Source organism: Ramlibacter sp. MAHUQ-53 (assembly GCF_052600055.1).
The window spans coordinates 108,675-163,107 of sequence record NZ_JBQWTS010000006.1 but is presented as its reverse complement, the minus strand read 5'-3'; the positions used below and the strand labels follow the sequence as shown (position 1 = coordinate 163,107).

The 54,433-nt window shown below is 71.3% G+C and carries 55 protein-coding genes (2 of these 55 only partly in view); 30 read left to right on the top strand and 25 right to left on the bottom strand.

Annotation, left to right across the window (positions count from 1 at the left end; all coding sequences use genetic code 11):
• On the bottom strand, positions 1 to 1,018 hold the 5' portion of the coding sequence (gene dbpA / locus ACT80S_RS11205; RefSeq protein WP_377415719.1) for an ATP-dependent RNA helicase DbpA. Its footprint begins 371 nt before the window's first position; 1,018 of the gene's 1,389 nt are visible here — the first part of the coding sequence; it begins with the start codon at positions 1,016 to 1,018; its stop codon lies off the left edge, out of view.
• Positions 1,019 to 1,147: 129 nt separating this feature from the next.
• Between dbpA and ACT80S_RS11200 the strand changes: the two genes are divergently transcribed.
• From ACT80S_RS11200 to ACT80S_RS11190, 3 genes are read left to right on the top strand one after another with little or no spacing between them, the layout of a single operon-like run.
• Positions 1,148 to 1,378 carry a hypothetical protein gene (locus ACT80S_RS11200; RefSeq protein WP_377415717.1) on the top strand — a complete coding sequence of 77 codons (231 nt, stop codon included), beginning with the start codon at positions 1,148 to 1,150 and terminating at the stop codon, positions 1,376 to 1,378.
• A 15-nt stretch (positions 1,379 to 1,393) separates the two neighbouring features.
• On the top strand, positions 1,394 to 2,671 hold the full coding sequence (locus ACT80S_RS11195; protein ID WP_377415716.1) for a DEAD/DEAH box helicase: 1,278 nt from the start codon (positions 1,394 to 1,396) through the stop codon (positions 2,669 to 2,671).
• Between the two features lie 46 nt (positions 2,672 to 2,717).
• Complete coding sequence (locus ACT80S_RS11190; protein WP_377415715.1) at positions 2,718 to 2,975, top strand: DUF3297 family protein; 258 nt, start codon at positions 2,718 to 2,720, stop codon at positions 2,973 to 2,975.
• Positions 2,976 to 2,991: 16 nt separating this feature from the next.
• Here ACT80S_RS11190 and ACT80S_RS11185 read toward each other — a convergent pair whose 3' ends face one another.
• Complete coding sequence (locus ACT80S_RS11185; protein WP_377415714.1) at positions 2,992 to 3,888, bottom strand: LysR family transcriptional regulator; 897 nt, start codon at positions 3,886 to 3,888, stop codon at positions 2,992 to 2,994.
• A 106-nt stretch (positions 3,889 to 3,994) separates the two neighbouring features.
• Between ACT80S_RS11185 and ACT80S_RS11180 the strand changes: the two genes are divergently transcribed.
• The 3 genes from ACT80S_RS11180 to ACT80S_RS11170 are packed head-to-tail and all read left to right on the top strand — an operon-like array spanning position 3,995 to position 7,156.
• Positions 3,995 to 4,954 carry a hydroxymethylglutaryl-CoA lyase gene (locus ACT80S_RS11180; RefSeq protein WP_377415713.1) on the top strand — a complete coding sequence of 320 codons (960 nt, stop codon included), beginning with the start codon at positions 3,995 to 3,997 and terminating at the stop codon, positions 4,952 to 4,954.
• Positions 4,951 to 6,153 (top strand): CaiB/BaiF CoA transferase family protein, encoded by a 1,203-nt coding sequence (locus tag ACT80S_RS11175; protein ID WP_377415712.1) that lies wholly within the window; start codon positions 4,951 to 4,953, stop codon positions 6,151 to 6,153. Before ACT80S_RS11180 ends, ACT80S_RS11175 begins: the two co-directional genes overlap by 4 nt.
• 34 nt (positions 6,154 to 6,187) lie before the next feature.
• Positions 6,188 to 7,156: a Bug family tripartite tricarboxylate transporter substrate binding protein gene (locus ACT80S_RS11170; protein WP_377415711.1), complete on the top strand. Its 969-nt coding sequence runs from the start codon at positions 6,188 to 6,190 to the stop codon at positions 7,154 to 7,156.
• A gap of 18 nt (positions 7,157 to 7,174) precedes the next feature.
• Here the strand turns inward: ACT80S_RS11170 and ACT80S_RS11165 are convergent, their stop codons facing one another.
• Positions 7,175 to 7,675 (bottom strand): pilin, encoded by a 501-nt coding sequence (locus tag ACT80S_RS11165; RefSeq protein WP_377415709.1) that lies wholly within the window; start codon positions 7,673 to 7,675, stop codon positions 7,175 to 7,177.
• Positions 7,676 to 7,818: 143 nt separating this feature from the next.
• Positions 7,819 to 8,799: a tripartite tricarboxylate transporter substrate binding protein gene (locus ACT80S_RS11160; protein WP_377415707.1), complete on the bottom strand. Its 981-nt coding sequence runs from the start codon at positions 8,797 to 8,799 to the stop codon at positions 7,819 to 7,821.
• 132 nt (positions 8,800 to 8,931) lie between these two features.
• Here ACT80S_RS11160 and ACT80S_RS11155 point away from each other — a divergent pair, with 132 nt between their 5' ends.
• The 5 genes from ACT80S_RS11155 (at position 8,932) to ACT80S_RS11135 (ending at position 14,650) form a co-directional block, all read left to right on the top strand.
• Positions 8,932 to 9,729: an enoyl-CoA hydratase/isomerase family protein gene (locus tag ACT80S_RS11155; RefSeq protein ID WP_377415706.1), complete on the top strand. Its 798-nt coding sequence runs from the start codon at positions 8,932 to 8,934 to the stop codon at positions 9,727 to 9,729.
• A gap of 21 nt (positions 9,730 to 9,750) precedes the next feature.
• On the top strand, positions 9,751 to 10,941 hold the full coding sequence (locus tag ACT80S_RS11150) for a CaiB/BaiF CoA transferase family protein (protein WP_377415705.1): 1,191 nt from the start codon (positions 9,751 to 9,753) through the stop codon (positions 10,939 to 10,941).
• A gap of 61 nt (positions 10,942 to 11,002) precedes the next feature.
• Entirely contained in the window at positions 11,003 to 12,163 is a 1,161-nt protein-coding gene (locus tag ACT80S_RS11145; protein ID WP_377415703.1) for an acyl-CoA dehydrogenase family protein, read from the top strand.
• A gap of 83 nt (positions 12,164 to 12,246) precedes the next feature.
• On the top strand, positions 12,247 to 13,605 hold the full coding sequence (locus ACT80S_RS11140; RefSeq protein WP_377415702.1) for an MmgE/PrpD family protein: 1,359 nt from the start codon (positions 12,247 to 12,249) through the stop codon (positions 13,603 to 13,605).
• Positions 13,606 to 13,630: 25 nt separating this feature from the next.
• Positions 13,631 to 14,650: a Bug family tripartite tricarboxylate transporter substrate binding protein gene (locus ACT80S_RS11135; protein WP_377415700.1), complete on the top strand. Its 1,020-nt coding sequence runs from the start codon at positions 13,631 to 13,633 to the stop codon at positions 14,648 to 14,650.
• A 16-nt stretch (positions 14,651 to 14,666) separates the two neighbouring features.
• Here the strand turns inward: ACT80S_RS11135 and ACT80S_RS11130 are convergent, their stop codons facing one another.
• The gene (locus ACT80S_RS11130; protein ID WP_377415699.1) at positions 14,667 to 15,068 is read right to left on the bottom strand and encodes a YkgJ family cysteine cluster protein; all 402 of its coding nucleotides are present in this window, start codon (positions 15,066 to 15,068) and stop codon (positions 14,667 to 14,669) included.
• Positions 15,069 to 15,146: 78 nt separating this feature from the next.
• Positions 15,147 to 17,447 carry an ATP-binding protein gene (locus ACT80S_RS11125; protein ID WP_377415698.1) on the bottom strand — a complete coding sequence of 767 codons (2,301 nt, stop codon included), beginning with the start codon at positions 17,445 to 17,447 and terminating at the stop codon, positions 15,147 to 15,149.
• A gap of 121 nt (positions 17,448 to 17,568) precedes the next feature.
• Here ACT80S_RS11125 and ACT80S_RS11120 point away from each other — a divergent pair, with 121 nt between their 5' ends.
• The 3 genes from ACT80S_RS11120 (at position 17,569) to ACT80S_RS11110 (ending at position 21,186) form a co-directional block, all read left to right on the top strand.
• Entirely contained in the window at positions 17,569 to 18,771 is a 1,203-nt protein-coding gene (locus ACT80S_RS11120; protein ID WP_377415697.1) for a threonine ammonia-lyase, read from the top strand.
• 70 nt (positions 18,772 to 18,841) lie between these two features.
• Positions 18,842 to 18,982 carry a hypothetical protein gene (locus ACT80S_RS11115; RefSeq protein ID WP_377415696.1) on the top strand — a complete coding sequence of 47 codons (141 nt, stop codon included), beginning with the start codon at positions 18,842 to 18,844 and terminating at the stop codon, positions 18,980 to 18,982.
• A gap of 347 nt (positions 18,983 to 19,329) precedes the next feature.
• Positions 19,330 to 21,186 (top strand): phosphoenolpyruvate carboxykinase (GTP), encoded by a 1,857-nt coding sequence (locus ACT80S_RS11110; RefSeq protein WP_377415695.1) that lies wholly within the window; start codon positions 19,330 to 19,332, stop codon positions 21,184 to 21,186.
• A 102-nt stretch (positions 21,187 to 21,288) separates the two neighbouring features.
• Here ACT80S_RS11110 and ACT80S_RS11105 read toward each other — a convergent pair whose 3' ends face one another.
• Both ACT80S_RS11105 and ACT80S_RS11100 read right to left on the bottom strand, forming a co-directional pair.
• The gene (locus tag ACT80S_RS11105; protein ID WP_377415694.1) at positions 21,289 to 21,450 is read right to left on the bottom strand and encodes a hypothetical protein; all 162 of its coding nucleotides are present in this window, start codon (positions 21,448 to 21,450) and stop codon (positions 21,289 to 21,291) included.
• 19 nt (positions 21,451 to 21,469) lie between these two features.
• A complete protein-coding gene (locus ACT80S_RS11100; protein ID WP_377415693.1) occupies positions 21,470 to 21,778 on the bottom strand; it encodes a hypothetical protein in 309 nt (102 codons plus the stop codon).
• Positions 21,779 to 21,893: 115 nt separating this feature from the next.
• On the opposite strand from ACT80S_RS11100, the gene ACT80S_RS11095 reads away from it, so the two are divergent.
• From ACT80S_RS11095 to ACT80S_RS11085, 3 genes are all read left to right on the top strand, one after another.
• Positions 21,894 to 22,871 (top strand): LysR family transcriptional regulator, encoded by a 978-nt coding sequence (locus ACT80S_RS11095; RefSeq protein WP_377415692.1) that lies wholly within the window; start codon positions 21,894 to 21,896, stop codon positions 22,869 to 22,871.
• On the top strand, positions 22,868 to 23,713 hold the full coding sequence (locus ACT80S_RS11090) for a metallophosphoesterase (protein WP_377415691.1): 846 nt from the start codon (positions 22,868 to 22,870) through the stop codon (positions 23,711 to 23,713). The genes ACT80S_RS11095 and ACT80S_RS11090 overlap by 4 nt, the downstream gene beginning before the upstream one ends.
• 93 nt (positions 23,714 to 23,806) lie before the next feature.
• Positions 23,807 to 24,784: a Bug family tripartite tricarboxylate transporter substrate binding protein gene (locus ACT80S_RS11085; RefSeq protein ID WP_377415690.1), complete on the top strand. Its 978-nt coding sequence runs from the start codon at positions 23,807 to 23,809 to the stop codon at positions 24,782 to 24,784.
• Between the two features lie 45 nt (positions 24,785 to 24,829).
• On the opposite strand, the gene ACT80S_RS11080 is transcribed toward ACT80S_RS11085, so the two are convergent.
• The 5 genes from ACT80S_RS11080 to ACT80S_RS11060 form a co-directional block, all read right to left on the bottom strand.
• On the bottom strand, positions 24,830 to 25,744 hold the full coding sequence (locus tag ACT80S_RS11080) for a LysR family transcriptional regulator (protein WP_377415689.1): 915 nt from the start codon (positions 25,742 to 25,744) through the stop codon (positions 24,830 to 24,832).
• A 60-nt stretch (positions 25,745 to 25,804) separates the two neighbouring features.
• A complete protein-coding gene (gene fahA, locus ACT80S_RS11075) occupies positions 25,805 to 27,160 on the bottom strand; it encodes a fumarylacetoacetase (RefSeq protein WP_377415688.1) in 1,356 nt (451 codons plus the stop codon).
• A 41-nt stretch (positions 27,161 to 27,201) separates the two neighbouring features.
• The gene (locus ACT80S_RS11070; RefSeq protein ID WP_377415687.1) at positions 27,202 to 28,389 is read right to left on the bottom strand and encodes an FAD-dependent monooxygenase; all 1,188 of its coding nucleotides are present in this window, start codon (positions 28,387 to 28,389) and stop codon (positions 27,202 to 27,204) included.
• Positions 28,390 to 28,503: 114 nt separating this feature from the next.
• Entirely contained in the window at positions 28,504 to 30,837 is a 2,334-nt protein-coding gene (locus ACT80S_RS11065) for a xanthine dehydrogenase family protein molybdopterin-binding subunit (protein WP_377415686.1), read from the bottom strand.
• An 88-nt stretch (positions 30,838 to 30,925) separates the two neighbouring features.
• Entirely contained in the window at positions 30,926 to 31,699 is a 774-nt protein-coding gene (locus ACT80S_RS11060) for an alpha/beta fold hydrolase (RefSeq protein WP_377415685.1), read from the bottom strand.
• A 79-nt stretch (positions 31,700 to 31,778) separates the two neighbouring features.
• Here ACT80S_RS11060 and ACT80S_RS11055 point away from each other — a divergent pair, with 79 nt between their 5' ends.
• From ACT80S_RS11055 to ACT80S_RS11025, 7 genes are all read left to right on the top strand, one after another.
• Positions 31,779 to 32,288: a flavin reductase family protein gene (locus ACT80S_RS11055; RefSeq protein WP_377415684.1), complete on the top strand. Its 510-nt coding sequence runs from the start codon at positions 31,779 to 31,781 to the stop codon at positions 32,286 to 32,288.
• A gap of 135 nt (positions 32,289 to 32,423) precedes the next feature.
• Positions 32,424 to 33,713: a solute carrier family 23 protein gene (locus ACT80S_RS11050; protein WP_377415868.1), complete on the top strand. Its 1,290-nt coding sequence runs from the start codon at positions 32,424 to 32,426 to the stop codon at positions 33,711 to 33,713.
• Between the two features lie 21 nt (positions 33,714 to 33,734).
• Positions 33,735 to 34,157 (top strand): hotdog fold thioesterase, encoded by a 423-nt coding sequence (locus ACT80S_RS11045; RefSeq protein ID WP_377415683.1) that lies wholly within the window; start codon positions 33,735 to 33,737, stop codon positions 34,155 to 34,157.
• Between the two features lie 216 nt (positions 34,158 to 34,373).
• On the top strand, positions 34,374 to 34,931 hold the full coding sequence (locus tag ACT80S_RS11040) for a TPR end-of-group domain-containing protein (RefSeq protein WP_377415682.1): 558 nt from the start codon (positions 34,374 to 34,376) through the stop codon (positions 34,929 to 34,931).
• A 91-nt stretch (positions 34,932 to 35,022) separates the two neighbouring features.
• On the top strand, positions 35,023 to 36,732 hold the full coding sequence (locus ACT80S_RS11035) for a hypothetical protein (RefSeq protein WP_377415681.1): 1,710 nt from the start codon (positions 35,023 to 35,025) through the stop codon (positions 36,730 to 36,732).
• Positions 36,733 to 36,734: 2 nt separating this feature from the next.
• Positions 36,735 to 38,861 (top strand): hypothetical protein, encoded by a 2,127-nt coding sequence (locus tag ACT80S_RS11030; RefSeq protein ID WP_377415680.1) that lies wholly within the window; start codon positions 36,735 to 36,737, stop codon positions 38,859 to 38,861.
• A gap of 14 nt (positions 38,862 to 38,875) precedes the next feature.
• Positions 38,876 to 39,535 carry a hypothetical protein gene (locus tag ACT80S_RS11025; RefSeq protein WP_377415679.1) on the top strand — a complete coding sequence of 220 codons (660 nt, stop codon included), beginning with the start codon at positions 38,876 to 38,878 and terminating at the stop codon, positions 39,533 to 39,535.
• Between the two features lie 6 nt (positions 39,536 to 39,541).
• Here ACT80S_RS11025 and ACT80S_RS11020 read toward each other — a convergent pair whose 3' ends face one another.
• On the bottom strand, positions 39,542 to 40,105 hold the full coding sequence (locus ACT80S_RS11020; RefSeq protein WP_377415678.1) for a cob(I)yrinic acid a,c-diamide adenosyltransferase: 564 nt from the start codon (positions 40,103 to 40,105) through the stop codon (positions 39,542 to 39,544).
• Between the two features lie 173 nt (positions 40,106 to 40,278).
• On the opposite strand from ACT80S_RS11020, the gene ACT80S_RS11015 reads away from it, so the two are divergent.
• Complete coding sequence (locus tag ACT80S_RS11015) at positions 40,279 to 41,703, top strand: FAD-binding oxidoreductase (RefSeq protein ID WP_377415677.1); 1,425 nt, start codon at positions 40,279 to 40,281, stop codon at positions 41,701 to 41,703.
• A gap of 92 nt (positions 41,704 to 41,795) precedes the next feature.
• Here the strand turns inward: ACT80S_RS11015 and ACT80S_RS11010 are convergent, their stop codons facing one another.
• The 8 genes from ACT80S_RS11010 to ACT80S_RS10975 all read right to left on the bottom strand — a co-directional run bounded on the left by ACT80S_RS11010 (position 41,796) and on the right by ACT80S_RS10975 (position 48,120).
• A complete protein-coding gene (locus ACT80S_RS11010; RefSeq protein ID WP_377415676.1) occupies positions 41,796 to 42,725 on the bottom strand; it encodes a ParB/RepB/Spo0J family partition protein in 930 nt (309 codons plus the stop codon).
• Between the two features lie 29 nt (positions 42,726 to 42,754).
• Positions 42,755 to 43,294, bottom strand: coding sequence for an RBBP9/YdeN family alpha/beta hydrolase (locus ACT80S_RS11005; protein ID WP_377415675.1), 540 nt, complete (start codon positions 43,292 to 43,294; stop codon positions 42,755 to 42,757).
• A 48-nt stretch (positions 43,295 to 43,342) separates the two neighbouring features.
• On the bottom strand, positions 43,343 to 44,122 hold the full coding sequence (locus ACT80S_RS11000; RefSeq protein ID WP_377415674.1) for a ParA family protein: 780 nt from the start codon (positions 44,120 to 44,122) through the stop codon (positions 43,343 to 43,345).
• Between the two features lie 79 nt (positions 44,123 to 44,201).
• Positions 44,202 to 44,816 (bottom strand): LysE family translocator, encoded by a 615-nt coding sequence (locus ACT80S_RS10995; protein WP_377415673.1) that lies wholly within the window; start codon positions 44,814 to 44,816, stop codon positions 44,202 to 44,204.
• A 43-nt stretch (positions 44,817 to 44,859) separates the two neighbouring features.
• Positions 44,860 to 45,516, bottom strand: a complete 657-nt coding sequence (gene rsmG, locus ACT80S_RS10990) for a 16S rRNA (guanine(527)-N(7))-methyltransferase RsmG (RefSeq protein WP_377415672.1) — start codon at positions 45,514 to 45,516, stop codon at positions 44,860 to 44,862.
• 26 nt (positions 45,517 to 45,542) lie between these two features.
• Complete coding sequence (gene mnmG / locus ACT80S_RS10985; protein ID WP_377415671.1) at positions 45,543 to 47,498, bottom strand: tRNA uridine-5-carboxymethylaminomethyl(34) synthesis enzyme MnmG; 1,956 nt, start codon at positions 47,496 to 47,498, stop codon at positions 45,543 to 45,545.
• A 2-nt stretch (positions 47,499 to 47,500) separates the two neighbouring features.
• The gene (locus ACT80S_RS10980; RefSeq protein WP_377415670.1) at positions 47,501 to 47,920 is read right to left on the bottom strand and encodes a type II toxin-antitoxin system VapC family toxin; all 420 of its coding nucleotides are present in this window, start codon (positions 47,918 to 47,920) and stop codon (positions 47,501 to 47,503) included.
• Complete coding sequence (locus tag ACT80S_RS10975; RefSeq protein WP_377415669.1) at positions 47,920 to 48,120, bottom strand: type II toxin-antitoxin system Phd/YefM family antitoxin; 201 nt, start codon at positions 48,118 to 48,120, stop codon at positions 47,920 to 47,922. The genes ACT80S_RS10980 and ACT80S_RS10975 overlap by 1 nt, the downstream gene beginning before the upstream one ends.
• Before the next feature lie 124 nt (positions 48,121 to 48,244).
• Between ACT80S_RS10975 and ACT80S_RS10970 the strand changes: the two genes are divergently transcribed.
• The 5 genes from ACT80S_RS10970 to ACT80S_RS10950 all read left to right on the top strand — a co-directional run bounded on the left by ACT80S_RS10970 (position 48,245) and on the right by ACT80S_RS10950 (position 51,905).
• The gene (locus tag ACT80S_RS10970; protein ID WP_377415668.1) at positions 48,245 to 48,835 is read left to right on the top strand and encodes an NADPH-dependent FMN reductase; all 591 of its coding nucleotides are present in this window, start codon (positions 48,245 to 48,247) and stop codon (positions 48,833 to 48,835) included.
• Between the two features lie 5 nt (positions 48,836 to 48,840).
• The gene (locus tag ACT80S_RS10965) at positions 48,841 to 49,122 is read left to right on the top strand and encodes a YkgJ family cysteine cluster protein (RefSeq protein WP_377415667.1); all 282 of its coding nucleotides are present in this window, start codon (positions 48,841 to 48,843) and stop codon (positions 49,120 to 49,122) included.
• Positions 49,123 to 49,216: 94 nt separating this feature from the next.
• The gene (locus ACT80S_RS10960) at positions 49,217 to 50,110 is read left to right on the top strand and encodes a DUF4382 domain-containing protein (protein WP_377415666.1); all 894 of its coding nucleotides are present in this window, start codon (positions 49,217 to 49,219) and stop codon (positions 50,108 to 50,110) included.
• 69 nt (positions 50,111 to 50,179) lie between these two features.
• Positions 50,180 to 50,785 (top strand): glutathione transferase GstA, encoded by a 606-nt coding sequence (gene gstA / locus ACT80S_RS10955; protein ID WP_377415665.1) that lies wholly within the window; start codon positions 50,180 to 50,182, stop codon positions 50,783 to 50,785.
• A 13-nt stretch (positions 50,786 to 50,798) separates the two neighbouring features.
• A complete protein-coding gene (locus tag ACT80S_RS10950) occupies positions 50,799 to 51,905 on the top strand; it encodes an alkene reductase (RefSeq protein ID WP_377415664.1) in 1,107 nt (368 codons plus the stop codon).
• Positions 51,906 to 51,920: 15 nt separating this feature from the next.
• Here the strand turns inward: ACT80S_RS10950 and gloA are convergent, their stop codons facing one another.
• From gloA to ACT80S_RS10935, 3 genes are all read right to left on the bottom strand, one after another.
• Positions 51,921 to 52,457, bottom strand: a complete 537-nt coding sequence (gene gloA / locus ACT80S_RS10945) for a lactoylglutathione lyase (RefSeq protein ID WP_377415663.1) — start codon at positions 52,455 to 52,457, stop codon at positions 51,921 to 51,923.
• Between the two features lie 53 nt (positions 52,458 to 52,510).
• Positions 52,511 to 53,077: a hemerythrin domain-containing protein gene (locus ACT80S_RS10940; protein ID WP_377415662.1), complete on the bottom strand. Its 567-nt coding sequence runs from the start codon at positions 53,075 to 53,077 to the stop codon at positions 52,511 to 52,513.
• Positions 53,078 to 53,196: 119 nt separating this feature from the next.
• On the bottom strand, positions 53,197 to 54,433 hold the 3' portion of the coding sequence (locus ACT80S_RS10935) for a heavy metal translocating P-type ATPase (protein WP_377415661.1). Its footprint extends 1,007 nt past the window's final position; only the last 1,237 of its 2,244 coding nucleotides appear in the window; its start codon lies beyond the right edge, outside the window; its stop codon occupies positions 53,197 to 53,199.

The window sequence follows — 54,433 nt, the reverse complement described above, 5'->3', positions numbered from 1 at the left end:
CGCTCTCGCCCGCGCGGCCGGTGCGACCGATGCGGTGCACATGCACCTCGGGGTCGGGCGTCACGTCGACGTTGATCACCGCCGCCAGGCTGGCGATGTCCAGCCCGCGCGCGGCCACGTCGGTGGCCACCAGCACCGAGCAGCTGCGGTTGGCGAAGCGCACCAGCACCTGGTCGCGCTCGCGCTGCTCCAGTTCACCGTACAGGGCCAGGGCATGGAAGCCCTCGGCCTGCAGGGCGGCGACGAGGTCGCGGCAGCGCGCCTTGGTATTGCAGAAGGCCAGCGTGCTGGCCGGGCGGAAGTGCAGCAGCAGCTGGCTCACCGCCGGGATGCGCTCGCGCTCGGCCACCTCGTACCAGCGCTGCTCGATCTGGCCGCCGGTGTGCTGGGCCTCCACCTTCACCGTGACCGGCTCGCGCATGAAGCGGCTGGCCAGCTTGGCGATGCCCTCGGGGTAGGTGGCGGAGAACAGCAGGGTCTGGCGCTGCGCCGGGCACTGGCTGGCGACCTTGGCGATGTCGTCGAAGAAGCCCATGTCGAGCATGCGGTCGGCCTCGTCCAGCACCAGGGTGTTGAGCGCGTCGAGCTGCAGGCTGCCGCGGTCCAGGTGGTCCATCACCCGGCCCGGCGTGCCGACCACGATGTGGGCGCCATGGCCCAGCGTCGTCACCTGCCCGCGCAGCGGCACGCCGCCGCACAGGGTGACGACCTTGATGTTGTCCTCGGCCCGCGCCAGCCGGCGGATCTCGGCCGTGACCTGGTCGGCCAGCTCGCGCGTGGGGCACAGCACCAGCGTCTGCACCGCGAAGCGGCGCGGGTTGAGGTTGGCCAGCAGGGCGAGTGCGAAGGCGGCGGTCTTGCCGCTGCCGGTCTTGGCCTGGGCGATCAGGTCCTTGCCGAGCAGGGCCGTCGGCAGGCTGGCGGCCTGGATGGGGGTCATCGCCAGGTAGCCCAGGCGCTGAAGGTTGGCCAGGGTGGCGGGAGACAGGGGAAGGGTCGAGAAGTCGGTCGCGGGCATGGTCGATTGTCCGCCATGCCCGGCCGCAGCGCAGCCTTGGCGCCGCCGCGGCGGCCCCGGCGCGGCCACCCGGGTGGGAATGGCGCACGCATGGCGGACAATCGGTGCTTTGGATCAGGACGACAGACGATGGTGGCGCGCAAGAGCGAATGGGCGGTCAAGGTGATGGCGGTGCTGCGGACGGGCAACACCGCCGCCGCGATCGCGCAGATCAAGGTCGCGCCCAGCGTGAAGGACCTCAACGCCCTGCGCACGGCCATGGCCGCCGCCCAGCTGGCCGGCCGCTGGCGCGACGTGGACCTGGCCATCGACGAGAACCATGCCCTGCTCAGCGCACCGCGCCTGCACCGCGCACCCTGAGAAGCGGTGAACCCCATGTCCTTCGACTCCCTGGGCCTGTCCCCGGCGCTGGTGCAGGCCGGCGCGAAGCTCGGCTTTGCCGAACCGACCCCGATCCAGGCCCAGGCCATCCCCGCCGTGCTGCGCGGCGCCGACCTGCTGGGCCTGGCGCAGACCGGCTCCGGCAAGACCGGCGCCTTCGCCCTGCCGGTGCTCGAGCGCCTGCTGGCCCGCCCCGCCGAGGGCCGGCGCCGCGTGCGCGCCCTGGTGCTGGTGCCCACCCGCGAACTCGCCGCGCAGGTGGGCGAGGTGTTCCGCAGCCTGTCGCGTGACGCGGCGCGGCCGCCCAAGGTGGCGGTGCTGTTCGGCGGCGTCTCGGTCAACCCGCAGATGATGGGCCTGCGCGGCGGCGCGGACGTGGTGGTCGCCACGCCCGGCCGCTTGCTGGACCTGCTCGATCGCAACGCGCTGCGGCTGTCCGACGTCGAGGTGCTGGTGCTCGACGAGGCCGACCGCCTGCTGGACCTCGGCTTCGCCGAGGAGCTGGCCCGCGTGCTGGCCCTGCTGCCGGCGCGGCGCCAGAACCTGTTCTTCTCGGCCACCTTTCCGCCGGCGGTGCAGGCCCTGGCCGAGCCGCTGCTGCGCGACCCGGTGCGGGTGGAGCTCACCGCAGCCGACGCGCCGGTACCCGCCATCGTGCAGCGCGCGATCCAGGTCGACGCGGCCCGCCGCACCGCCCTGCTCAAGCACCTGGTGCAGGAGGGCGGCTGGGACCGGGTGCTGGTCTTCGTCGCCACCCGGCATGCCGCCGAGCATGTGGCGCTGAAGCTGTACAACGCCGGCCTCTACGCCACGCCGCTGCACGGCGACCTGACCCAGGGTCAGCGCAACGAGGTGCTGCGCCAGTTCCGCGACGGCGGCTTCGACATCGTGGTCACCACCGACCTGGCGGCGCGCGGCATCGACATCCCCGAGCTGCCGGTGGTGGTGAACTACGACCTGCCGCGCTCGCCCACCGACTACACCCACCGCATCGGCCGCACCGGGCGCGCCGGCGCCAGCGGGCAGGCGATCAGCTTCGTCAGTGCCGCCACCGAGGCGCATTTCCGGCTGATCGAGAAGCGCCAGGGGCTGGTGCTGCCGCGCGAGCAGGTGCCGGGCTTCGAGCCGACGGACCCCTCGCCCGCCGAGGCCGCGCCCGCGCCTGGCCAGGCGCCCGGCAAGCTGCCGCCCGGCACCGGCGGCATCAAGGGCAAGCGCCCGAGCAAGAAGGACAAGCTGCGTGCGGCCGCGGCCGGCAAGGGCGGAAGCTGATCACCGCGCGCCGGGCACGGCCCGCGATGCGGGACAATCCGGCGCCATGACTGACGCCACCCAAAGCCCCGATCGCCCCGCACTCCCCGACCACCTCTCCATCGACCCGCGCAGCCCGCACTACGTCGCGGCCGTGTTCCAGCACGACGTGGGCATTCGCTTCAACGGCAAGGAGCGCCACGACGTCGAGGAGTACTGCGTGAGCGAGGGCTGGATCAAGGTCCCCGCCGGCAAGACCGTGGACCGCAAGGGCAACCCGCTGATGATCAAGCTCAAGGGCCAGGTCGAGGCGTTCTACCGCTGACGGCCCCCGGAGACCCTCAGGCCTTCGCCCGCAGGGCCTCCAGCAGCAGCAGGGCTGCCGGCGGCAGGGTCTCACGCCCCCGGTGGCACAGCACGAACTGGCGCCGCACCCAGGGCTCGTGCAGCGGCAGCAGCTCCACGGCCAGCGCCTCCCCGTAGATCTGCGCCACCTCGCGCGGCACCAGGGCCACGGCCGAGCCGGCCTGGACGAAGCGCAGCGCGGCCTCGTAGCTGCGCACCGTCACCCGGTAGCTCACCGCCTTGGCCACCCGCGCCGCCTCCCGGTGCAGCATCAGCTCCAGGTGCGAGCTCAGGGGCATGCGCACCTGCTCGAAGTCCAGCATGTCGGCATAACGCACCCGTCGCAGCCGCGTCAGCGGGTGGCGCCGGGGCACGGCCACGCAGAGGTGGTCGTTGCGGTAGGGCTCGGTCTTGAGGCCGCCCAGGTCGATCGCATCCCAGCAGATGCCCAGCGAGGCCGCGCCGGCGCGCACGCCCTCCACCACGGCGGGCGAGACCATCTCCTCCACGTCGACCCGGATGTCGCGGTGGGCGGGCTGGCCCAGAAAATGGGCCAGGTCGGCCGCCAGCGACTCCAGCATCACCGCCCCCGTGGCCAGCAGCTGCACCCGGCCGTGCAGGCCGCGGGCCTGCAGCGCCACGTCCCGCTCGATGCGGTCCGCGCTCAGGAGGATGGCCCGGGCATGCTCCAGCACCCGTTCGCCCACCGCCGTGAGCACCACGCCCTGGCGCCGCCGCTCGAGCAGGCGCGCGCCCACCCGGTCCTCCAGCTGCGTCAGCCGCTTGCTCACCGACGAGGCCGACAGCCGCGCCCGGTCGGCCGCACGCCCCAGGCTGCGGCTCTCGCACACCTGCACGAAGACGCGCAGGGAAATCAGGTCGAGGTCGTGCACGGCTCGCTTTCTTTTTGGGAATTTGATGGATTCTAAAAATGAAAAGATTTCCATCAAAGAATCTCTAGACTCGCGCCATCGAGAGACCCCCGCCCGAGGAAGACCCATGGATCCCACCGCCTGGCCCCCCCGCGTGACCCTGCGCGAAGTCGGCCTGCGCGACGGCCTGCAGGCCATCGCCCGCACCCTGCCCACCGAGCAGAAGAAGGAATGGATCCGCGAGGCCTGGGAGGCCGGCGTGCGCGAGATCGAGGTCGGCTCCTTCGTCCCCGCCCGCCTGCTCCCGCAGCTGGCCGACACCGCCGACCTGGTGAGCCATGCCCGCACCCTGCCCGGCCTGAGCGTGTCGGTGCTGGTGCCCAACCTCAAGGGCGCCGAGGCGGCCATGGCCAGCGGCGCGCACTGGATGCTGCTGCCGCTGTCGGCCAGCCACGCGCACAGCCTGGCCAACCTGCGCCGCACACCGGACGAGGTCGTGGCCTCGGTGGCGGAGATGGTCCGCGCCCGCAACGAGCGCGGCAGCGACATCCGCATCGAGGTCGGCATCAGCACCGCGCTGGGCTGCACCCTGCAGGGCGAGGTGCCGGTGGCCGAGGTGCTGCGCCTGCTGGAGGCCGTGCTGGCCCTGGGCGTGGACCGCGTGAGCATCGCCGACACGGTGGGCTACGCCGACCCGCGCCAGGTGGCCGACCTGTTCCGCCAGGCCCGCGCCGTCTGCGGCGACAAGCTCGACGCCGCCCACTTCCACGACACCCGCGGCCTGGGCATCGCCAACGTGATGGCCGCGCTGCACGAAGGCCAGACCCGCTTCGACGCCTGCCTGGCCGGCCTCGGCGGCTGCCCGCACGCGCCCGGCGCCAGCGGCAACGTCGCTACCGAGGACCTGGCCTACCTGTTCGCCAGCATGGGCATCGCCACCGGGATCGACCTGCCGCGCCTGCTCGCGCTGCGCGCCAAGGTGGCCGGCTGGCTGGCGGGAGAATGCCTGAGCGGCAGCATCGCCCGCGCCGGCCTGCCCAAGACCCTTGCCCCGCGCGAGCCCCTGGAATCCCCATCCCACGCATGAACGAGAAGAAAACCTCCCTCCCCCTCGAAGGCCTGCGCGTCGTCGAGTTCACCCACATGGTCATGGGCCCCACCTGCGGCGTGGTGCTGGCCGACCTCGGCGCCGAGGTGATCAAGGTCGAGCCCATCGAGGGCGACCGCACCCGCCACCTGCTCGGCGCGGGCTCGGGCTTCTTCCCGATGTTCAACCGCAACAAGAAGAGCATCCGCATCAACCTGCAGGACCCGAAGGGCGCCGAGGTGGCGCGCCGGCTCTGCGCGACGGCCGACGTGGTGGCCGAGAACTTCAAGCCCGGCTCCATGGCCAAGTACGGCCTGGACTACGCCAGCCTCTCGGCCCGGGACCCGCGCATCATCTACGCCAGCCTCAAGGGCTTCCTGCCCGGCCCCTACGACCACCGCACCGCGCTCGACGAAGTGGTGCAGATGATGGGCGGCCTGGCCTACATGACCGGCCGCCCCGGCGACCCGCTGCGCGCCGGCACCAGCGTGAACGACATCATGGGCGGCCTGTTCGGCGCCATCGGCGTCATGGGCGCGCTGATCCAGCGCGGCATCACCGGCCGCGGCCAGGAGGTGCAGTCGGCGCTGTTCGAGAACAACGTCTTCCTGGTCGGCCAGCACATGCTGCAGTACGCCATCACCGGCAAGCCGGCCGAGCCCATGCCGAACCGCATCTCGGCCTGGGCGGTCTATGACGTCTTCACGGTGAAGGACGGCGAGCAGATCTTCCTGGCCGCGGTGAGCGACCCGCAGTGGCAGACCTTCTGCGACATCCTCGGCTTTGCGGACCTCCAGGCCGACCCGCGCTACGCCACCAACAACGCCCGCGTGGAGCTGCGCGACGCCGAGCTGCTGCCCACCCTGCGCCAGCGCCTCGCGGCCTTCAGCGCGCGCGAGCTGGCCGAGCGCTTCGAGCGCGCCGGCCTGCCCTTCGCGCCCATCGTGAAGCCCGAGGAGCTGTTCGACGACCCGCACCTGCAGGCCACCGGCGGCCTGGCCGAGGTGCGCCTGACCGACGGCCCGCGCGCCGGCTCCACGGCCCGCGCCGCGCTGCTGCCCTTCACGATGGGCGGCGAGCGCCTGGGCGTGCGCGAGCAGCCGCCGACGCAGGGCCAGCACACGGACGAACTGCTCGCGGCCCTCGGGATCGACGCCGCAACCATCGCCCAGCTTCGCGAGACCCGCGCGGTCGCCTGAACCGCCCGCGCACCGACACGACAGGAGACGACGCATGCCCCCCCTCACGATCACCCGCCGCCAGGCCCTGGGCTGGCTCGGCGCCACCGCCGCCGGCAGCGGCCTCGCGCAGGCCGACCGGCCGGTGCGCATCATCCTGCCGGTCAGCGCCGGCTCGGGCGTGGACGCCATCACCCGCGCGGCCTCCGCGCAACTGGGCAAGGCCCTGGGTCAGACGGTGGTCGTGGAGAACCAGCCCGGCGCGGGCGGCGTGGTGGGCACCACGAGCCTGGTGAAGTCGGCGCCCGACGGCCAGACCCTGGGCATGGTGTCGAACAACCACGTGATCTACCCCTCGGTGCTGAAGTCGGTGCCCTTCGACCCGGTGGCCGACATCACCCCGATCAGCGTGGTCTGCGCCACGCCCATGCTGCTGGTGGTCAACCCCTCGGTGCCGGCGAAGAACCTGCGCGAGTTCGCCGACCTGCTCAAGTCGCGGCCCGGCAAGCTGAACTTCGCCTCCTCGGGCAACGGCACCATCCTCCACCTGGGCGCCGAGTTGTTCAAGGACGTCACCGAGACCTTCTCGACCCACATCCCCTACCGCGGAACCGGGCCGATGCTGCAGGACCTGGTGGGCGGCCAGGTGGACTGGGGCGTGGTGGCCCTGCCCGCCGCCCTGGGCCAGGTGCGCGCCGGGCAGCTGCGCGCACTGTGCATCGCCTCGCCCCAGCGCAGCGCCGCGGCTCCGGAGATCCCCACCGCGGCGGAGCAGGGTTTCGCCAGGTACATCGTGGAAGGCTGGGTCGCCGCCGTCGGGCCCAAGGGTCTCGCGCCCGACCTGGTCAGGCGCCTGCACCAGGCCTTCATCACCGCCTACTCGGCGCCCGAGGTGCGCGAGGCGATGGCCAAGCAGGGCAACACCATGATCCTGGGCACCCCTGAAGCAGCAGCGCCGCATTTCCGCGCGGAGCTGGCGCGGTATGCGGCGCTGGTGAAGAAGGCGGGGGTGGTGCCGCAGTAAGCGGCACGGGCGCCGGGATCAGCCCGGCTGCACGTCCTGGCAGCTGGCGGGCAGGTACTTGGCCGGGAAGGGCTTGCCCTTGGCGGGCCCGCACTTCCATTCGCTCACTGTCTTGCCGCCGTCCGCGGTGCCACTCAGCGCCGCGCCGGTGGCGGACAGGGGCCACATGGCAATGGAATTGGCCGACGACGTGACGTCGCCGCCGAGGGTGTTCTCGTCGGCGACCACGGTGATGGCGCCATTGGCATCGACCGGCGCGGACGCCGCGGTCACGTACTTCGACGCCTCGATGCTGCAGACCTGGGGCAGCTTCTTGGAGATATCGGTTTCGGTCGAAGTCTGGTACAGCTCCGACACCGCCGTGCGGCAGCTCGAAAGGGCCAGGAGCAACGAGGTCGACTTGGCCCGGATGGTGTAGTTCTTGTAGGTCGGCATGGCCACGGCCGCCAGGATGCCGACGATCGCCACGACGATCATCAGTTCGATCAGGGTGAAGCCCTGTGCGCTACGCTGTTTCATCTTTCCTCCCTGGCTCGCTTGAGCACTAAAGTTTTACAAAAGGGGGGAAATCGTACGGTCAAACGCGCGTAGCGCGACCGGGCTGCGGGGCCGCAAGCCCGGTTTTTCATTTCGGGAGGCTGACGGCGGCGCGCCGCCGCAGGTCAGTCGAGCTGGGCGCCCGAGTCCTTCACGATCTTCGACCAGCGCACCAGGTCGTCACGCACCAGCGCCGCCAGCTGCTCCGGGGTGCTGGGCGCGGGCTCCACGCCCAGCCCCAGCAGGCGCTCCTTCATGTCGGGCGCGTCGAGCAGCTTCGTGATCTCGGCTTGCAGCTTGGCCACGATCTCGCGCGGCGTGCCCGCCGGCGCGAACAGGCCATACCAGGCGTTCGCATGCAGGCCGGGCAAGGTCTCGGCCAGCGTCGGCAGGTCGGGCGCGAGCTGCGTGCGCTTCTCGGTGCAGGTGCCCACCGCGCGCAGCTGGCCCGTCTTCACGAAGGGCAGCAGGCCGGCGATGCTGCCGAAGGTCATCTGCGCCTGGCCCCCGATCACGTCGGTGGCCGCAGCGGCCGCGCCGCGGTACGGCACGTGGACGATGTCGATGCCGGCGGCGGTCTTGAGCATTTCGCCCAGCATGTGGTTCACCGTGCCGTTGCCGGCCGAGGCGTAATTGAGCTTGCCGGGCTGGGCCTTGGCCAGGGCCACCAGCTCGCGCAGGTTGCGCACCGGCAGCGCCGGGTTCACCGCCAGCATGTACGGGGCCACGCCCACCGTCATCACCGGCTCGAAGTCCTTCACCGGGTCGAAGCCGACGCGCTTGTACAGGAAGGGGTTGATGGTCTGCACGCTCTGCGCGTTCAACAGGAGCGTGTAGCCGTCCTTGGGCTGGCGGGCCACCCAGGTCGTGCCCAGGTTGCCGCCCGCGCCCTGGCGGTTGTCCACGATCACCGGGTTGCCCAGCGCGGTGGCCAGGCGCTGCGCCAGGGCCCGGCCGATGACGTCGTTGGCGCCGCCGGGCGCCTGCGGCACGACGATGGTGATCGGCTTGGTCGGGTACGGGTCGGCGGCGCGGGCGGCACCGGTCCACAGCAGGGGCGCGGCGAGCGACGCGGCGCCCGCCAGCAGTTGGCGTCTGGAGGTCATGAGGGTCTTCATGCGGCGACGGCGGGCGTCGCTATACTTGTACGGACAAGTAGACAGCGTAGCACCGCCGTACCCCAGCGGCAATCCGAGAAGTCACGGATGCGTCGGTGCCGGCTGCCGCACGAGGACCCCATGACCTTTCCCGCCTACGACACCCTCGCGGTGAGCCCGCACGGCGAGCATGTGCTCGTCGTCACGCTGAACCGCCCCGCGGCCCTGAACGCGATCAACACGCAGATGGGGCGCGACCTGCTGGATTGCTTCTCGCGCATCACCGCCGAGCCCGGTGCGGTGCGCTGCGTCGTGCTCACCGGCGCGGGCGACCGCGCCTTCTGCGCTGGCGGCGACCTCAAGGAACGCGACGGCATGACGCAGGCCCAGTGGCAGGCGCAGCACGAGCTGTTCGAGCGCGCGTTCGTCTCGATCATGGAGTGCCCGACCCCGGTGATCGCCGCGGTCAACGGCCACGCCTACGGCGGCGGCCTGGAGACCGCCCTGTGCTGCGACTTCATCTACGCCAGCCGCGAAGCGCGCTTCGCGCTGTCCGAGGTGCGCCTGGGCATCATGCCGGGCGGCTGCGGCACGCAGAACCTGGCGCGCGCGGTGGGCGAGCGCCGCGCCAAGGAGCTGGTGATGACCGCCCGCCCCTTCAGCGCGCAGGACGGCCTGGCCTGGGGCGCCATCAACCAGGTGTGCGAGCCCGGCGCCGTGCTGGCCGAGGCCCTGGCCACTGCGCAGGCCATCGCCGACAACGCGCCGCTGTCGGTGAAGCAGGCCAAGAAGTCGGTCCACTACGGCCTGCAGATGGACCTGCTCACCGGCTACCGCTTCGAGATCGAGGCCTACAACCGCCTCGTCGACACCGAGGACCGCCGCGAGGGCGTGCGCGCCTTCAACGAGAAGCGCAAGCCGGTGTTCACCGGCCGCTGAAGGACAGCAAGGAATCCCCGCATGAAGCCCCTCTCGAGACAACGGGTCATCGACCTGACCCAGAACGTCGCCGGCCCCTACTGCACGCAGATCCTGGCCGACCTCGGCGCCGACGTCGTCAAGATCGAGCGCCCCGGCGCCGGCGACGACACCCGTCACTGGGCGCCGCAGATCGGCGAAGGCATGTCGCCCACCTATGCCACCCTGAACCGCGGCAAGCGCAGCCTCGCGCTGGACCTGGACCATCCCGAGGGCCAGGCCCTGCTGCGGCGGCTGCTGCGGCCCGGCGACATCGTCGTCCACTCGCTCAAGCCCGGCAGCGCCGAGCAGCGCGGCCTGGGCTACGAGGACCTGCAGCCCCTGTGCCCCGGCCTGATCTACTGCGCGCTCAGCGCCTTCGGCAACCTCGGCCCGCTGGCGGCCCTGCCCGGCTACGACCCCCTGATCCAGGCCTACGCCGGGATCATGTCGGTCAACGGCCACGACGGCATGCCGCCGGCGCGCGTGGGCGTGTCGATGGTGGACATGGGCACCGGCCTGTGGAGCGTGATCGGCATCCTCGCCGCGGTGGCCCGCCGCAAGGACACCGGCGAGGGCGCGCGTGTCGACACCTCGCTGCTGGAAACCGGCATGGCCTGGATGACGAACCCCATCGCCAACTACAGCGCCAGCGGCAAGCTGCCGCGCCGCATGGGCTCGGCCACCGCGATGCTCGCGCCCTACGAGGTGTTCGAGACGCTGGACGCGCATGTCTTCATCGGCTGCGGCGCCGACCGCATGTTCCAGAAGCTGGCCGCCGCCCTCGGCCAGCCCGGCCTCGCCGAGGACCCGCGCTTCGCCCGCAACGCCGACCGCGTGGCGAACCGCGACGCGCTGCACGAGGCCATCGCCACCCTCACCCGCGCCCAGACCACGCAGGCCGTGGTCGACCTGCTGCGCGCCGCCGGCGTGCCGGTGAGCGCGGTGAACGACCTGGCCCGCCTGCTGCGCGACGCGCAGGTCGAGGCCCTGGCCCTGCACCACACGATGGACACGCCGGGCCTGGACCCGGTCTGCGCGGTGGGCACGCCGATCCGCTTCGACGGCGAGCGCGCCTACACCCCCCACCTCAGCGCCCGCGTGGGCCAGGACGGCGCGGCCCTGCTGCGCGAGGCCGGCCTGGGCGATGCCGACATCGCCCGCCTGGTGGCCGCCGGGGCGCTGCAGACCTGAGCCCGCGAACCGACCGCCGAGACGACCCGAGCCTACCGAGAGACCCACCGAGAGACCCCCCATGGACTTCGCCTACTCCCAGACCCAGAAGGACATCGCCGAGGCCGTGCGCGGCCTGTGCGCCCGCTTCCCCGACGCCTACTGGCGCCAGTGCGACGCCACCGAGGCCTACCCCGAGGACTTCGTGCGCGCCATGACCGAGGCCGGCTGGCTGGCTGCCCTGATCCCCGAGGCCTACGGCGGCTCCGGCCTGGGCCTGCTCGACGCCTGCGTGATCCTGCAGGAGATCAACGCCGCCGGCGGCAACGGCGCCGCCTGCCACGCCCAGATGTACACCATGGCCAGCGTGCTGGGGCATGGCAGCGAGGCGCAGAAGCAAGCGATCCTGCCGCGCATCGCCGACGGCTCGCTGCGCCTGCAGGCCTTCGGCGTGACCGAGCCCGACGCCGGCTCCAACACGCTGAAGATCAAGACCTTCGCGCGCAAGGTCAACGGCGGCTACGTGATCAACGGCCAGAAGATCTGGACCTCTCGCTTCCGCCAGTCCGACATGTACCTGCTGCTGGCGCGCACCACGCCCTACGAGGACGTGAAGAAGAAGACCGACGGCCTGAGCCTGTTCCTGGTGGACATCGCCAAGGCCGGCAAGTCGCTGCAGCCCCGCACCATCGACACCATGCTCAATCACCACACCAACGAGGTCTTCATCGAGAACCTCGAGATCGGTGAGGAGTGGCGCATCGGCGAGGAAGGCAAGGGCTTCTCCTACCTCCTGGGCTCGCTCAACGCCGAGCGCCTGCTGGTGGCCAGCGAGTGCGTGGGCGACGGCAAGTGGTTCATCGAGCGCGCCCGCCAGTACGCGACCCAGCGCGTCGTGTTCGACAAGCCGATCGGCGCCAACCAGGGCGTGGCTTTCCCCATCGCCAAGGCGCACATGAACCTGAGCGCCGCCGAGCTGATGCGCAACCAGGCCGCCACGTTGTTCGACGCCGGCCAGCCCTGCGGCGGCGAGGCCAACATGGCCAAGTACCTGTGCAGCGAGGCCTCGTGGGAGGCGGCGGAGGCGGCGATGACCACCTTCGGCGGCTTCGGCGTGGCCCGCGAGTACGACATCGAGCGCAAGTGGAAGGAGACCCGCCTGTTCCGCACCGCGCCGATCTCCAACAACCTGGTGCTGGCCTACGTCGCCCAGCACCTGCTCGAGATGCCCCGCTCGTACTGAGTCCCGCCGGCGCGGCGGCTGGCGTGTGCAGGCCCCCGCCGCACCGTCTCCCGCCGTCATCCTCCACCGACCAGGCCCACCGCATGACCGCACCCGCCCCGCTCCCCGCCTTCCTGGCCGCCTGGCAGGCCTGCGCCCGCCGCGCCGACGCGCCCCTGCCCGCCGAGGTGGCGCAGGCCGCGCGCCGCAGCGCCTTCGACACCCTCGCCGCGATGGCGGCCGGCACGGTGGAGAACTGCACCCGCGCCGCGCGCGGCGCCTGCGAGGGGACACCGCCGTCCGCCACCGAAGCCGCGCTGGTCCTGGGCACCGCCTCGCACGCGCTGGACTACGACGACGTGTGCATGCTGGCCACCTGCCACCCCAGCGCGCCGGTGCTGTCGGCGCTGCTGGCGGCGCAGCCCCTGCTGGCGCGTGAGCGCCCCGCCCTGTCGCTGGGCGGGTGGCTGGCCGCCTTCGCCCTCGGCACCGAGACGATGCTGCGACTGGGCGAGTGGCTCGGCTTCCGCCACTACGCGCTGGGCTTCCATGCCACCGGCACGCTGGGCACCGTGGGCGCGGCCGCCGCCGTGGCGCACGCGCTGGGCCTGCCGCCGGCGCAGGCGCATGCGGCCCTGGCCATCGCCGCCAGCAGCGCCTGCGGCCTGCGCGCCAACTTCGGCACCGACACCAAGCCCCTGCACGTGGGCCTGGCCGCCTCGGCCGGCCTGCGCGCGGTGCTGCTGGCGCGTGCCGGCGCGACCGCCAGCGACGACGTCTGGGGCCCGCAGGGCTTCGCCCTCGCCTTCAACGGCGGCGACCCCCTGGCTCCCCTCGCCTGGGACGGCACCCAGGACTGGGCCCTGGCGAGGCCCGGCTTCGAGCTCAAGCGATTCCCCAGCTGCTACCTGACGCACCGGCTGATGGCGGGCCTGCTGGCGATCCGCGCGCGCCAGCCCGAGGCGGTGCGCGGCCAGCCGGTGCGCATCGACATCGAACTCGCGCACAACGGCACCGCCCCCCTCAAGCACCCGCAGCCCGCCACCGGCCTGCAAGGGAAGTTCAGCGGCCCGTACAGCGCCGCGGCCGCCTGGATCGACGGGCGTGCCGACCTCGGCACCTTCACCGACGCCGCGGTGCAGCGCCCCGCGCTGCGCGCGCAGATGCAGCAGGTCACGCTGCGCGAACGCGAGCGCGCCGGCGAGAGCCTGGACACCGCGCCGGTGACCGTCGCGGTGGAAGGCGCCGGCTGGTCCGACCGCATCACCGTCGACTGGGCGCCCGGCTCGCTGGCCGACCCGATGACCCGCGAGCAGATGCTCGCCAAGTGGCGCGACTGCCTGGCCCATGCCGGCCTGTCCGCCGACGCGGTGCCCGCGCAGGCGCTGCTGGACGCGCCGCTGGACGCGCCCGCCGCGACGCTGCTGGCCCCCGTGCGCGAGGCCCTGCTGGCCGCGCAATGACCCCCTGACCCAGGAGAGAAAGACGATGTCCCCGAACCGCCTCCCGACGATGTCCCCCGCCGCCGGCCCCCGCCGCCGCGACCTCCTGCTCGGCGCCGCCTCCGCGCTCGCCGCCCCCGGCCTGCTGGCGCAGGAGCGCTGGCCGGCGCGCCCGGTGAAGATGGTGATTCCCTTCCCGGTCGGCCAGGCCACCGACATCTACGGCCGCCTGTTCGCCGACCGCCTGGCCCGCGCCTGGGGCCAGGGCGTGGTGGTGGAGAACCGCGCCGGCGGCAGCAGCATCATCGGCATGGAGGCGATCAAGGCCGCCGCGCCGGACGGCTACACCCTGGGCATGGTCTCCAGCGGCCCGCTGGCGATCAACCCCTCGGTGTTCTCGCGCCTGTCGTACGACCCGCAGAAGGACTTCACGCCGATCTCGCTGGCCTTCGTCGCGCCGCTGGTGCTGCTGGTGAACAACGACCTGCCGGCACACAGCGTGGCCGAACTCGTGGCCCTGCTCAAACGCCAGCCCGGCCGCCTGAGCTACGCCTCGGGCGGGCCCGGCACCTCGCAGCACCTGGCCTGCGAGCTGTTCAAGATGGCGACCCAGACCTTCGCGGTCCACATCCCCTACCGCGGCAGCGGCCCGGCGATGACGGACCTGATCAGCGGCCAGGTGCACTTCATGATCGACAGCGTCTCCGCCGCGCTCACGCACATCCAGTCCGGCCGGGTACGCGCGCTGGCCGTGACCAGCCTGAAGCGCAACGTCTCGATCCCCAACGTGCCCACGCTCGCCGAGAGCGGCGTGGCCGGCCTGAAGGATTTCGAGGCGGTGGGCTGGGCCGGCCTGGTGGGCCCGGCAGGCATGCCGGCGGCGGTGCGCGAGAAGGTCACGCGCGACTTCCTCGACGTGCTGCGCGACGAGTCCGTGGTGCAGCGCGTGAACGGCAGCGGCTCGGTGGTGCGGGCCCTGCCCGGCGCCGAGTTCAGCAAGTTCATCGGCGACGAGATCGCCAAGTGGAGCGGCGCCGCGCGCGTCTCGAACACCCGCCTGGACTGAGCCCCGGCCACCGCCCTCAGGACCGCGCGCGCAGGCCGTAGGGGCAGTGCCCCGGCCGCGGGCCCACCTGCGGGTGCTTGCGGCAGGTGTCGGGCCGCTGCGCGTAGACGGTGCAGCGGCGCGTGTCCTTGTCCAGGAAGCGGCAGTCGCCGCTGGCGCGGCGCGCCAGCGTGTAGATCTCGTTCTTGAAGTTGAAGTGGTCCAGCAGGCCGGCCTTGGTCAGGCGCCTGGCGATCTGCTTGGGCTCCTCGTGCTCGGCCTCGAACGGGTCGACCAGCCCCAGGCGCACCAGGTCGGCCAGGCGCACCTCCACCGGCATGGTGCAGCAGTTGGCCGCGCAGGAATCGCACAGGCCCGGGCGGTACCGCGTCCAGGTCTCCGGGCGGTCGACGTCGACGATGTGGATCGAGGATCTCATGGCGGGTGCCGATGGTAGCGGCACCGGGGCACCGGTCCCCGCGGCACGCCGGCCTGCCGCCGATGGCTCGCGCGACGGCTACTGCATGAAGCCGATGCCGCGCGCCTCGCGCACCTCGGGCTTGATGCGGTGCTCCGCCTCCAGCTGCTCGACGAAGTCCTCCGGGCTGAATTCCGCGCTCAGGATGGTGGACTGCCGCTTCACCGCGGCGAAGTCGCCGGGGCACAGCTGGTCCAGCCGCGCCAGGCGGGTGGCCAGCGCCGGCGTGAGCCGCGAGGGCTGGCCCGCCAGCGCCTCGGTGATGAACATGCGCTCGCGCTGCTCGCGCGTCAGCGGCTTGAAGCGGATCTTGAAGGTGAAGCGCCGCAGCGCCGCCTGGTCGATGCGGTCCATCAGGTTGGTGGTGCAGATGAACACGCCGGCGAAGCGCTCCATCTGCTGCAGCATCTCGTTGACCTCGGTGACCTCGTAGGTGCGCTGCGCACCGCGGCGGTCCTGCAGGAAGCTGTCCGCCTCGTCCAGCAGCAGCACCGCCTTCTCGGCCTCGGCCTCGCGGAACATGGCCGCCATGTGCTGCTCGGTCTCGCCGACGAATTTGCTCATGAGGTCGCTGGCCTGCTTGACCATCAGCGGCCGGTCGAGGCTGCGCGCGATGTGCTCGGCCAGGGCGGTCTTGCCGGTGCCGGGCGCGCCGTAGAAGCACAGCGAGCCGTGGCCGCTGGCCTTGAGCGCGGCGACGATGCGCGGCACCTCGAAGCGGGACTCGACATGCAGCATGCCCAGGTCGTAGGTGGTGACGCACAGGCGCCCGCCCAGGCTGGTGCTGCGCGAACCCAGGGCCAGGTCGGCGTTGTGCAGCTGGCGCTCGATCAGGCTCTCGGTGCTGGCCGCCTCGCACTGCGCGAGGCCGGCGAAGCGCACAGCGGTGCGGATCTGCGCCGGCGTGAGGCCCTTGCGCTCGGTCAGGCGGGCCACGAAGGCATCGGACACGGCCACGCCCTCCAGCGTCTTGCGCACCAGCTGCTCGCGCGCGCCGGGCGGCGGGGACTTCAGCTCCAGGTGGTAGGCGAAGCGGCGTCGGAAGGCCGGGTCGATCTGCTCGATGCGGTTGGTGATCCAGATCGTGGGCACGGTGTTGGTCTCGAGGATCTGGTTGACCCAGGCCTTGCCGCTCACGCTGCCACTGGCCGGCGCCACCACATGCTCGGCGCGCGCCATCATCTGCGCGGCCTCGGTGCTGATGGGGGGGAACACGTCCTCGACCTCGTCGAACAGCAGCGCCGCCTGCGCGCTGCCCTTGAGGAAGACCTGGGCGATCTGCAGCGAGCGGTAGCGGTCGCGGCCCGAGAGCGAGTTGCCGTCGCGGTCGGCGTACTCCACCTCGAACAGCTCCAGCCCCGCCGACTGCGCCACCACCTTGGCCAGCTCGGTCTTGCCGGTGCCCGGCGGGCCGTACAGCAGCACGTTGACCCCGGGCTCCTTGCGCACCACCGCGTTGCGCAGCAGGGCCGAGAGCACCTGGGCATCCTCCTCGACGAAGGCGAAGTCGGACAGGCCCAGCGCGCTCTTGGAGCAGGGCCGCGTGAACACCGCCATCAGCTCGGCCTGGTCGCGATACTCGCGCATCAGCACGGGCGGCAGCTTCTCGCTGACCTTCATCAGGTCGGCGAGGTCGGTGATGTTGTGTTCGGAGATGAGGTTCTCCACCAGGCCGATGCGCTCCAGCCGCGAGCCGGCGCGCAGCGCCTCGCCGACCTCGGCGGCATTCACGCCCGCGATCTCCGCGATGGCCGCATAGGCCTCGGGGGCGTTGTTCACCTTGAACTCGACGAGGAGGCTGCGCAGGTCACGCTGGTAGCGCGCCAGCGTGCCATACAGCAGCAGCGCGCGCTCGGCGCGGTTCAACTGCAACAGGCTGGCCAGCGCGTCGATGTTCTTCTCGACCAGGGTCGACTGCTTCTTGAGGGCGTGCGTGAGCCATTCGCCGGTCACGGTGAGCACCGACAGCAGGTCCTTGGGCTGGTCCTTGGCGTACTCGTCGAGGTAGAAGAACAGCGTGCCTTCCTCGTAGGGGCCGCGCCAGGTGCCGTGGCGCTCGAGGAACTCGCGGGCGGTCAGGGCCTCGTGGCCGCGCCAGAACTCGTTGTCCTTGCAGCGGCGGGCGAGGAACTCGCGCAGGCGCGCGAGGGTGGAGACGGGCCACACCAGGTGGCGGCCGGCCAGCGAGAGCAGGCCATTGAGGTCGCGGCGCACGTTGAACTTGCCGCCCTGCTTGGCCGCCAGCGTCAGCACGAAGTGCGAGCACATCATGTCCAGCACCGGCGCCTCCACGAGGCCCGGCGACGGAAGCACCTGCACATCGACCGAACGCTTGCCCATGACGGACTCCAGCTGCCAACGCGGCACACGATAACGCGGGACGATGCTACATGGAATACCTGTTTTGCGGACAGCCCCGCCGGCCTCGCCGGGCCGGCCCGAATCGGCCCACAATGGCCCCATGGTCGAACTGTCGGACATCCGCCGGGCCGCGCAGCGCATCGCCGGCCAGGTGCTCGAGACGCCCTGCGTCGAGTCGCGGGTGCTGTCACAGGCGGCCGGCTGCCAGGTGTTCCTGAAATTCGAGAACCTGCAGTTCACGGCGTCGTTCAAGGAGCGCGGCGCGTGCAACAAGTTCGCCGCGCTGGCCGAGTCCGGCGGCGCGCCCGCCGGGGTGGTGGCGATGAGCGCCGGCAACCATGCCCAGGGCGTGGCCTACCACGCCCAGCGTCGCGGCCTGCGCGCGGTGATCGTGATGCCGCGCTTCACCCCCGGGGTGAAGGTGGAGCGCACCCGCGGCTTCGGCGCCGAGGTGGTGCTGCATGGCGACACGCTGGACGAGGCCCGCGCGCACGCGCTCGCGCTGGCACGGCAGCAAGGACTCACCCTCATCCACCCCTACGACGACCCGGAGGTGGTCGCCGGCCAGGGCACCCTCGCCCTGGAGATGCTGCAGGCCGTGCCGGACCTGGACACCGTGGTCGTCTCCATCGGCGGCGGCGGGCTGGTGGCGGGCATGGCCACCGCGCTCAAGGCCCTGCGCCCCGGCATCGAGGTGGTCGGCGTGCAGGCGCTGCGCTTCCCGAGCATGTACAACGCGGTCAGGCACCAGCACCTGCCGGTGGGCGAGACCACCATCGCCGAAGGCATCGCGGTGGGCACGCCGGGCCGCATCACGCGCGAGGCGGTGGAGCGGCTGGTCGACGACATCCTGCTGGTCGACGAGGGCCCGATCGAGCATGCCATCCTGACCCTGCTGGAGGTCGAGAAGACCCTGGTGGAGGGGGCCGGCGCGGCCGGCCTCGCCGCCCTGCTCCAGTCGCCGGACCGCTTCGCCGGGCGCAAGGTCGGCCTGGTCCTCACCGGCGGCAACATCGACCCGCTGCTGCTTGCCGCCATCATCCAGCGCGGCATGGTGCGCGCCGGGCGGCTGGCCCGCATCCGCGTCGGCGCGCGCGACGTGCCGGGCTCGCTGGCGCGCATCGCCGTCACCGTGGCCGAGGCCGGCGGCAACGTGGAGGAGGTCCACCACCAGCGCGCCTTCACCTCGCTGGCGGCGCAGAACGTGGAGATCGAGCTGGTCGTCCAGACCCGCGGCGCCGACCATGTGCAGGCCGTGCTGGCGGCCCTGCGGGCGGCGGGCTTCGCCGCCGCCCTCGCCTGAGGCCGGCGCCGGCGCGGCTTCGCTAGAATCGGGGGATCTGCGAAAGCCCCCAACGCGAAGGAATCCCGACATGTCCCAGCAAGACACCCAACACGCCGCCGAGACCCACGACCCGGTGGAATCCGTCGTCCACAGCATCCCCGTCGTGCTGCCCCTCGTCGGCGGCGTGCTGATGTTCCTGCTGGCCTTCATCGCGATTTCCATGGCCTGAGGCCCTTCCGGCCCCTGCCGCCGGCTCCGGCCGGCACCCTCCGACGGCCCGCCCGCGCATCCCGCGCGGCGGGCCGTCGGCATTTGCGGCCTGTGCGCGTCACGGCCGCGACAGCCCGCACGGCCGCAGGCCCTGGATCGCATAACGTCATGCAAGTTTTGCATGAAATCAGGCCGTAACACGAACCTGTCATGAGGCTGGCTCCCTAAAATCGAAGGTCCAGCCGATCCGCAGCCCTGTCTCATCAGCTGGGAAAGCCCGATTTCCCGAGGGCAGAGCCCGCCACCACCCCCGCGTCCAAGCTCTTCCTTCGGGAAATCAGGTTTTAACTTCAGGAGCTTTTGGACATGAACTCTCCCGTGATGCAGGGCCTCGGCCTCAACGCACCGGCTTGGGTGAAGAACGCGAAACTGATTGCCTGGGTGGCCGACATGGTCGCCCTGTGCAAGCCGGACTCGGTCTACTGGTGCGACGGCAGCCAGGAAGAGTACGACCGCCTCTGCCAGCAGCTGGTGGACGCCGGCACCTTCAAGAAGCTGGACCCGGTCAAGCGCCCCAACTCCTACCTGGCCTGCTCCGACCCGTCCGACGTGGCCCGCGTGGAGGACCGCACCTTCATCTGCTCCGAGAAGAAGGAAGACGCCGGCCCGACCAACAACTGGAAGGCTCCCGCCGAGATGCGCGCCACCCTGCAGCCCCTGTTCGACGGCTGCATGAAGGGCCGCACCATGTACGTGGTGCCCTTCTCCATGGGCCCCCTGGGCTCCAAGATCGCCCACATCGGCATCGAGCTGTCCGACAGCGCCTATGTGGCCGTGAACATGAAGATCATGACCCGCATGGGCAAGGCCGTGTACGACGTGCTGGGCGTGGACGGCGAGTTCGTCCCCTGCGTGCACACCGTGGGCGCCCCGCTGGCCGAGGGCGAGAAGGACCAGACCTCCTGGCCCTGCAACCCCACCACCAAGTACATCGTCCACTACCCCGAGACCCGCGAGATCTGGTCCTACGGCTCCGGCTACGGCGGCAACGCCCTGCTGGGCAAGAAGTGCCTGGCCCTGCGCATCGCCTCCACCATGGGCCGCGACCAGGGCTGGCTGGCCGAGCACATGCTGATCCTGGGCGTGACCAGCCCCGAGGGCAAGAAGTACCACGTGGCCGCCGCCTTCCCCAGCGCCTGCGGCAAGACCAACTTCGCCATGCTGATCCCGCCCAAGGCCCTGAATGGCTGGAAGGTCACCACCATCGGCGACGACATCGCCTGGATCAAGCCGGGCGCCGACGGCCGCCTCTACGCGATCAACCCCGAGGCCGGCTATTTCGGCGTGGCCCCCGGCACCAACACGCTGACCAACCCGAACTGCATGGCCAGCCTGGACAAGGACGTGATCTTCACCAACGTCGCCCTGACCGACGACGGTGATGTCTGGTGGGAAGGCATGGGCGACGCCCCGGCCCACGCCATCGACTGGCAGGGCAAGGAGTGGACCCCGCACATCGCCAAGGAGACCGGCGCCAAGGCGGCCCACCCCAACGCCCGCTTCACCGTGGCCGCCACCAACAACCCGGCCCTGGACAGCGCCTGGGACGACCCGGCCGGCGTGCCGATCGATGCCTTCATCTTCGGCGGCCGCCGCTCCACCACCGTGCCGCTGGTGACCGAGGCCCGCAACTGGATGGAAGGCGTCTACATGGCCGCCACCATGGGCTCCGAGACCACCGCCGCGGCCTTCGGCCAGCAGGGCGTGGTGCGCCGCGACCCGTTCGCGATGCTGCCGTTCGCCGGCTACAACATGTCCGACTACTTCCAGCACTGGCTCGACATGGAGCACAAGCTGGAAGACAAGGGCCGCACCCTGCCCAAGATCTTCTGCGTGAACTGGTTCCGCAAGGGCGCCGACGGCAAGTTCGTCTGGCCCGGCTACGGCGAGAACATGCGCGTCCTGAAGTGGATGATCGACCGCCTGGAAGGCCGCGTCGAAGGCATCGACAACCTGTTCGGCATCGGCCCCCGCTACGAGGACATCGCCTGGGAGGGCCTGGAGTTCACCCGCGCCCACTTCGAGACCGTGACGCACCTGGACAAGGGCGACTGGACCAAGGAGCTGCAGCTGCACGCCGAGCTGTTCGAGCAGCTGGCCTACCACCTGCCCCAGGAGCTGGTGGACACCAAGGCCAAGATCGAAGCGCGCCTGGCGGCCTGATCCCCGCGGGTGCCCCGGGGCGCCCGGGGCCCGCGGCCGCCGGCCCCGGCGGCCATGAAAAAAGCCACCCCGCGGGGTGGCTTTTTGCTGGGCGTCGCGGGTTCAGCGCCGGCCGCTCGACCGCGCCGCCTGCTGGCGGCGGCGCTCGGCACGGCGGCGGGCATCGCGGGCGACCCAGGCATCCAGCAGGGTGCGCAGCTGCGCCGGGAGATGGCGCAGCAGCCAGAGCACCGCCGGGAATGCCACGGAAAACGCTTGGCTCACTTCAGGACTCCCGGGCGCCTCAGGCGCGGACCTTCCAGAAGGCGTCGGCTTCCTCGGCCGAGGCGCTCATCGCGCGGCTGATGTCGGCCATCACGCGGGCGTCGCCCAGGGCGGTTTCCCAGTACAGCGCGTCGGCGCGCGCCAGGCGGCGGGCGGCGCGCCAGGCCTTCAGCGACTGGCCCAGGCGCACGACCGGCGAACCGATCAGGGCCAGCAGGCCCAGCAGCAGGTTGCCGTGGCCGGCGGCCGACAGGGCGGCGTAGGTGCGCTCGGCGCGGACGACGCCGGGGTGCTGCAGGGAGTAATCGACGTGGACGAAGGTGGTCATGGTTAGCCTCTCAACTCTGAACAGGGGCTGGTTCATCCAGCCGATGGATGAATACTAGGGTTGACCCTGATATTTTCCAAATTTTGATTGATGATGGATAACATTCACGGCAATGATGAATGCACCCAACTTCCGGACGCTGGACCTGAACCTGCTGCGGGTCTTCGACCAGGTCATGAGCGAGCGCAACCTGACCCGGGCCGCCCGCAACCTGGCCATGACCCAGCCGGCCGTGAGCAATGCGCTGGGCCGGCTGCGCGACTTCCTGGGTGACCGGCTGGTGGTGCGCAGCGGCTACGGCGTGGAGCCCACGCCGCGGGCGCTGGCGCTGTGGCCGGCGGTGAGCGACGCGCTGCGCCAGCTGGAGGCCTCGCTGGCCCCGGGCGAGTTCGTGCCGGCCCAGGCCGACCGCAGCTTCGTGCTGGGCATGGCCGACGCCACCGCGGCCACGGTGATGCCGGGGCTGGTGGACATCCTCTGGCGCGAGGCGCCCCGGGTCTCGATCCGCGTCGTGCCCCTGACCACGCGCGACCCGCGCCAGCGGCTGGATGAGGGCCAGATGGACCTCGCCGTCGGCTACTTCCCCGCGGTGCTCGCCGACCTCACCGCCCAGGCCCAGGCCGGCATGACCGCCGCCTTCGAGCACCACCGGCTCTACGACGGCCAATACGTCTGCGTGATGCGCAAGGACCACCCGCTGGCCACCGGCCCCTTCACCATCGACCAGTTCTGCACCGCGCAGCACATGCTCGTGAGCTTCTCGGGACGCGCCTACGGCTTCATCGACGAGGCCCTCGCCGCCCTCGACCGCCAACGGCGCATCATGCTGACCGTGAACCAGTTCTTCACCGCGGGCCGGGTGGTCGCCACCTCGGACCTGCTCACCGTGCTGCCCCGCCACTTCGTGCCCGAGACCGGCATGGCCGACGTGCTCGCGATGCGCGAGCTGCCCTTCGCCGTGCCACCGGTGCACGTGGACGCCCTGTGGCACCGCCGCCAGGGGCGCGACAGCGCCCACGCCTGGCTGCGCGCCGCGGTCGAACGCGCCGCCTCGCGCGGCTTCACCGCCCACCAGCCTGGGGCCGACGCATGAAGATCCAGCTGCTGTCCGACCTGCACCTCGAGGTCCATCCCCACCTGGAAGTGCCGCCCGCGCCGGGCGCCGACCTGCTGGTCCTCGCCGGCGACATCGGCTCCTACCAGCGGGGCAGCCAGTTGCCGGGCGACGACTTCGGCCTCGAGCGCTTCGCCCCTGCCCGCGGCTGGCCCACGCCGGTGCTGTACGTGCCCGGCAACCACGAGTACGACGGCCTCGAGTTCGACGAGGCCCACGCCCGCCTGCGCGCCACCTGCGAACGCCTGGGCATCACCTGGCTGGAGCGCGAGGTGGTGGTGGTGCAGGGCGTGCGCTTCGTCGGCACCACGCTGTGGACTGACTTCGAGTCGCTGGTGCCGCGCGAGGCGCCGCTCACGCAGCAGCTCAAGGCGCGCGAGAAGGCCTGGCGCGCCGCCGACTTCTACCTGCGCAAGAACACCACGCTGCGCGGCGGCGAACCGGTGCTGGCCGCGCAACTGCGCGAGCTGGGCGTGGCCTGCCAGCAGTGGCTGCGGGAGGCGCTGGCCGCGCCCTTCGAGGGCACGACCGTGGTGGTCACGCATTTCGCGCCCAGCCTGCGCAGCGCCGACCCGCGCTACGGCCTCACGCCCGGCACCGCGGGCTTCTGCAATGCGCTGGACGACCTGTTCGGGCAGGCCCAGTGGTGGCTGCACGGCCACCTGCACTGCCCGCAGGACTACGTGGCCGACGGCTGCCGCGTGCGCGCCAACACCCTGGGCTACGCGGTCAAGGGCGAGCAGGAGGCCTTCCGGCCGCTGCAGCTGATCGACCTGGGCCGGCCGGCGCGGGCGCAGCCATCGGATTCGCTTGTGAAGTGATCGGGATTTCCTGTTTCCCGGGTTGCGACGGATTCCCTAGCATCGTGCGAGCCCGTACAACGGGCACCGAGACCACCACCACAAGGACAGCCCATGGAGACACGCCGCCAGGCGCTGCTGGCCGCGCTCGCGCTCGTCGCGGCGCCGGCCATGGCGCAGACGCCCCCCGCCTACCCCACCAAGTCGATCCGCCTGGTCGTGCCCTTCGGGCCCGGCGGCCCCACCGACATCGCCGCGCGCGCCGTGGCGCAGAAGCTCGGTGAGGCACTGGGCCAGCCGGTGGTGGTGGACAACAAGCCCGGCGCCGGCGGCAGCGTGGGCTCGGCCGAAGTGGCCCGGGCCCCGGCCGACGGCTACACCCTCCTGTACGGCAGCAGCAGCACGCTGGCGGTGAACCCCTCGCTGTACGGCGCCCGGCTGCCCTACGACCCGGCGCGCGCGTTCACGCCGGTCTCGCTGGTGGCGCGCGGGCCGCAGGTGATGATCATCCACGCCGGCATCCCCGCGACCAACCTGCGCGAGTTCATCGAGTACGCGCGCAAGAACCCCAACGGCGTGAGCTTCTCCTCGGCCGGCGTGGGCTCCATCGGCCACCTCACCGGCGAGCTGCTGGTGGACACGCTGGGCATCAAGGCCACGCACGTGCCGTACCGCGGCGGCGCGCCCGCCATCGGCGCGGTGGCCGCGGGCGAGACCGCCTTCACCGTCGATGCCGTGGGCACCACCGCCGCCGCGGTGAAGTCGGGCCGCGCCCGCACGCTGGCGGTGCTCAGTGACAAGCGCTCCGGCTTCGCCGCCGAGGTGCCCACCGTGGAGGAAGCCGGCGGCAAGCCGGTGATGGCCGACTTCTGGAGCGGCGTGGTCGCGCCCGCCGGCACGCCCGAGCCGGTCGTGCGCCGGCTCAACGCCGAGATCGTGAAACTGCTCAAGCTGCCCGAGGTCGCCACCCAGATGCGCACCCTGGGCGCCGAGGCGCAGGGCACCACGCCCGCGGAGTTCACCCGCTTCGTCGAGGAGGAGACGCGCAAGTGGGCGCGCGTGGTGAAGATGACGGGGGCGACCGCGGAGTGATCCGCGCCTGATCCGCGCCGGGCCCGGGGAATCCGATGACACACCCTAGGCCGCGTCCTCGAAGGGCACGGCGTGGCGCATGCGGCGGATCATCAGCTGCGTGAACCCGTCGAGCGCGTCGCCGGCCTCCTTGCCGGCCTTGGCGACGCGGTAGTAGCCGATGCTCGCCGGCGGCTCGATCTCGCTGGCGCGCACCTGGAAGCGGCGCCAAGCCGCCCGGGCGAACGAGGGGAACACCGCCACCCCGAAGCCGCGCTCCACCAGGCCCAGCGCGGTCTCCAGCTGGTGCACCACCATGCGCGGGCGCAGGTCCGCGCCGACCTCGCGCGCCATGCCGTTCACCAGCTGCTGCACCGGGCTGGCCTCGGTGAGGGCCACCAGCGGGTGCTCGAACACCTGCGGCCAGGCGATGCGCGGGCCGATGCCGGCGAAGGGCTCGCCGTGCACCAGCATCAGCGTGGCCGGCGCGATCTCCAGCTGCGACAGGCCCGAGCGCTTCTGCGCGAAGGCGCCGAAGGCGGCGTCGAGCCGGTCGGCCTCCACCTGCGCCAGCAGGTCGGCGGGACCGGCGTCGACCAGGTCCACCTGCACCTGCGGGAACTGGCGCTGGAATTCCTCCAGCACCTCGGGCACGACGTTGGACGCGAGGATGGGCGTGAAGCCCAGGCGCAGGCGGGAGATGCCGTCGCGCCCGCGCTGGTGCAGCTCGCGCGCGGCGCGCTCCAGCGCCTCCACCACCGACTGCGCCACCGGCAGGAAGTCGCGGCCGGCGGCGGTGAGCTCCACGCTGCGCGTGGTGCGCTCGAACAGGCGGCAGCGCAGCTGCCCCTCGAGCTCGCGGATGCTGGCGCTCAGCGCCGCCTGGCTCAGGTGGAGCTTCTGCGCGGTGCGGGTGAAGTTGCTGGTGTCGGCAACGCCCAGGAAAGCCTTGAGCTGCCGCAGGTTCAGGTTGAGGTTCATCGGCGCCACCCGTGCGGGGTGGCCGCGATGATAACGACGCGCCGCAAGCCGCCTGCGGCCTCAGGGCGCCGCGGCGGGCAGCGGGTAGTCCACCGCCGGCAGCACGCGGCCGGTGCAGGCGCCGAAGCCGATGGACACGCGGCCCGGGGCGCTGGCGCGCGCGCGGATGGTGAACTCGTCGCCGTCCTGCAGCCAGCGGCGCTCCTCGCCATTGGGCAGGCGCAGCGGCTCGCGGCCCGAGCGCGTGATCTCGGTGATGCAGGCCATGGACTCGTCGGGCACGCCGGAGATCGTGCCGGTGCCGAACACGTCGCCGGGCTGCAGGTTGCAGCCGTTGGAGACATGGTGCGTGATCATCTGGCCGAAGGTCCAGTTCAGGTTGTCCAGGTGGGTCGAGGTCAGGCGCACCGGGCCCAGGCCCGCGGCCCGCATGGCCTCGGTGGACAGCCAGCCTTCCAGGGCCACGTCGAGCCCGCCCCGCTCGCGGTCCCGCGGCGAGTGCAGGTACGGCAGCAGCGGCGGCATCCCGGGCAGGCGCGGCGGGGCGGCCTTGGCGAAGGGCGCCAGCGCCTCGGCGGTGACGACCCAGGGCGAGAGGCTGGTCATGAAGCTCTTGCCGAGGAAGGGGCCGAGCATCTGCTCCCACCACTGCACCGACTTGGCCGACCAGTCATTGAGCAGCGCATAGCCGAAGATCCGGCCCGGCGCCTCGTCGAGCGACAGCGGCTGGCCCAGCTCGGTGCCGGCGCCGACCAGGGCGGCCATCTCCAGCTCGAAGTCCAGCGCCTCCACCGGGCCGAAGCGCACCTCGCCCTCGGGGCTGCGCCACTGCCCGTTGGGCCGGCGCACCGGCGTGCCCGAGACGCGGATGGACGAGGCCCGCCCGTGGTAGGCCACGGGCAGCGAGTCGAACACCGGCGGGACCGGCTCGGCCAGGCCCTTGTAGCGGCCCAGTCGGTCGCAGTGCGCGCGCGAGGAGAGGAAGTCGGAGTAGTCGCCGACCACGCAGGGCAGGTGCATGCGCACGCCGGCCTGCGGGTGCAGCAGGCTCGCCGCGCGTTCGCGCAGGCCGCCGGGGCCGCCCTCGCGCAGCAGGTCCGACAGCTGCGCGCGCAGCGCCGAGGCGGGGCCGAGGCCCAGCGCCATCATCCCGTTGAGGCCGGCGCTGCCGGGGGGCACGGCGCGCACCGCGCGCGCGGCCTCGTCCGTGAGCAGGCCCGCGGCGTCCAGCGCGCGCAGGTCCACCACCTGGTCGCCGATGGCCACGCCCGGGCGCGGCGCCGCGCCCGCGGGCTCGCTGGCCAGGGTGAACAGGCCCAGGGGCAGGTTCTGCACCGGGAAGTCGGCGCCCTCGGCGTTGGCCGGGGTCACCCAGCTGCGGCGGGCGGGATCATGGGTGGCGTTGAGAGGGATCACGAGGGGCTTCCGGTGGGTCGGGGGCAGGAAAGGCGGCGGCGTCAGAGAGCGACCGTGTCGGCCTGGTATTCGAACAGCCACTCGTAGCGCTCCTTCACGCGCGCCTCGCTCCACTGCTCGTCGACATAGCGCGCCGCGCCCTCGGCATGGGCCAGGGCCGGGTTGTGGAAACGCTTGGCATTGCCGGCCGAGCCCTCGACGATGCGGCGGGTGCGGTCGACGCGGGCGGCCTGGTAGCGGGCCAGCGCGGTCTCGGGGTCGTCCTTCCAGGCCTCGAGGCAGCGCGCGAGCACCAGGCCGTCTTCCAGCGCCATCACCGCGCCCTGGGCCAGGAACGGCAGCGTGGGATGGCAGGCGTCCCCCAGCAGGGTGATGCGGCCGAAGCTCCAGCGCGGCAGGGTCTCGCGCCCCATCAGGGCCCAGCGGAACGGCGTGCGCAGCGCGCGGATCAGGGTGTGCACGTCCTCGTGCCAGCCGGCGAAATCGGCCAGGCATTCCTCGACGCTGCCCTGCGCGGACCAGGACTCGACCTCCCAGCCCTGTTGTTCCACCGCGCCGACGAAGTTGTACAGCGTGCCCCGGCGCAGCGGGTAGTGGATCACGTGCCTGCCGGGGCCGACCCAGTTGTAGCCATAGGGCTGGCGCATGTGGGGCGGCAGGCGCTCGGCATCGATCACGCCGCGCCAGGCGATGATGCCGGAGAAGACCGGGCGGTCCTCGCCGATCAGGCACTGGCGCACCTGCGAGTGCACGCCATCGGCGCCCACCACCACGTCGGCGGTGGCGACCACCTGGCCGCCGCATTCCACCACCACCTCGTCGCCGCGCGGGGCCACGCGGTCGATGCGGGTGTTGGTGCGGATCGCGTCGGGCCGCATCGCCCGCACCGCGTCCACCAGCACCTGGTGCAGGTCAGCGCGGTGCAGCGTGAGGTAGGGAAAGCCGTAGCGTTCGCGCGAGGTCGCGCCCAGGTCGAACAGGTTCCAGGTCTGGCCGGTATTCCACAGCCGCACCTTCTTGCCGGCGGGCTCCGCGGCCACGCGGGCCACCGCCTCGGCCAGGCCCAGGTGGGCCAGCACGCGGTTGCCGTTGGGGCTGATCTGCACGCCCGCGCCGACCTCGCCGAGCTCGCGCGCCTGCTCCAGCACCTGCACCTCGAAACCCCGTCGCATCAGGGCCAGGGCTGCCGTCAGCCCGCCGATGCCCGCGCCGATCACCGCGATACGCATGCCTGTCTCCTCCTGGAAAGCGAGCGCACTGTACGGGGTGGCGCGAGGGCGGGGAAGCTCAAAGTTCCGTTGGCTTGATCGCCCGCGCCGATGAATCCGCCGCCCGCCGGGGCCTCAGGCCGCCGCGTTCACCAGGCTCCACAGGCGGGCCGGGCTCAGCGGCATCTGCAGCACCGGCGACAGGTCCGCGCGGCCCGCGCGCGCCAGGGCGTCGGCCACTGCATTGACCGCGCAGGGCGTGGCGCCGATGGTGCCCAGCTCGCCCACGCCCTTCACCCCCAGCGGGTTGTTCTTGCAGGGGGTGGACTCGTCGGTCGTGGTCACGAAATCGCAGGCCATGAAGTCGGCGCGCGGCGCGGCGTAGTCCATCAGGCTGCCGGTGATCGGCTGGCCGGTGGCCTCGTCATAGACCATGGCCTCGCACAGCGCCTGGCCCAGGCCCTGCACCGCGCCGCCATCGAGCTGGCCGCGAACGATGGTCGGATTGACCACCTTGCCGATGTCGTTGACGCCGCTGTAGGCCACCACCTGCACCTGGCCGGTGGCGGGATCGACCTCCACCTCGCAGACATGGCAGCCGTTGGGCCAGGTCGGGCCGGAGACGGCGCTGGTGCTCTCGAGGTGGATACGGCCGCCGGCCTGGCGCGCGGCCAGCGTGGCCAGGTCGATGCCCAGGTCGGTGCCGCGCACGTGGAAGCGGCCGGCCTCGTAGGCCAGGTCCTCGGCGCTGGCCTCCAGCTCCTTCGCGGCCAGCTGGCGCGCCGCGTCGAGCGTGCGCTCGGCGCCGATGCGCATGGCCGAACCGCCGGTGAACAGCGAGCGCGAGCCGGCGGTGCCGAAGCCGTCGCCGCGGTCGGTGTCGCCCAGGACCACGCGCACCTTGTCGATCGGCACGCCGAAGACATCCACCACCAGCTGCGCCAGGGTGGTGGCGATGCCCTGGCCCATGGCATTGACCGCGGAGAAGACCTCGATGGTGCCGTCGGCCAGCACCGTGAGCGTGACGCGCTCCTCGAACACGTTGCCCCCGGTCCATTCGAGGAAGGTGGACAGCCCCAGCCCGCGCCACAGCCCGCGCGCGCGGCTGGCGGCGGCCCGGGCCTCGAAGCCGGCCCAGTCGGCCTGGGCCAGGCCCTGGTCCATCACATGCTCGAAGCGGCCGACGTCGTAGGTCTGGCCCATCGGGTTCTTGTACGGCATCTGCTCGGGGCGCACGAAGTTGCGCCGGCGCAGCTGCACGCGGTCGATGCCGGTCTGGCGGGCGGCCTCGTCCATCAGGCGCTCGATGATGAAGATGGCCTCGGGCCGGCCCGCGCCGCGGTAGGCCGAGACCGGCGCGGTGTTGGTCAGGATGGCCTGGAACTGGAAGTCGACCAGGGGAATGTCGTAGACGCTGGTCTGCACCCAGGGACCGATCAGCAGCACGATGGCCGTGCCCGTGGGCAGGGCGTAGGCGCCGACGTTGCCCTGCGAGTGCACGCGCAGGCCCAGGATGCGGCCGTCCGCGGCCAGCGCCAGCGAGGCCTGCGTGTGCAGGTCGCGGCCCGGCACGGCGCTGAGGAATTCCTCGCTGCGGTCGGCGATCCACTTCACCGGGCGCCGCAGCTTCCAGGCGCACAGGGCGGTGGCCACGTCCTCGCTGTAGGCGCCGGTCTTCATGCCGAAGCCGCCGCCCACGTCGCCCAGCGTGGCGCGCACCTGCGCCTTGTCCAGGCCGAGGCAGGCGGCCACGGTGTCGCGCAGGCCCGAGGGCATCTGGCTGCTCAGGCGGATGGTGAGTCGGCCGTCCTCGGCGACCCACGCCAGCACCGAACGCGGCTCCAGGGCCAGCGCCGACAGGCGCTGGTTGTGGATCTCCAGGGACACCACGTGGTCGGCCCGCTCGAAGGCCTGGCGCGTGGCCTCGGCGTCGCCGTAGCGGCTCTGGGCCACCAGGTTGTCGGGCGCGGCCTCGCACAGCGCCGGCGCGCCCTCGGCGGTGGCCTGTTCCACGGTGACCACATGCGGCAGGTCCTCGTACTCGACCCACACCGCCTCGGCGGCGTCGCGGGCCTGCTGCAGGGTCTCGGCCACGACCACGGCCACCGCCTCGCCCACGAAGCGCACGCGCTCGTGCGCCAGCACCCGCCGCACCGGCGAGGCACCGGGCGAGCCGTCGGGGCGCTTGAAGCCGGCGGTCACCGGCATGGGCTTGATGCCCTCGGCCGCGAGCTGCTCGCCGGTGAGGACCAGGGCCACGCCGGGCATGGCGCGGGCGGTGTCGGCGTCGATGCGCACGATGCGCGCATGGGGGTGCGGCGAACGCACGAAGCAGGCCTTGAGCCCGCCCTCGGGGGCGAGGTCGTCGGTGAACTGGCCCTGGCCCTTGAGCAGGCCATCGTCCTCGAGGCGGGGCACGGCGCGGCCGCTGCCGAAACGCGCGGCGATCTGGGGGTCGTCTTGGCTCATGGTGTGTCTCCTGGGCGCGATTGTGCGGCGCACCTGGCGGGCCCGGTGTCACCCGGGCGATCCCGCCGGGTGACGCCGTGCGGCAGCCTCAGTGCAGCAGCCGCGGCAGCGCGAGGAAGTTCAGCAGCGCACCGTCGAAGTCGTCGGGCGCCTCGAGGTTCTGCAGGTGGCCGATGCCGCGCATCTCGAGGAAGGTGCTGCCGGGGATCCGCCGCGCCATGTCGCGCATCACCGCCGGCGGGACCTCGCGGTCGTGCTCGCCCGCGAGCAGCAGCGTGGGCACGTGGATGCGGGCGAGGCCATCGCGCCGGTCGAAGGCGGCCATGGCCTGCAGCGCCCGCCGGTAGGTGGAGGCATGCACCATTCCCATGGCGTGCTGCGCCAGCCGCACGCCCTCGGGCATCGCGGCGTGGCCGATCCACTGCGGCACCTGGACCTCGGCCAGGCCGGCCATGTCGCGGCCCTCGTCGAGCAGCGCGGTGCGCCGGGCCACGAAGCCCGCGCGGTCCGCCTCGTCGAGCGCGGCGCGGGTGCCGCACAGGACCAGGCGCCCGACCAGCTCGGGCCGCCGGGCCACCACCTCCTGGGCCACCATGCCGCCCATGCCGTGGCCGATCAGGGCCACCGGGCCGGCCTGCAGCGCCTCGACCAGGGCGACGCAGCGCTGGGCCAGGCCCTTGAAGGCATAGGGTTCGATCGGCGGGCTCTGGCCGTAGCCCGGCATGTCCCAGGCCACTGCCCGGTAGCCGGCCATGGCCAGCGACTCGACCTGCGGCGCGAAGGCCAGGTGGCCGCCGGCCTCGCCATGCAGCAGCAGCACGGTCGGGCCCGCGCCCAGCGTGGTGAAAGTGGGCAAGCTCATGGTCTTCTGCGGCTCCTGCGGCTTGCGGTCATACTACCCGCGTTCCCGCTGACCGCCCGCCCCCCGCTGCCTCCCGACGATGACGCCTTCCCGCCAAGCCCAGACACCCAGCTTCTCGACGCGCGAATTCCGCGCCGCGCTGGGCATGTTCGCCACCGGCGTGACCATCGTCACCACCCGCGCCGAGGACGGCACCCCGATCGGGCTGACCGCCAACTCCTTCAATTCGGTCTCGCTGGACCCGCCGCTGGTGCTGTGGAGCCTGTCGCAGGCCGCCGCCTCGCTGCCGGCCTTCCGTGCGCACTCGCACTACGCGATCAACGTGCTGGGCGCCGACCAGAAGGAGCTGGCCGAGCGCTTCGCCACCAAGGGCATCGACCGCTGGCGCGGCGTGGAAAGCCAGACCGGCGCCGGCGGCGTGCCCCTGATCGCGGGCGCGGCCGCCACCTTCGAGTGCTTCAACCGCAGCCGCTACGACGAGGGCGACCATGTCATCTTCGTCGGCGAGGTCGAGCGCTGCACGCTGCGCGCGGGCGCCTCGCCGCTGTTGTTCCACGGCGGCCGGTTCTACACCGAGCACCCGCTCTGACCGCGGCGGGCCGCGCCCGCCCTCCCCCGCAGCCCCGACGCGCCCCGGCCGCGCGCGTCGCCCGCTTGACTGTCGCGGCACGGCCATTGCTTGTAGGATCGCTCCACTTTTTGTAGCAAGGAGCGATACATGGGAATGTTCCACTGGGCCGAGAAGCCCGCGTCCACCCTGGCTGCCGGCGGCGTGATCGGCCCCGATGAGCGCCTGCCCTGGCCGCAGACGGCGGCCATGGGCGTGCAGCACGTGATCGCGATGTTCGGCGCCACGGTGCTGGCCCCGATCCTCATGGGCTTCGACCCGAACACCGCCATCCTCATGAGCGGCATCGGCACGTTGATCTTCTTTTTGATCACGGGTGGCAAAGTGCCCAGTTACCTGGGGTCGAGCTTCGCCTTCATCGGCGTGGTGATCGCGGCCACGGCGTATGCGGGCAAGGGCCCCAACGCGAACATCGGCGTGGCGCTGGGCGGCATCGTCGCCTGCGGCGCGCTGTACACCGTGATCGGCGCGGTGGTTCAGGCCATCGGCACCGGCTGGATCGAGCGCTTCATGCCGCCGGTGGTCACCGGCTCGGTGGTGGCGGTGATCGGCCTGAACCTGGCGGGCATCCCCGTCAAGAACATGGCGGCCAACAACTTCGAGTCATGGATGCAGGCCGTGACCTTCGTGTGCGTGGCGCTGGTGGCGGTGTTCACCCGCGGCATGGTGCAGCGCCTCCTGATCCTGGTCGGCCTGATCCTGGCCTCGGTGGTCTACGCGGTCCTCACCAACGGCATGGGCCTGGGCAAGCCGATGGACCTGTCCGGCATCGCCAGCGCCGCCTGGTTCGGCGCGCCGACCTTCGCCGCGCCGGTGTTCGAGGCGCAGGCCATGCTGCTGATTGCCCCGGTGGCCATCATCCTGGTGGCCGAGAACCTGGGCCACATCAAGGCGGTGACCGCGATGACCGGGCGCAACCTCGATCCGTACATGGGCCGCGCCTTCATCGGCGACGGCATCGCCACCATGGTCAGCGGCGCCTCGGGCGGTACCGGCGTGACCACCTACGCGGAGAACATCGGCGTGATGGCCGCGACCAAGATCTATTCGACCGCGGTGTTCCTGCTGGCGGCGCTGATCGCGGTGGTGCTCGGCTTCTCGCCCAAGTTCGGGGCCGTGATCCAGGCCATCCCGCTGCCGGTGATGGGGGGCGTGTCGATCGTGGTGTTCGGCCTGATCGCGGTGGCCGGCGCCAAGATCTGGGTCGACAACAAGGTCGACTTCTCGCAGAACCGCAACCTGATCGTGGCCGCCATCACCCTGGTGCTGGGCACCGGTGACTTCACCCTGAAGTTCGGCGGCTTCGCCCTGGGCGGCATCGGCACCGCCACCTTCGGCGCCATCCTGCTGTGGGCCTTGCTCGGTCGCGGCACGAACGGCAAGTGAGCGGCCGGTAAGATCGTCCACATGCCCACCTGGACCCACCCCATCTCCGTCGAGTCGCTCACCTCGCTGAGTCGCGGCACGGCGGCTGAACACCTCGGCATCGAGTTCCTCGAGGTCGGCGACGACTTCATCCGCGCCCGCGTGCCGGTGGACCATCGCACCAGCCAGCCCTATGGCCTGCTGCATGGCGGGGTGAGCGTGGTGCTGGCCGAGACGCTGGGCTCGCTGGGCGCGGCCCACAGCTGCGCGCCGGGCCACAAGGTGGTGGGCCTGGACATCAATGCCAACCACCTGCGCGGCGTGAGCGCGGGCTGGGTGACGGGCACGACGCGGCCCGTCCACATCGGCCGCACCACCCAGGTGTGGGCCATCGAGCTGCAGGACGACCAGGGCCGGCCGACCTGCGTCTCGCGCATCACGATGGCGGTGCTGGCGCCGCGCTAGCGCACCGCCCCCCGCGGGCCCGCTCCCTGCATCCATGCCGGCCGCAGCCTCGCGGCCCGGCCCTGTCGCGCCCGGCCGCCCTTGCGGCTCAACACCCGCGCGGCGCCACCCCCCCTGCAAGACACACCCTAGGCACTTTTGCTGCATTGCAATTCGTGCACCGCACAAATAACATTCACGTTGACCACTATATTCAATTTAACTTTTTTCTAGTCGATGCGTCGCCTAGTCTTCATCGCATTATTTGCACTTTCTGCCTCACTGATTGCCTCGGGCTGTGACCAGGCCCGCGAGCAGTTCGCCAGTTTCATCCGGCCGAAGACCGACCCATCGGCGCTGCAGGAGGCCAACGCGGCGCTGGAGCAGGGCCGGTTCCAGCAAGCCATCGAGCACGCCACCCCGCTGGCGCAGAAGGCCGGCGCCGCGCGCGGTGACGCCGCGCTGGTGGTGGCACGCTCGTCCGCACGGCTTGGCGACACCGACAAGGCCTTGGCCTACCTGCGCATCGCCGCGGACCACGGCGCGGTCGACCCCACCCGCTTGCTGCTGGACGACCACTTCGCCCTGCTGCGGACCGACCCGCGTTTCCTCGCCCTGATCGTCTCGGCCAGCCCGGGCGCGGCCACGAGCGCGCAGGCGGCTTCCGCCGCACCGCAGCCGTCCGCACCGCGGGTCGGCACCCCTGCCCCGGCACCGGACGCCGTGGCCCGCGTCCTGCCAGGCGGTGGCCTCGAGGTCCGGGCGGGCGACGCCTCGGCCTCCGTGAAACCCTGAGCGCCGCAGCCGCCGGCACTCCGCACACCCGGGCCACCTGGCGCTTGCGGCCAGGCGAGCCCCGTCCCCTCCCCCTGTTGAAAGGTCTCCCTTGAAATTCAAGAAGCTGGTCCTCGGCATGGCTGCGGCCGCCGCCTGTGCCTCCTCCGTCGTCGCCTGGGCCGAGGCGATCAACCAGGTCGGCCAGGCGGAGGTGAGCATCAAGTCCCACAAGGACCCGATCGCGGCCCGCGCCGCGGCCCGCCGCCAGGCCGAGTACGACGCGATCCGCGCCGCCCTGAAGCTGCGGTTGAACGTCGAAGCCAAGGGACCGAAGGCGGACGAAGCCATCGGCGAGCTGGTCAAGAACTTCGGCCCCAACCTCAAGACCACCTACGTCACCGAGGGCGACATCCTGACGGCGCGCACCACGCTGTCCGTCGACAGCGCGGAGTTGACCGACCTGTCTCGCTCGCTCGGCCTGCAGAACGCCAACGTGATGGAGGCGGCCTCCATCGTCTTCCTGATCGACGAGTACTGGGGCATCGCGACCAACCTGGACCCGAGCAAGCCGATCGTGAGCGAGGTCGAGTTCTTCCAGGACAAGAGCAGTTCCTCCGACACCAGCTCGCGGTCTTCGGGCGCGAGCTTCTCCGACACCAGCAGCAAGTCGTCGTCCGCCTCGTCCTACCAGGGTTCGATGGCAGCCTCCTCGCGCGAGTCCTCCAGCTACGCCGCCAACCGCCAGGCCAGCGTGGCCGGCAGCCAGTCCTCCTCGTTCGCGGGCAGCGACCGCCGCGCCGCGGCGGTGCAGGACGGCTACGGCGGGTCCGCCGCCGCCGCGCGCGACACCCAGGTCGCCGGCGCCCAGCGCAGCGCCTACGCCGGCAGCTCGCAATCGAGCGTGGCAGCGGCCGCCAGCTCCGACACCCGCGTCGCCTCGAGCGTGAATGCCTCGAGCGCCTCCGCCTCGGACCGCAAGAACGTGCAGTCCGGCAGCTTCGCGCAGCAGCAGAACAACATCGTCAACCAGAAGGACGTCACCAGCTTCAAGTCGAAGACGGTCTTCCCTGACCTGAACAACGCCAAGCCCGCGGACGCGGCCTCCGCGCTGATCGCGCAGCGACTGGCCCAGGTCACCCGGCAGTACGGCCTGGAGTACACGCCGGAGCGCGACCTGCGCGAGACCGGCAAGGGCAAGATGCTGATCTCGGACATCGAGACCCAGGGCAAGTTCGAGATGTACGCCCAGAAGGCCGCGAAGAACCCCTTCAACGCCAAGTACGTCGTGTTCGGCTCCTCGGTGATGAACGCCGAGGGCAAGAGCGCCAGCGGCCGGACGCTGTGCTCCGGCATGCTGAAGCTGGATTCGTTCAATGTGAACACCGGTCGCGGGCTCGTGGTGGGCACCCTGGTCAAGCGCGCCGATGGCAGCTCCGACCAGGACTGCCGCTCCAACCTGGCCTCCGCCCTGGCGACCGAGCTGGCGCAGACCGTGGGCAACGCCGCGACCCGCGAGCTCCAGCGCCTGGCCCAGATGGGGCAGTCCTACACCGTCACCCTCTTCAGCTCGGAGCGGATCACGCGCGGCATCGGTGGCGGCTTCGAGGACGCGCTGCGTGAACTCGTCGGCGAGCTGCGCGAGGACCGCCGCACCGAATCCACCCGCGTCTACACGATGTCGTCCAAGGGCGGCGACCTGGCGCGCCGCATCGAGCGGATGCTGGACAAGCTCGGCGCCGAGATGAAGAACGCCGAGGTGCAGACCAAGGGCAACCGCGTGGTGGTCTGCGTCGAAGGGCGCTGCCCCGCGGATTACTGAGCATGGAAGCCCGCACCTTGCATGCCGCCCCCTGGCGGCGATCCGTGATCGCCCTGCTGGTGGCCAGTGGCGCCGCCTGCGCCCAGGCGTCCCAGTTCTTCGTCTTCCCGGTCAAGGAGCTGGAGGGCGTGAGCAACAGCCTGCCGCCCGAGAAGCGCCCGCTGGTCGATCCGCGCGTGCGCCGCCTCATCGACCCCGCGATGCAGGCGTCGATCCTGGAGCACTTCGCGGGCCAGGTGGAACGCGCGTTCCCGGACAGCGTGGTCCACGCCCGCCAGGTGCGCAACGTGCGCTCCGGCGGCGCCTACCGCTACATCAACAACGACAGCCTGGGCTGCGCCGAGGGCTTCAATGTCCCGGTCCAGCAGTCCTATGCCGTGGTGGCGGGGATCACGCGCGCGTCCTGGTACCAGGTGCCGCGGGAGCGGGGCGCGGTCGAACTGCTGGTCCCGATCACGCTGAACCTCCAGCTGGTCAAGCCCGAGAAGGCCAAGGTGGTCTATTCGCTGTCGGAGACGCTGTATTCGCGCTTCCGCTTTGGCTCGGAAGCGGAGCTGCAGGCGAGCACGGCCTCGATCGCGCAGGAGATCGCCAAGGGCCTGGCCAGCCAGGTCTCGGAGCTGGTCAAGGGCCTGCAGGCGGGCTTCAAGCCCAAGGACGCAACGGTCAGGATCGTCGGCCAGTCCCAGGGCGTGTTCGTCGCCGACAAGGGCTTCGAGGCCGGCTTCGTGGTCAATGACGAGGCCGAGGCGGTGAACACCCGGACGGGCCAAACGGTCCTGGTGCGGGTCCTCGGCGCGGAATCGCGCTACGCGATCCTGAAGCCGAGCGAAGGCAGCCTGGCCACCGGCGACGAGCTCACCTTCCAGTTCGGCATGGAGGCGGACGACTCGCGCAAGCCGCGGGTCATGCCCGTGGTCGGCGAGGCCGAGCCCCGGGCTTCCGCGATCGCGGACCTGTTCGCCAAGGACATCGGCGTCCACGCCGGCTTCCAGATCGCCGCCGTCGACGCCAACTTCAAGGACACGCAAGCCAGCATCGAGGCCAAGGCCGCCTGCGTGCCCTGGAGCAAGTTCGCCTCGGTTCGCAAGGATTTCGAGAGCCGGCAGGATGCGCCCGATTTCTTCCTGAGGTTCCAGCACTCGCTGTCCCCGGTCACCCTCGAGGCCGGCGCCGGGGGCGTCGAGACGCGCGAGTCCTTCGCCGCCACGGTGACCGCGCAACTGGTCGACCACGCGGGCCATGTGCTGTTCTCGGAGATGGGCCAGGACTACTACCAACTGGACAAGAAGGGCGGTCGCGGGCTCGACCTCGCCAACGCCTTCGAGGTCTCGCTGAAGAACGCGACGCGGGCCGTCGCGAAGAAGTTCGTGGCCAACGTCAGGTTCCAGCCCGGCGAGTACGAGGTCTCGTCCGCCAGCCGCAACGCCTTCACGGTGCAGGGGTTGGCCCTGCCGCCCGGCACGTCGGTGAGCTTCGACGTCCTGCGTCCGCTGAACGTCCAGGTCCATGGCCAGCAGGCTGCCTGGCGGCTGGCGCTTGGCAGCGGCGCCGGGGAGCCCCGGGCCGAGGGAGACGCGACGGTCTTCTCGTACACACCGCTCGACACCGAGGTGCGCCGGGGCGACCGCGTCGTGATCGCCAACATGCCGCGCAAGGGGCAGGTGCGAATGAGCGAGTGCGAGACGCCCTATGTCGCCCCGGGCTCCATCCCCGCCGGCTTCCTGCTGCCGGTGCTGCAGCACGGCGCCTACAGCGCGGCGAAGCTGCAGGTCGCCCTGGCGGATCCGGCGTTCTACGCGGACGCCAACCGGCTCCTCGACGAAGGCAAGTTCAAGCTGAAGCTGCAGCGCCCCACCGCCACCGAGGTCTGCGTGCGCCCCGGCTACCTGGTCAAGCCGGAGCCGCCCGCCTGCCAGGGCGACAGCTGCGGCTTCGACATGCTGGCCGCCGCGACCGTCATCCTCGAGAAGGGGGCCGAGCGCGTGGCGAACTTCGTCCAGGCAGAGAAGCTGAGCATCAAGGGCGTGGCAATGCCCCAGGTCACCCATTTCGCCGGTTCCAAGGCGATCGAGAGCGTGTCCAAGAACTTGCCAAAACTCATCGAAAAACTCAACGCAACCAAGTGAGCCTACCCATGACCATGAAACGCAGATCCCTCGTGACCGGCGCCGTCGCCCTGACGGCCGCTCCCGCCTTCGCCCAGTTCGGCGGCCTCCTGGGGGGTGCCCGCGGCGGCTCCGGCGGCGGCAATGTCGATGCCGACGTCGCCGCGTTCCTGACCAAGAGCTTCAACATCGAGAAGACGCTGTCCAAGGCCTACCTCGCCATCGCCGCGGCCTACCTGAAGGAAGGCGAGCTGGCCAAGACCCGGACCCTGTTCGAGGAGGTGGGCAAGCTCACCGAGCCGAAGGAGGCCGGCGCCAAGTTCCAGGAAGTCCAGCAAAGCGCGCTCGCCGAACTCAAGCGCCTGGGCGAGAGCAAGGACCTGGAAGCCCAGACCAAGGCCCTGAGCGCCGAGAAGCAGCAGCAGGTCGCCAAGGGCGTGGGCAACTTCCTGCTGGGGGTGTTCCAGTCCAAGGACCTGGTGTCCACCGGCCAGAGCCTCGTCAGCTCCGTGGCGTCCAACCCCATGAGCGTGGGCAAGGTGCTCCCCGTCAAGGACTCGCTGACCCGCCTGGGCCGCGCCGCGGAGCTCGCGGGCGCCACCCTGCCGGCGTTCGTGAACGTCCTCAAGGGCGTGAACGTCAGCGTCGCCCCGGCGTCGACCAGTTCCACCGAGGAGAAGGTCGACTCGATCTGACCGGACTCAGGCCCCGCCGCCGGCGAGCCGCTTGCTTTTCCAGTAAACGTCGTCGCCGCCGTCGAGGCGATTGAGCACCCGCGCCAGCACGAACATCAGGTCCGACAGCCGATTCAGGTACTGGCGCGGCGCATCACGCAGCGGCTCGGCCGCGCCCAGGGCCACGACCGCGCGCTCGGCGCGGCGCGAGACGGTGCGGCACACATGGGCCTGGGCCGCGCCGCGCGTGCCGGCGGGGAGGATGAACTCCTCGAGCCGGGGCAGCGTGGCGTTGTGGTCCTCCAGCGCCTCGTCCAGCGTGATCACCGCCTCGGCCTGCAGCAGCTCGAAGCCGGGAATGGACAGCTCGCCGCCGAGGTTGAACAGCTGGTGCTGCACCTCGACGAGCAGGTCGCGCACCGACTGCGGCATGGGCTCGCACAGGAGCAGGCCGATGTGCGAGTTGAGTTCGTCGACATCTCCCATGGCCTGCACGCGCAGGTGGTTCTTGGCGACCCGGGTGTTGTTTCCCAGGCCCGTGGTGCCATCGTCGCCGGTGCGGGTGGCGATCTGGGTCAGGCGCTTGCCCATGGCGCAGTCTCCGGTTGGTTCGAATTGGAAAGGTGGCATTGTCCTATGCCACCTTGCACGGGGCCGACGCCGGCCCGGGGGCAGCGGGGAGGACCTGGCGCCATCAGGGGCAACCGCAGTACCGCAGCGCGGCCCGGCGAATACACTGGGGCGCTGTTTTTCCCGCCTGCCCCATGAACGCTCCCACCGCCACCTCCCACCTGGTCCCCGAACTCGCGCTGCGCGAGGTCCCGCCGGCACTGATCGAGGCGCTGCAGGCCCGCTTCGGCGCGCAGTGCTCGACGGCCCTGGCGGTACGCGAGCAGCATGGCCGCGACGAGTCGCCCTTCATCGCGCCGCCGCCGGCGGCGGTGGTGTTCGCCGAGTCGACCCAGGACGTGTCCGACGCCGTGCGCCTGGCGGCTGCCCATGACGTGCCAGTGATCCCCTTCGGCGTGGGCTCCTCGCTGGAGGGCCACCTGCTGGCGGTGCAGGGCGGCATCTGCATCGACGTGTCCCGCATGAACCGGGTGCTGTCGGTCAACCCCGAGGACCTCACGGTCACCGTGCAGCCCGGGGTGACGCGCAAGCAACTCAACGAGGCGATCAAGAGCACGGGCCTGTTCTTCCCGATCGACCCGGGCGCCGACGCCTCCCTCGGCGGCATGTGCGCCACCCGCGCCTCGGGCACCAACGCCGTGCGTTACGGCACCATGCGCGAGAACGTGCTGGCGCTCGAGGTGGTCACCGCCTCGGGCGAGGCGATCCGCACCGGCACCCGCGCCAAGAAGTCCTCCGCCGGCTACGACCTGACCCGCCTGTTCGTGGGCAGCGAGGGCACGCTGGGCGTGATGACCGAGATCACCCTGCGCATCTACCCGCTGCCCGAGGCGGTCTCGGCGGCGACCTGCTCCTTCCCCAGCATCGAGGCCGCGGTGCGCACCACCATCGCGGTGATCCAGATGGGCGTGCCCATCGCCCGGGTGGAGCTGATCGACGCGAACACCGTGCGCATGGTGAACGCCCACAGCAAGCTCACGCTGCGCGAGGAGCCGATGCTGCTGATGGAGTTCCACGGCTCGCCGGCCGGCGTCGAGGAGCAGGCCCAGACCGTGCAGGAGATCGCGGCCGACCATGGCGGCAACGCCTTCGAGTGGGCCACCACGCCGGAGGCCCGCACCCGCCTGTGGACGGCCCGCCACAACGCCTACTTCGCCGCGGTGCAGTCGCGCCCCGGCTGCCGCGTCATCTCCACCGACACCTGCGTGCCCATCTCCCGCCTGGCCGACTGCCTGCTCGACTCGGTGGCCGAGGCCGATGCCAGCGGCATCCCCTACTTCCTGGTGGGCCACGTGGGCGACGGCAACTTCCACTTCGGCTACCTGCTGGACCCGAACGCCCCCGCCGAGCACGAGAAGGCCGAGGCGCTGAACCACCAGCTCGTCACCCGCGCCCTCACCCTGGGCGGCACCTGCACCGGCGAGCACGGCGTGGGCCTGCACAAGATGGGCTTCCTGCTGGCCGAGGCCGGCCCGGGGGCGGTGGACATGATGCGCACCATCAAGCGCGCGCTGGACCCGAAGAACATCATGAACCCGGGCAAGATCTTCGCGCTGTAAGCCGGCCCTTTCGCCAAGGACAAAGCCCCGCACTGCGGGGCTTTGTCTTTCCGGGGCCGGCGGGGCCCAGGCGGTCGCGCTCAGCCTGTCGATCAGGCGGTGGCGCGCAGCTTGTCGATCAGGCCGTTGAGCTCGTCCAGCGAGCCGAACTGGATGGACACCTCGCCCATCTCCTCGATGCGGCCGTTGCGCTTCACGCGCTTCTTCACCCGCACCTCGACCTCGGCGGTCAGCAGGTCGGACAGCTCCTCCTCCACCCGCCGCAGGTCGCGCGACTTCTCCTTCTTGGGCTTGGGCGAGACCAGGTTGAACTCGGCGCCGATCTTCTTGACCAGGCTCTCGGCCTCGCGCACCGACAGGCTTTTGGCGGTGATCTGGTGGGCCGCGGTGATCTGGGCGGCCCGCTCCAGGGCCAGCAGGGCGCGGGCATGGCCCATGTCCAGGTCGCCGGCCATGAGCAGGGTCTGCACCGGCTCGGCCAGGTTCAGCAGGCGCAGCAGGTTGGACGCGGCGCTGCGCGAGCGGCCCACCGCCTGGGCGGCCTGCTCGTGGGTCAGCCCGAATTCCTTGACCAGGCGCTGCAGGCCCTGGGCCTCTTCCAGCGGGTTGAGGTCCTCGCGCTGGATGTTCTCGATCAGGGCCATCGCGGCTGCGGCCTCGTCCGGCACCTCGCGCACCAGCACCGGCACGCTGTCCAGCCCGGCCAGGCGGGCCGCGCGGCTGCGGCGCTCGCCGGCAATGATCTCGTACTTGCCGGCGTTCGGCCCGCTCTGCAGCTGGCGCACCAGGATGGGCTGCATGATGCCCTGGGCCTTGATGCTCTCGGCCAGCTCGTAGAGCGCGCCTTCGTCCATCCGCGTGCGCGGCTGGTACTGGCCGGGGACCAGCTCGTCGAGTTTGAGCGAGCCGGTCTGGCCGCCGGCGGGGCCGGCAGCGGGGGCATCGGCCGGGGCGGCGGAGGCCGACGGTCCGAGCAGGGCTTCCAGGCCGCGGCCCAGGCCCTTGGGTTTCTTGGTCACCATCGTGGCGTTTCTTTCTGAGGATCCGGGATTCAGGAGGACATCAGGTCCTGCAGCAGCACATGGCCTTCCGGCCAGCTGCCCAGGCCGGAGTCGGCATTGATGTGGCCCGCGTTGCCGTGGTCCATGCACTGCGCGCCCCAGTCGGCGGCGAATTGGCGGGCGCGAGCGAAGTGGCAGTGCGGGTCGTCCTGGCTGGCCACCAGCACGCTGCGGAATGGCAGGCGCTGCAATGCGATCGGCCGCCAGCTGTGCAGCTGGCCCTGCATGTCCGGCCGCTCGACGTCGCCGGGCGCCACCAGCAGGGCGCCCTTGACGCGGTCGGTGTTGCGGCTGACCGAGGCCCAGGCGGCCACCAGCACGCAGCCCAGGCTGTGGGCCACCAGCACCGCTGGCTCGTCGCACGTGAGCAGGACCTCCTCCAGCCGGGTGATCCAGTCGCCGCGCAGCGGCCGGTCCCAGTCGTGCTGTTCCACGCGCCGGTAGCCGTGGCGCTGCTCCCACAGCGTCTGCCAGTGGGCGGGGCCACTGTTGTGCCAGCCTGGGAGGATCAGGACGTTGGACGGTTTCATGGGGTCAATTCCGGTAGCGAGCGCTCACCTGTCGCATGGAAGTACGGCTCAACGGTATTCCAGGCGGCTGATGCGGGCGACCAGCTCCTTGGCGAAGTCGATGAAGGCCTTGCTGCCGCGCGCCGACGGGTCGAACACCACGCCGGGCAGGCCATAGCTGGGCGCCTCGGCCAGGCGCACGTTGCGCGGGATGACGGCGTCGAACACCTTTTCGCCGAAGTGGCCCTTGAGCTGCTCGCTCACCTGCTGCTGCAGGGTGATCCGCGGGTCGAACATGACGCGCAGCAGGCCGATGACCTGCAGGTCGGGGTTGAGGTTGGCGTGGACCTGCTTGATGGTGTTGACCAGATCGGACAGGCCCTCCAGCGCGAAGTACTCGCACTGCATCGGCACGATCACGCCATGGGCGGCGCACAGGCCGTTGAGCGTGAGCATGGACAGGGAGGGCGGGCAGTCGACCAGGACGATGTCGTAATCGCCGGCCACGGCGGCCAGGGCCTGCTTCAGGCGCTTCTCGCGGCGCTCCAGGCCGACCAGCTCGACCTCGGCACCGGCCAGTTCGCGGTTGGCGCCCAGCACGTCATAGCCACAGCGCTCGGCGCGCACCCGGGCCTCGGCCACGGAAGCGGACTCCAGCAGCACGTCGTAGACCGTGTACTCGATCTCGCGCTTGTCGATGCCCGAGCCCATGGTGGCGTTGCCCTGCGGGTCCAGGTCGATCAGCAGCACCCGCTGGCCGACCTTGGCCAGGCCGGCGGCCAGGTTCACCGTGGTGGTGGTCTTGCCGACCCCGCCCTTCTGGTTCGCGACGCAAAAGATTCGTGCCATGTCAGTCCCGCCCGGCCTGGGCATGAGGGGTTAGTGGTTCTTTACTTGTTACTTGTGGGCGGCCACTCACATGCCACCCCTAACGGCCCAGGGCCAGCTTGAGCCCGAAGCCGATCAGGAAGACGCCCGCCAGCTTTTCCAGCCAGGAGCCGATCCGCGGATTCGCCCGCAGCCGCTCGGCCATGAAATGGGTCAGCAGCACGACGACCAGGCCATAGGCGAAGGTCAGCGCGGCGATGGTCAGGGCCATCGCGCCGAAGGTCACCAGACCCTGGTGGCGGGCCGGATCGACGAAGAGGGGGAAGAAGGCCATGTAGAACACGATGGCCTTCGGGTTGAGCAGGGTGATGACCGCGGCCTGCCGGAAATACTGCCGGGGCTGGATGTTCAGCACGGGCTGGTCGCCCGGCTTGGCGCGCAGCATCCGCAGGCCCAGCCAGGCCAGGTAGGCGGCGCCCAGCCACTGGACGGCATGGAAGGCCGGGGGGAATGCCACCAGCAGCGCGGCCACGCCGGCCACCGCCGCCCAGAGCAGGACCTGGTCCCCGGCGATCACGCCGAGGGTGGCCGCCAGGCCGCCCCGGATGCCCCCCTTGCCGGTGGAGGTGATCAGCGCCAGGTTGCCGGGACCCGGGATGGCGAGGAACAGCACGATGGCCGCGACGAAGGCACCGTAGTCTGCAACGCCGAACATGAAAATCTGGGTTCCCGGAGTGGTCTTGGAGGATGGGCCGAGTTTACGTGAGGCCCTGCTCCCTTTTCAGCCAGACGATGCACCGCTCGGCGTCCACGCCCGGCACCGTCAAGGGTTCCACGTGAAACACCGACACGCCTGCCGGCAGCTCGGCGATCTCGTCGGCCGGATGCTTGCCCTTCATCGCCAGCCAGACACCGCCGTCGGCGAGGGCTCCACCGGACCAGGCCACGAAGTCCGCCAGCGAGGCGAAGGCCCGGGAACTGATCACGTCGTAGGGCCCGGCCAGGTTCTCCACCCGGGCATGGACGCCGCGCAGGTTCGGCAGGCGCAGCGTGACCGCCACCTGCTGGATGAAGGCAGCCTTCTTGCCCACCGTGTCCACGCAATCCACCGCCATGTCCGGGCAGCAGATCGCCAGCACCACGCCCGGCAGGCCCGCGCCGGAGCCGACATCCAGCAGGCGCAGCGCCCGCCCGCCGGCGTGCCGGCGCAGCGGCCCGACCACGGCCAGGCTGTCCAGCAGGTGCAGCCCGAACATCTCGTCCGGGTCGCGCACCGCGGTGAGGTTGTAGACCCGGTTCCACTTCTGGATCAGGCCGAGGTAGGTCAGCAGTTGCGCCTGCCGCCCCTCATCCAGCGCCAGTCCCAGTGCGGCCAGGCCGGCACGCAGCCGACCGGCATACGGCGATTCCGTCATCGCCCCTCCCCTTCCCGCTTCCGGGATCACGCGGCCTCCGGGCCGGCCTGGTTGGCGGCGGCGTCGGCAAAGCCCAGGTACTTGCTCTTCTTCAGGTGGACCAGCAGCAGCGACACGGCCGCCGGGGTCACCCCCGAAATCCGCGACGCCTGCCCCAGGGTCTCGGGGCGGTGCTTGGCCAGCTTCTGGCGGACCTCGATACTCAGCGCCGTCACCTGCATGTAGTCCAGCTCGGCCGGCAGCCGCAGGTTCTCGTAGTAGGCGGCGCGCTCGACCTCGTCCTTCTGGCGCTCGATGTAGCCGGCGTACTTGGCGCCGATCTCGATCTGCTCCACCACGGGCGCGTACAGGTCACCCAGCGTTTCACGTGAAACAGCCGGGGTCGCGTACTTGCCGCCATCCATGCCCACCAGCGACTCGTAGCCCACGCCCGGGCGGCGCAGCAGGTCGCCCAGGTTGTACTCGTGCTCGATGGCCTTGCCCAGCACCCGCTCGGACTCGGCGGCCGGCAGGATGCGCGGGTTCACCCAGGTCGCCTTCAGCCGCTCGGTTTCACGTGAAACAGCGTCACGCTTGCGGTTGAACAGGTCCCAGCGCGCATCGTCCACCAGCCCCAGTCTGCGGCCGGCCTCGGTCAGCCGCATATCGGCGTTGTCCTCGCGCAGCTGCAAGCGGAACTCGGCGCGGCTGGTGAACATCCGGTAGGGCTCGGTCACGCCCTTGGTGATCAGGTCGTCCACCAGCACGCCCAGGTAGGCCTCGTCCCGGCGCGGCACCCAGGCGCCCTCCCCCCGGCACTGCAGCGCGGCGTTGATGCCGGCGAACAGGCCCTGGGCCGCCGCCTCCTCGTAGCCGGTGGTGCCGTTGATCTGGCCGGCGAAGAACAGGCCCTGGATCTGCCGGGTCTCGAAGCTGCTCTTGAGGGAGCGCGGGTCGAAGTAGTCGTACTCGATGGCGTAGCCCGGGCGCAGGATGTGCGCGTTCTCCAGGCCCCTCATCGAGCGCACCAGCGCGTACTGGATGTCGAACGGCAGGCTGGTGGAGATGCCGTTGGGATAGACCTCGTGCGTGGTCAGGCCCTCGGGCTCCAGGAAGATCTGGTGGCTGTCCTTGTCGGCGAAGCGGTTGATCTTGTCCTCGACGCTGGGGCAGTAGCGCGGGCCCACGCCCTCGATCTTGCCGGTGAACATCGGGCTGCGGTCGAAGCCGGAGCGGATGATCTCGTGCGTGCGCTCGTTGGTGTGGGTGATCCAGCAGGGCACCTGCTTCGGGTGCATCGCGGCGTTGCCCATGAAGCTGAACACCGGCACCGGGTCCAGGTCGCCGGGCTGCTCCTCGCACCGGGACCAGTCGATGGTGCGGCCGTCCAGCCGCGGCGGCGTGCCGGTCTTGAGGCGGCCCTGGGGCAGCTTCAGCTCCTTGAGGCGTCCGGACAGCGACACCGCCGGCGGGTCGCCCGCGCGGCCGGCCGCATAGTTCTCCAGGCCGACGTGGATCTTGCCGTCGAGGAAGGTGCCGGCCGTCAGCACCACCGTCCGCGCGCGGAAGCGGATGCCGATCTGCGTGACCGCGCCCACCACCCGGTCGCCCTCGACCATCAGGTCGTCGACGGCCTGCTGGAACAGCGTGAGGTGAGGCTGGTTCTCCAGCCGGCGGCGGATGGCCGCCTTGTAAAGGATGCGGTCGGCCTGGGCGCGGGTGGCGCGCACGGCCGGGCCCTTGGAGCTGTTGAGGATGCGGAACTGGATGCCGCCCTCGTCCGTCGCGATGGCCATGGCGCCGCCCAGCGCGTCGACCTCCTTGACCAGGTGGCCCTTGCCGATGCCGCCGATCGAGGGGTTGCAGCTCATCTGCCCGAGGGTCTCGATGTTGTGGGTCAGCAGCAGGGTCTGGCAGCCCATGCGGGCAGCGGCCAGCGCGGCCTCGGTACCGGCGTGGCCGCCGCCGACGACGATGACGTCGAATTCTTGGGGATACAGCATGGTCAGATCTCGATGCATTCGGTGCGCAAGCCCACGACTTGCGCGGCGGCGGCCTGGCGGCGGTCGGCCGTCACGAACAGGTTGACCCGGGCCGCCTGGGCCGAGCCGATGTGGAGCGCGTCCATCGGGCGCAGCGGCGACAAGGCCATGGCAGCCACCGCCAGGTCCTCGACCGTCCGGGACAGCGGCTCGATCCGGTAGGCGTCGAAGTCCTCGCGCATCCGGGTGTGCACACGGCGGAATTCGGCGTCGCCGAAGGCGCCCTCCCGCCACTGCCGCGTCAGGGCCGACATCAGCTCGGTGAAGCAGTGGGCCGCGAGCACGATGGACGTGGCCCGGCCCTGGAGGGCCAGGACCTGATCCCCCCCGGCCTCGCCGGCATAGCGCTTGAACAGCGCGGAACTGTCGAACAGGACCTTCATCACCAGCCTCCGTCCCGCTCCTCGATGATCATCTCGGCGCCACCCTTGCTCGGAGGCTTGGCGTAGCGGATCGGCTCGAACGGCTGCAGGTAACTCGGCACATCCGCCGACTCCGGACGCACGGGCACCAGCTCCGCCACCGGCTTGCCGTGGCGCAGGATGCGCACACTCTCCCCCTTCTGCTCGACCAGGTCGAGCATCTCGGACACGTGCGCACGGAACTCACTCAGTGACAGGGATTGCATATGTACAAATCTCCATTTATGTACATTGTAAAACCCGTTGCCCTCGTGCCGCCCTCCACCCGTCCGATCCTGTGCTGCAATGAGGGCCATGAAGCTCCTCGTCTTCGCCGGCAGCACCCGCGCCGCCTCCTACAACCGCCAGCTCGCCCGGGCCGTGGCCGAAATGGCGCGGCCCAAGGTGGAGGGGGTGACGCTCCTGGAGCTGTCCGACTATGACCTGCCGCTCTACAACGCCGACCTGGAGGCCCACGCCCGGCCGCCGGCCCAGGTCCAGCTCAAGCAGGTGTTCTTCGACCACGCGGGCTGGATCATCTGCACGCCCGAATACAACGCCAGCTACCCGCCGCTGCTGAAGAACGTGATCGACTGGGTCACCAGCCCGGTCCAGGGCGACCCCACCTGGGGCGACGAATTCCGCGCCAGCCGCGGCAAGGTGGTGGGCATGCTGAGCGCCTCGCCCGGCGCCCTGGGCGGGCTGCGGGCGCAGAGCCACCTTGCCCCGCTGCTGCTCAACATCAAGTGCTGGGTCGCGCCGCGCAACCACGCCCTGGGCAAGGCCGCCGACGCCTTCGACGCCCAGGGCCGGCTGGTGAACGACAAGGCCCGCGCGGCCGTCGAGGCGGTGGTCGACCAGGTCATCGCGGCCGCCACCCGGCTGCAGGGGGCCTGAGCGCCATGGACTGCCGGCCGGGCTGCGGTGCCTGCTGCACCGCCCCCTCGATCACCTCGCCCCTGCCCGGCATGCCCCACGGCAAGCCGGCCGGCGTGCCCTGCGTCCAGCTGGACGCCGACCAGCGCTGCCGCATCTTCGGCCACCCCGACCGTCCCGCCTTCTGCGCCGGGCTGCAGCCCTCGGCCGAGATGTGCGGCACGACCCGGGAGCAGGCCATCACCTGGCTCACCCGCCTGGAAGCGGCGACCCGGCCCGGGAGCGGCCCGGCTCTGTTACAAACCTGACAGGCTTTTCACCAAACAACTCATCCATACGGACCGAGTCAGCATTAAGGTTGCATGGCTGCGACAGCGGCATCCAAGAAGGAGAACGGCAACCATGAATTCCCTCAAGACCCTCACCGGCCTGGCCCTGGCCCTCACGCTCGCCGCCTGCGGCGGCGGCGGCGGCGGCGGCGGGCCCGGCACCGGCACGCTGAATGTCGGCGTGACCGACGCCCCGGTCGACGACGCCACCGCCGTGGTGGTGCAGTTCGATGGCGTGGCCATCAAGCGCGCCGGCGACAACGAACAGGTCATCAACTTCAGCACGCCCCGCACCATCGACCTGCTGGCGCTGCAGGGCGGCAACGCCGCGGCCCTGCTGCAGGGCGCGACCGTCACCGCCGGCCAGTACGAGTGGATGCGCCTGCTGGTCAACGCCACCGGCAACGACCTCGCCTCGTACCTGGAGCAGACCGATGGCACGAAGGTGCCCCTGCGCGTGCCCAGCGGCTCGCAGTCCGGCCTGAAGCTGGTCAGCGGCTTCACCGTGCCCAATGGCGGCACCTCCACCTTCACCATCGACTTCGACCTGCGCAAGTCGATCACCCATCCGCAGTCCGCCGGCAGCCCGTACTTCCTGAAGCCGGCGCTGCGCATCGTGGACAACACGCAGGTCGGCACCGTCTCCGGCACCGTGGGCACCGCCTTCCTGCAGGACGCCAGCTGCCCGGCCACCGGCGCGGTCCGCGTGATCTACGTCTACGCCGGCGCAGGCGCCACGCCCGACGACGTCGGCGGCACCGGCACCCAGCCGGTCACCTCGGCGAACGTGGTCACCACCAACGGCGTGGCCAGCTACACCGCGGCCTTCCTGCCGGCCGGCAGCTACACGCTGGCCTACACCTGCCAGGCGGGCACCGACAACCCCGAGGCGAACGACACGCTGGTCTTCCTCGGCACGCGCACCGTGACCGTGACGGCCAACACCACCACGACCTCGAACTTCTGAGGACGGCGCGGGGCTTCCCGCACGTGGATAGGATCAGGGGTCTTCCACCCCTGACCCTTCCTCCACGCCATGAAGCTGTACTACTCCACCGGTTCCTGCTCGCTCTCGCCCCACATCGTCCTGCGCGAGGCGGGCCTGCCCTTCGAACTGGTGCTGGCGCCCACCAAGACGCACAAGCTGCCCGACGGCAGCAGCTACTACGCCATCAACCCCCTGGGCTACGTGCCCCTGCTGGAGCTCGACGACGGCACCCGCCTGCGCGAAGGCCCGGCGATCGTGCAGTACATCGCCGACCAGGTCCCGCAGAAGAACCTCGCCCCCGCCAACGGCACCCTGCCCCGCTACCGCGTGCAGGAGTGGCTGACCTTCATCAGCACCGAGCTGCACAAGGGCTTCGGGCCGCTGTTCAACGCCGCGGTGCCCGAAGAGGCCAAGGGCGTGTTCCGCGACAAGCTGATCAACCGCCTGCTGTGGGTCGACAGCGAGCTCGCCGGCAAGCAGTACCTCATGGGCGACACCTTCAGCGTCGCCGATGCCTACCTCTACACCGTGAGCCGCTGGGCCGCCGTGATGAAGATCGACCTGTCGGGCATGACGAACCTGATCGCCTTCCAGGAGCGCATGCGGGCCCGCCCCGCAGTCCAGGAAGCCCTGGCCGCCGAAGGCCTGAAGTAACCCCCCCGACCGGATGACGACCCTTTTCGACCCCGCCCGCGCGGGTGACCTCGCGCTGCGCAATCGCATCGTGATGGCGCCCCTGACCCGCAACCGCGCCCCCGGCGCCGTGCCCACGCCGCTGATGGCGACCTACTACGCCCAGCGCGCCAGCGCCGGCCTGATCATTTCCGAGGCAACGCCCGTCAGCCACCAGGGCCAGGGCTATGCCGACGTGCCCGGCTTGTACACGCCGGAACAGGTCGCCGCCTGGAAGCCGGTGACGGACGCCGTCCACGCCCGCGGCGGCCGCATGGTGGTGCAGCTGTGGCACGTGGGCCGCGTCTCCCACACCTCGCTGCAGCCCGGCGGCGCCGCGCCGGTCGCGCCCTCGGCCCTCACCGCCCGGACCAAGACCTACCTGATCGAGAACGGCCAGGGCCGCTTCGAGGACACCTCCGCGCCGCGCGCGCTCGAGGCGGCCGAGCTGCCCGGCATCGTCGACGACTACCGCCACGCCGCGCAGGCCGCCGTCACCGGCGCCGGCTTCGACGGGGTGGAGGTGCATGCCGCCAACGGCTACCTGCTGGACCAGTTCCTCAAGACCGGCAGCAACCAGCGCACCGACGCCTTCGGTGGCTGCGTCGAGAACCGCGCCCGCTTCCCGCTGGAGGTGGTGCGCGCGATCGTGGCCGAGGTCGGCGGCGGCCGCACCGGCATCCGGCTGTCGCCGGTGACGCCGGCCAACGACGTGGTCGACGCCGACCCCCAGCCGTTGTTCGAGTACCTGGTGCGCCAGCTCGCGCCGCTGGGCCTGGCCTATGTGCACGTGATCGAGGGCGCCACCGGCGGCCCGCGCGAGGTCGAGGGGCGCCCCTTCGACTACGAGGCGCTGCGCCGCGCCTACCGCGAGGCCGGCGGCACCGGCGCCTGGATGGTGAACAACGGCTATGACGCCGCCCTCGCCGACCGCGCCCTCGCACGGGGCGCCGACCTGGTGGCCTTCGGCCGGCCCTTCATCGCCAACCCCGACCTGGTGGAGCGGCTGCAGCGCGGCGCGCCGTGGAACGAGGGAGACCGCAGCACCTTCTACGGCGGCGGCGAGAAGGGCTACACCGACTACCCGACGCTCGCCGGGTAAGCCGCCTGCGCAGGCTCAGCGCCCCAGCCCGGCGAGCAGCTCGGGCTGGACGATCTCGATCCAGTAGCCGTCCGGGTCCTTGATGAAGGCCACGTCACGCAGCTTGCCCTGCTCGGGGCGCTTGACGTAGGCCACACCCTGCTCGTCGAACCACGCCACTGCCGCCGCGAGGTCCGGCACCGAGAAGCAGATGTGGCCAAAGCCCTGGGGCTGGGCGTTGCCGTCGTGGTACTTGAAGCCGGGGTCGGACTCGGTGCCCCAGTTGTGCGTGAGCTCCAGCAGCCCGCGCTGGCGGAAGGTCCACACGGTGCGCTCGCCGACCTCCTCGGGGATGGCCTCGCCGTCGTCGACGCGGGCCAGGAAGTACAGGCTGAACTTCATCTCGGGGAAGTCGAGCTTGCGCAGCAGGCGCATGCCCATCACGCCGGTGTAGAAGGCCAGCGAGACCGCCGGGTCCTTCACGCGCAGCATGGAATGGTTCAGCGTGAAGCCGCGGCTGGCCGCGGGGCGCGCGGCGCTCACGCCGGGCTGTTGTTCAGTGTCGAAGGCCATGGAAGCAGGTCGCGAAAAAAGGCGCGCAGTCTACCTGCGCGGGCCCTTCCCGGTCAGTCCGGGGTCTTGACCAGGATGCGGGCGAACAGGCGCTCGTAGCCCGGCTGCGGCCCGCCCGCGGCCAGCGGGTCGGTGTGGCCGCGGAAGGCGGCGTCGAGCTCGGCGACCACCTCACGCGGCAGCTCGCGTTCGGCCACCGGCAGCAGCTGCACCTCCTCCACCCGCATGTGGTCCAGGTAGAAGCGCAGGTAGGTCTGCGCCGCCTGCTCGAAGGCCTCGCGCCGCGGCTCGCCGAGCAGCTCCCAGGCGAGCAGCAGGTGCTGCAGCTCGCGCACGCGGCCCTCGCCCTGCAGGTGGTCGGTCTCGAGACGGCGGATCACCGGCATCAGCTCGGGCAGGTGCCGCACGATCTTCGGGAACAGCAGGTCCGACTCCTTCGGGTGGTGCCGGCGCTCGGGAAACTCGTCGATGTAGAACAGCATCGCGCGCAGCCGGTCGAAGAAGTCCTCGGGCGCATCGCCCGGGCCGCGCTCGATCAGCCGCGCCATCGCCCGCAGCACCGCCGACACCGCGGCGTGCTCGTCGCGAATGATCTGGAAGGCGGTCTGTGCGGGAGGCATGGCGCGCAGCTTCCCACGCGCGCTGCGAACCTTCGTTGACCCAGGTCAACGCCCTGCGGGCCTGGAGGCCGCGAGCGCGCACGGCGCGCCCCGGCAGGCCGTGCGTGCGGCCGGTTCGTTCACGGCGTCTCGCGCCAGCGGCGCAGCGTCAGCGCGTTGGCCATCACGCTCACGCTGGACAGCGCCATCGCCGCGCCCGCCACCACCGGGCTCAGGAAGCCCAGCGCCGCCAGCGGGATGCCGGCCACGTTGTAGGCGAAGGCCCAGAACAGGTTCTGGCGGATCTTGCGCACCGTGCGGCCCGAGATGTCGAGCGCGCCCGCCACCAGGCGCACGTCACCGCGCATCAGCGTGATGCCGGCGGCGTGCATGGCCACGTCGGTGCCGGTGGCCATGGCCAGGCCCACGTCGGCGGCGGCCAGCGCGGGCGCGTCGTTCACGCCGTCGCCCACCATCGCCACCACATGCCGCTCCTCGTGCCCGCCCCCGCGCAGCGCCGCGACGCGGGCGGCCTTGTCGCCGGGCAGCACCTCGGCCATCACCTCGTCCGCGGCGAGGCCGAGGCGGCGGCCCATCGCGAGCGCCGCGGCGCGGTTGTCGCCGGAGATCATCACCAGCCGCAGCCCGCGCGCGCGCAGCGCCGCCAGCGCCTCCTTCGCCTCCGGCTTGGGCTCGTCGGCAAAGGCCATGAGGGCGCGCGGCGCCAGGCCGGCGGTGGTGCGCTCCAGCATCACCGACACCGTGGCGCCGTCCTGCTGCAGGCCCTGCAGCGCTGCGTCCAGCGCGGACAGGTCCACGCCCAGCTCCTGCATCCAGCGCACGCTGCCGATGAGGAAGCTGCGCACGCCGACCTCGCCCTCGGTGCCGCGGCCGGCCACCGCGCGCACGCCCGCGGGCGCCGGCACGGCCAGGCCGCGCTCGCGCGCCGCGGCCACCACGGCACGCGCCAGCGGGTGCTCGCTGCCCCCCTGCAGGCTGGCCGCGGCGGTGAGCGCCTCGGCCTCGTCGCAGCCCGGCGCGGGCACGAAGGCCACCAGGCGCGGGCGGCCCACGGTCAGCGTGCCGGTCTTGTCGAAGGCCACGGTGTCGACGCGGTGCGCCAGCTCCAGCGCCTGCGCGTCCTTGATCAGGATGCCGTGGCGCGCGGCCACGCCGGTGCCGGCCATGATCGCCGCCGGCGTGGCCAGTCCCAGGGCGCAGGGGCAGGCGATCACCATCACCGCCACCGCATGGATCAGGGCGGCCTCCAGGCCGCCACCGGCCAGCAGCCAGCCGCCCAGCGTGAGGAAGGCGACCCCGATCACCACCGGCACGAACACCGCCGAGACCTGGTCCACCAGCCGCTGGATCGGGGCC

Coding starts and splice junctions, on each gene's coding strand:
- ACT80S_RS11200 (WP_377415717.1), top strand. CDS start 1,148: ATGGTGGCGCGCAAGAGCGAATGGGCGGTCAAGGTGATGGCGGTGCTG.
- ACT80S_RS11195 (WP_377415716.1), top strand. CDS start 1,394: ATGTCCTTCGACTCCCTGGGCCTGTCCCCGGCGCTGGTGCAGGCCGGC.
- ACT80S_RS11190 (WP_377415715.1), top strand. CDS start 2,718: ATGACTGACGCCACCCAAAGCCCCGATCGCCCCGCACTCCCCGACCAC.
- ACT80S_RS11180 (WP_377415713.1), top strand. CDS start 3,995: ATGGATCCCACCGCCTGGCCCCCCCGCGTGACCCTGCGCGAAGTCGGC.
- ACT80S_RS11175 (WP_377415712.1), top strand. CDS start 4,951: ATGAACGAGAAGAAAACCTCCCTCCCCCTCGAAGGCCTGCGCGTCGTC.
- ACT80S_RS11170 (WP_377415711.1), top strand. CDS start 6,188: ATGCCCCCCCTCACGATCACCCGCCGCCAGGCCCTGGGCTGGCTCGGC.
- ACT80S_RS11165 (WP_377415709.1), bottom strand. CDS start 7,675: ATGAAACAGCGTAGCGCACAGGGCTTCACCCTGATCGAACTGATGATC.
- ACT80S_RS11160 (WP_377415707.1), bottom strand. CDS start 8,799: ATGACCTCCAGACGCCAACTGCTGGCGGGCGCCGCGTCGCTCGCCGCG.
- ACT80S_RS11155 (WP_377415706.1), top strand. CDS start 8,932: ATGACCTTTCCCGCCTACGACACCCTCGCGGTGAGCCCGCACGGCGAG.
- ACT80S_RS11150 (WP_377415705.1), top strand. CDS start 9,751: ATGAAGCCCCTCTCGAGACAACGGGTCATCGACCTGACCCAGAACGTC.
- ACT80S_RS11145 (WP_377415703.1), top strand. CDS start 11,003: ATGGACTTCGCCTACTCCCAGACCCAGAAGGACATCGCCGAGGCCGTG.
- ACT80S_RS11140 (WP_377415702.1), top strand. CDS start 12,247: ATGACCGCACCCGCCCCGCTCCCCGCCTTCCTGGCCGCCTGGCAGGCC.
- ACT80S_RS11135 (WP_377415700.1), top strand. CDS start 13,631: ATGTCCCCGAACCGCCTCCCGACGATGTCCCCCGCCGCCGGCCCCCGC.
- ACT80S_RS11130 (WP_377415699.1), bottom strand. CDS start 15,068: ATGAGATCCTCGATCCACATCGTCGACGTCGACCGCCCGGAGACCTGG.
- ACT80S_RS11125 (WP_377415698.1), bottom strand. CDS start 17,447: ATGGGCAAGCGTTCGGTCGATGTGCAGGTGCTTCCGTCGCCGGGCCTC.
- ACT80S_RS11120 (WP_377415697.1), top strand. CDS start 17,569: ATGGTCGAACTGTCGGACATCCGCCGGGCCGCGCAGCGCATCGCCGGC.
- ACT80S_RS11115 (WP_377415696.1), top strand. CDS start 18,842: ATGTCCCAGCAAGACACCCAACACGCCGCCGAGACCCACGACCCGGTG.
- ACT80S_RS11110 (WP_377415695.1), top strand. CDS start 19,330: ATGAACTCTCCCGTGATGCAGGGCCTCGGCCTCAACGCACCGGCTTGG.
- ACT80S_RS11100 (WP_377415693.1), bottom strand. CDS start 21,778: ATGACCACCTTCGTCCACGTCGATTACTCCCTGCAGCACCCCGGCGTC.
- ACT80S_RS11095 (WP_377415692.1), top strand. CDS start 21,894: ATGAATGCACCCAACTTCCGGACGCTGGACCTGAACCTGCTGCGGGTC.
- ACT80S_RS11090 (WP_377415691.1), top strand. CDS start 22,868: ATGAAGATCCAGCTGCTGTCCGACCTGCACCTCGAGGTCCATCCCCAC.
- ACT80S_RS11085 (WP_377415690.1), top strand. CDS start 23,807: ATGGAGACACGCCGCCAGGCGCTGCTGGCCGCGCTCGCGCTCGTCGCG.
- ACT80S_RS11080 (WP_377415689.1), bottom strand. CDS start 25,744: ATGAACCTCAACCTGAACCTGCGGCAGCTCAAGGCTTTCCTGGGCGTT.
- ACT80S_RS11070 (WP_377415687.1), bottom strand. CDS start 28,389: ATGCGTATCGCGGTGATCGGCGCGGGCATCGGCGGGCTGACGGCAGCC.
- ACT80S_RS11065 (WP_377415686.1), bottom strand. CDS start 30,837: ATGAGCCAAGACGACCCCCAGATCGCCGCGCGTTTCGGCAGCGGCCGC.
- ACT80S_RS11060 (WP_377415685.1), bottom strand. CDS start 31,699: ATGAGCTTGCCCACTTTCACCACGCTGGGCGCGGGCCCGACCGTGCTG.
- ACT80S_RS11055 (WP_377415684.1), top strand. CDS start 31,779: ATGACGCCTTCCCGCCAAGCCCAGACACCCAGCTTCTCGACGCGCGAA.
- ACT80S_RS11050 (WP_377415868.1), top strand. CDS start 32,424: ATGTTCCACTGGGCCGAGAAGCCCGCGTCCACCCTGGCTGCCGGCGGC.
- ACT80S_RS11045 (WP_377415683.1), top strand. CDS start 33,735: ATGCCCACCTGGACCCACCCCATCTCCGTCGAGTCGCTCACCTCGCTG.
- ACT80S_RS11040 (WP_377415682.1), top strand. CDS start 34,374: ATGCGTCGCCTAGTCTTCATCGCATTATTTGCACTTTCTGCCTCACTG.
- ACT80S_RS11030 (WP_377415680.1), top strand. CDS start 36,735: ATGGAAGCCCGCACCTTGCATGCCGCCCCCTGGCGGCGATCCGTGATC.
- ACT80S_RS11025 (WP_377415679.1), top strand. CDS start 38,876: ATGAAACGCAGATCCCTCGTGACCGGCGCCGTCGCCCTGACGGCCGCT.
- ACT80S_RS11020 (WP_377415678.1), bottom strand. CDS start 40,105: ATGGGCAAGCGCCTGACCCAGATCGCCACCCGCACCGGCGACGATGGC.
- ACT80S_RS11015 (WP_377415677.1), top strand. CDS start 40,279: ATGAACGCTCCCACCGCCACCTCCCACCTGGTCCCCGAACTCGCGCTG.
- ACT80S_RS11010 (WP_377415676.1), bottom strand. CDS start 42,725: ATGGTGACCAAGAAACCCAAGGGCCTGGGCCGCGGCCTGGAAGCCCTG.
- ACT80S_RS11005 (WP_377415675.1), bottom strand. CDS start 43,294: ATGAAACCGTCCAACGTCCTGATCCTCCCAGGCTGGCACAACAGTGGC.
- ACT80S_RS11000 (WP_377415674.1), bottom strand. CDS start 44,122: ATGGCACGAATCTTTTGCGTCGCGAACCAGAAGGGCGGGGTCGGCAAG.
- ACT80S_RS10995 (WP_377415673.1), bottom strand. CDS start 44,816: ATGTTCGGCGTTGCAGACTACGGTGCCTTCGTCGCGGCCATCGTGCTG.
- rsmG (WP_377415672.1), bottom strand. CDS start 45,516: ATGACGGAATCGCCGTATGCCGGTCGGCTGCGTGCCGGCCTGGCCGCA.
- mnmG (WP_377415671.1), bottom strand. CDS start 47,498: ATGCTGTATCCCCAAGAATTCGACGTCATCGTCGTCGGCGGCGGCCAC.
- ACT80S_RS10980 (WP_377415670.1), bottom strand. CDS start 47,920: ATGAAGGTCCTGTTCGACAGTTCCGCGCTGTTCAAGCGCTATGCCGGC.
- ACT80S_RS10975 (WP_377415669.1), bottom strand. CDS start 48,120: ATGCTCGACCTGGTCGAGCAGAAGGGGGAGAGTGTGCGCATCCTGCGC.
- ACT80S_RS10970 (WP_377415668.1), top strand. CDS start 48,245: ATGAGGGCCATGAAGCTCCTCGTCTTCGCCGGCAGCACCCGCGCCGCC.
- ACT80S_RS10965 (WP_377415667.1), top strand. CDS start 48,841: ATGGACTGCCGGCCGGGCTGCGGTGCCTGCTGCACCGCCCCCTCGATC.
- ACT80S_RS10960 (WP_377415666.1), top strand. CDS start 49,217: ATGAATTCCCTCAAGACCCTCACCGGCCTGGCCCTGGCCCTCACGCTC.
- gstA (WP_377415665.1), top strand. CDS start 50,180: ATGAAGCTGTACTACTCCACCGGTTCCTGCTCGCTCTCGCCCCACATC.
- ACT80S_RS10950 (WP_377415664.1), top strand. CDS start 50,799: ATGACGACCCTTTTCGACCCCGCCCGCGCGGGTGACCTCGCGCTGCGC.
- gloA (WP_377415663.1), bottom strand. CDS start 52,457: ATGGCCTTCGACACTGAACAACAGCCCGGCGTGAGCGCCGCGCGCCCC.
- ACT80S_RS10940 (WP_377415662.1), bottom strand. CDS start 53,077: ATGCCTCCCGCACAGACCGCCTTCCAGATCATTCGCGACGAGCACGCC.